This window comes from Actinopolyspora sp. BKK2, from assembly GCF_011291845.1.
GTDB classification, from domain to species: Bacteria; Actinomycetota; Actinomycetes; order Mycobacteriales; family Pseudonocardiaceae; genus Actinopolyspora; species Actinopolyspora saharensis.
The window spans coordinates 803,544-848,282 of the sequence record NZ_JAANTE010000001.1; the positions used below are offsets into that span (position 1 = coordinate 803,544).

Here is a 44,739-nt window from a genome sequence, read left to right on the forward strand (position 1 = left end):
GGAATCGGTGCTGTCGCGCGTGGTGCGCATCGTCGAGTCGTTCGGCTCGGACACCCCCGCGCTGCGGGTCTCCGAGATCGCCCGCCGCGCCGACCTGCACATCGCCACGGCCTCCCGGCTGATCGAGGAACTCGTCGGCCACGGCTGGCTGCACCGCCACGCCGACCGCAGGATCCGGATCGGCGTGCGCCTGTGGGAGCTGGCCTCGCGGGCCTCCCCCACCCTGGACCTGCGCGAGGCCGCGATGCCCTTCCTGGAGGACCTGCACACCGCGGTGGGACACCACGTCCAGCTCGGCGTGCGGGAGAAGCGCGAGGCCCTGTTCGTCGAACGGCTCTCGGCCCCGGGCGCGATCGACAGCCTCACCCACGTCGCAGGCAGGCTCCCGCTGCACGCCTCCTCCGCCGGGCTCGTGCTGCTGGCACACGCCCCGACCTGGCTGCAGGAACGCGTGCTGGCCGAACCGCTGCCTGCCTACACCCCGCTGACCGTGGTCGACCCCGGGCAACTCCGGACACTGCTGGCCGAGGTGCGCACCAGCGGCTCCGCCCTCTGCCGCGGATTCATCGACACCCGCGCGGCAGGGGTGGCCGTTCCGCTGCGCGGCCCGGACGAGACGGTCGTGGCGGCGCTGTCGGTGATCGTGCCCAACGACGACACCGCGCGGATGCACGTGCCCGCCCTGCGGGCCGCCGCGCGCGGAATCTCCCGCGCCATGGGCACCCACCAGCGCCGGGCACCACGCGACCTCCGGCTCGCCGAGTGAACGCGCTCCGGCGAACCACCCCACCGCGGTAAAACGTTTTACGCCCCAGTCGGGCGCTCCGGGACTCCGCGTTCGACTCCAGCACCCCGACACGCGCACACCGAGCACGCCGCAGCACACAACGCGCGCCCCACGCGACCCGCCACTGCGACCCCCTGCCGCCCCGACGGCCCCGACGAGGAGCGCAACCGCTCCCACGGCGGGGTGAACACGGCAACCACCCGAAAACCGACTGGGCACAACGAACTCTCCTCCGTGAGGACACCCCGCGGCACGACCGCCCCCTGCCGCGCACACCGCACCGGAGCTCCGCCACGGCAACCGGCCTCCACCCCACGTCACCGGCGGGCTCGCCCGCGCTCGACACCCGCGCCACTGGCGCGCGACCCCGAGCCGGGCCGCCCGCGCGAATCTCGCGCACGGTCTTGTTCACAACCGCGAAGGCCGCTATGGTGCGTATCACTTTGAAACGATTTACCTCTGCGACTCCGCGAACGGAGCGTGAGAGACCAGGGTCAACGGATGGGAGGACCAATGGGGGTCCGTTCCAGTAACAAGCGCACAACGGGGTGGCGCGCCACCATCGCCGTGGCCATGTCGAACTACATCGAGGCGGGCTCGATCATCGCGATCGCCACGAGCCTCAGCCTGTGGCAGGAACGGTTCGACCTGGACAACCTGGCGGTCGGACTGCTCGCCTCGCTGAGCGCCAACGCGTTCGGCGCCGCGGCCGGCGCGGCCATCGGCGGTCCGCTGTGCGACCGATACGGCAGGAAGTTCATCTACACCTACGACCTGCTGCTGTACATGCTGGGCGTGCTGTTGGCCGTGTTCGCCACGTCCTACGGGATGCTGCTGACCGCCTTCGTGCTGACCGGCATCGCCGTCGGCGCCGGGGTGACCGCCTCGTGGACCTACATCGCCGAGGAAGCCCCGGCCCACCAACGAGCCGCGCACGTGGGCACCGCCCAGCTGGCCTGGTCGATCGGGCCGATGCTCGGCTACTTCCTGGCCGTCGTCGTGGCCCCGCTCGACCTGCTCGGCAGCAGGCTGATCTTCGCGCACCTGTTCGTCGTCGCCGCCATCACCTGGTGGGTGCGGCGCGGCCTGCCGGAGTCCGGGCTGTGGCGCGACCGGAGCACGACCCCGGGGCAGCGCCCCTCCTTCCTGGGCAGCCTGGGCGGGCTGTTCACCAAGAAGGCCAACCTCACCGCGCTGCTGTTCCTGTTCGGCGTCTACGCCCTGTGGAACACCGTGGCCGGGCAGTCCGGGATCTTCCAGCCGCGCGTGTACGACGCGGCCGGCTTCACCTCCGTGACCGAGCAGTACCTGCTGCAGGTGCTCATGTGGGGCTGCACCAGCGCGGCGACCTACTTCGGATTCATGCGGCTCGCCGACAGGATGAGCCGCCGGTGGCTGTACTGCTCCAGCGCCCTGCTCGGCATCCTCGCCTGGGCCGCGCTGATCTACGCCCCGCCGGGAGTGGCCACCCTGCTGTTCTTCGCGATCGGCTGGGGCGTGTCCATGGGCGTCGGCGCGCAGGCGTTCTACGGCCTGTGGACCAGCGAGCTGTTCGCCACGCGCTACCGCGCCAGCGCGCAGGGCGTGCTGTTCCTGGCCGCCCGCGTGCTCGTCGGCGTGCTCAGCGTCTGGTTCCCGAAGATGCTGGACCAGATCGGGCTGAAGGGACTCGGCCTGCTCATCCTCGGGCTGCTGGCGGCCTCCCTGCTCATCGGAACGCTGTGGACACCCCGCACCCAGGGCAAGGACCTCAAGCAGATCGAACGGGAACGCTACGGAAGCACCACCCCGAGCACTGAGGACCCGGTGATGAGCCCATGACCCGCGTGTGCTTCCAGCTGTGGATCGACCCGAACCGCCTCGACGAGTACCGCAGCCGCCACGCGGCCGTGTGGCCCGAGATGCTGCGCGAGCTCGAGGCCTCGGGGCGGCGCAACTACTCGCTGTTCCTGCGCCCGGACGGGCTGCTGATCGGCTACTACGAGACGGACTCCGCGACCGCTTCGGACTCCCACCTCGCGCAATCGCGGGTGGCCGCGATCTGGGAGGAGTACATGGCCGACCTCTTCGTCGGCCAGCACGGACGCGCCGACCAGAGCGCGACCACCCTCGAGGAGGTCTTCCACCTCGAGGACCAGCTCGCCGAGCTCGACGGGTCCCCTCCGCACGCGAGCACCACACCGGCGCTCGACGACTCCGATCCGAACGAAGGAGAACGATGACCGTGCCGCCTCGCTTCGACGAGATCACCGACACGCTCGCCCGTCAGTCCATCGAACTGCCCAGCTGGGCGCTCGGCAACTCCGGCACCCGCTTCAAGGTGTTCGGCACCCCCGGCACCCCGCGCAACACGCACGAGAAGATCGCCGACGCCGCCAAGGTGCACGAGATGACCGGGCTCGCACCGACCGTGGCGCTGCACATCCCGTGGGACGACGTCGGGGACTTCGCCGAGCTCAAGGCCCACGCCGAAGGTCTCGGAGTCGAGCTGGGCACGATCAACGCCAACACGTTCCAGGACGAGGACTACAAGTTCGGCAGCCTCACCCACTCCGACCCCGCGATCCGGCGCAAGGCCATCGACCACCACTTCCGGTGCATCGACATCATGCACGCCACCGGATCGACCGACCTCAAGATCTGGCTGGCCGACGGGACGAACTACCCCGGCCAGGACTCCCTGCGGGCGCGCCAGGACCGGCTCGCCGAGTCGCTGGCCGAGATCTACGAGCGGCTCGATGCGCACCAGCGGCTCGTGCTGGAGTACAAGTTCTTCGAACCGGCCTTCTACCACACCGACGTCCCCGACTGGGGGACCTCCTACGCGCAGGTCAGCGCGCTCGGCGACCGGGCGCTGACCTGCCTGGACACCGGCCACCACGCGCCGGGCACCAACATCGAGTTCATCGTCATGCAGCTGATGCGGCTGGGCAAGCTCGGCTCGTTCGACTTCAACTCGCGCTTCTACGCCGATGACGACCTGATCGTCGGCGCCGCCGACCCGTTCCAGCTGTTCCGCATCCTGCACGAGGTCATCGCGAACGGTGGGCTCGACGCGGACTCCCCGGTGCGCTTCATGCTCGACCAGTGCCACAACATCGAGGAGAAGATCCCCGGCCAGATCCGCTCGGTGCTCAACGTGCAGGAGATGACCGCACGCGCGCTGCTGGTCGACCGGGCCGCCCTCGAGAAGGCGCAGGCCGAGCACGACGTGCTCGGGGCGAACGAGGTGCTCATGGACGCCTTCCAGACCGACGTCCGACCGGCCCTGGCGCAGTGGCGCGCCTCGCGCGGACTGCCCGCCGAACCGATGCGCGCCTACGCCGAGTCCGGCCACCAGCAGTACCTGGCCGAGCAGCGCGTCGGCGGCGCGCAGGCCGGCTGGGGCTGACGGGCACCACCGGTCGATCCTCCTCGGCGAGCGGACGGGAGGCGGACGGGGCACCGCTCCCGTCCGCCGAGCCGGGAGCCGCCACGGGCACGGGCGGACACCGCGCGATGTCCGCCCGGCGAGGGACGCGAGCCCGGTCGGGCCCGTCAGCCCGACCGGTTCACGATCCCGGCCTCGTGGGCCAGGATCGCGGCCTCCACCCGGTTGCGGACGTCGAGCCTGCTCAGAACGGTGCTCACGTAGCTCTTGACCGTGCCCTCGACCACGTGCAACCGAGTCGCGATCTCCGCGTTCGACAGTCCCTGCCCGACCAGCGCCAGCACCGCGCGCTCCCGCTCGGCCAACGGCTCGATCCGCTCCAGCGCGGCGGAGCGCCGCGACATCCGACCCCCCGGATCGCCCACGCTCAGCTCCGTGATCACCCGGTGCGCCACCTTCGGGGACAGGAAGGCGGCACCGTCGGCCACGGCCCGCACCCCCGCGACGAGCTCGCGCGGGTCCCCGGACTTCAGCAGGAACCCGCTCGCCCCGTCACTCAGAGCCCGGGCAATGTAGGAGTCCTCCGAAAAGGTCGTCAGCATCACCACCGCCGTCTCCGGCACCACCCGACGAATCTCGGCTCCCGCGGTGAGGCCGTCCAGCTCGGGCATGCGGATGTCCAGCAGAACCACATCGGGACGGTGTTCGCGCGCCAGCTCCACGGCCTGCCGTCCGTCACCGGCCTCGGCCACCACCTCGATCTCCGCGTCGGACGCGAGGATCGCCCGCACCCCGGCACGGACCACGGCCTCGTCGTCGACGAGCAGCACCCGGATCAACGCCCTCCACTCCCATTCCACTGCGGACACCTGGTGGGGCCCGATCGAGCGACAACCGAGACCCGAACTCATTCTTCCCGAGAGCCGGGATCATCGACCACCGGCCTCGCGGGAGCAGTACCCGGAAGCGGAGTCATCTCAGGTAGCGAACACCGGCGCGTCAGACGCTCCACGCGACGCCACTCCCTTCGCGCTCGCCACACCGACCGTGCACAACTGCTTTACATCCTTTGATCGCACTTGGAGTACAGCACGGTTGACCCCCGGAGTGATCCGGGGGTCTTCTCGTCCCCGAGGAATCCTTCTTCCATCCGGTTCACAGGGACTTTTCCAGAACCAATTCCCAGGACAGCCACTCGACTTCTGCGACGAGCCCTGCCAGCCGATGCCGATGAACAGCACGAACGTGCTTGTCACCACGAACCTCCCGCCCGGATCACCATGCGCCAGGGCTTCCTGGAGTTCTTCCCGGGCATCCACCACCAAGTTCCCCTCGTCGTCCTCGCCCAACACCGTGCCGACGTTCACCCCGCCCGTGGAAACGAACTCGTGCATCTCCAGGCTCGGCATTTCCAGCTTGTGCGCCTTCCCATCAGGACGGCTCAACGAGCAGAGGACGGCCAGCGGCTGTCGCGCCCGGGACAAGAAAGGGGCGAGCGCATCCGGGGTCTTGTGAAAATAGAGCACCACCCTTGCCGTATCACGCCCTGCCCTGCGAATCTCGCACAGAAAAAATCTCTCTGTCAGGTCATCGGCGTCCTCGTCCACGGACTCGGGATCCAGGGAGGCCTGCTCGAGATCCCCCTTCAGAAGTGAGAAAGATTCATCCGCGGGCGATGCCGGAACTCCCGGATCCGCACTCTCCGAACAGAAATCCCCGTCTGCCACAGCACCCCTCCTCGAAGCAGGAACTCAGTGCTCGAGCACGTCCTTGTCGACCAGCCGCCCGTCCCGGAAGCAGAGCCGGTAGATGTCGAAGTCGGCGGGTAAAAACCCCGCCGTGGACCGATAGTACGCGCAGTCGGCACCGCGCGGCCTCGGAGGTGGTGAACCGGTACCGCGCTCGGGAATCTCACGCTCGGGCAGCACCCTGCCCAACGCCGGACGGGACTCGCCCACGCTGATCCCGCGGTACTCCTCCGGAGTCAACACCGAGGTGTAGGTGTCGTAGGCGTAGATCCCCATCAGGGTCAGCACGAGCAGCGTGCCCGCCACCGTCGGCCCCAGCACCGCCGCCAGCAGACTGCGCCGAGCCCGGCCACTGGCCCGGCGGAAGTCCCGCTCGGCCTCCGAGACCCGTTCCCCGTCCTCGGAGCCGTCCGGAACACGTCCCGGCTCGTGCGGCAGCCGCATGGCCACCGCGAACCCGCCGCCGTCCACCGGACCGGACTCGAGCGTTCCCCCCGACAACTTGGCCCGCTCCCGCAGCCCGACCAGCCCCTTGCTCCCTCGCGCATGCTCCCGAGCAGGCTCGGTCGCGGGACCGTTGGCGACCCGGACCTCCAACGCCTCGGGCAGCACGGACACCCGCACGCACACCGCCGCACCCGGCGCGTGCTTGGCCGCGTTGGTCAACGCCTCCTGCACCATCCGGTGCACGGCCCGGTAGCGCATCGACTCCAACCCGCCCAGCTCCTGCTCACCCTCCAGCCGCACGTCGACGCCGGCAGCCGCCGCGCTGTCCACCAGAGCACGCACGCTCCCGTCGGCCGGGGCCACCGGCAGCGGATCGCTCTCGTCACGCAGCACGCTGGTGATCTCGCGCAGCTGCTCGGTGGCCGTGGCGATGCTCGACCGCAGCTCCCCGGCCTTCGCGGCGTGCTGCTCGGAGATGCCCTCCGCCACCTCCAGCGCTCCCGCGTGCAGCGCGGCCAGGCTCAGGTGGTGCCCGAGGAAGTCGTGCATGTCGTGGGCGAGGCGAGCCCGCTCCCGCAGTCGAGCCTGGTCGGCCACGATGCGCTGCTGCTCCTCCAACCGCGCGGCGCGCTCCCAGCCCGCGCGCACCAGGGCCTCCCGCTGCTTGCGATACACCCCCACCAACCACGGGAACAGCCCGAACACCACCGAGCCGCCCACGCGCAACGCCCAGTCGTAAGGATCGAGACCGAGGGAGAGCACCGTCGCCGAACCGCCCACCACGGCCAGCGCGAAGACCGCCGGGGTCACCCGTTCGTCACTCGTGCGCCGCCCCGCGACCTGACCGGCCAGGGCCAGCGCGAGCACGTAGCGCCAGTCGACCAGCGCCGCGAGCACCGCCACCAGCAGCGCGGCGACCGGCAGACGACGGCAGGACAGCACCACGTAGGCGGTCAGCACCACGCCGATCACCACGGCGGGCAGCCCCCGCCGGGCGAGGTCGAACGCGAACGGCGCCGCGGTCGCCGCCCACAGCACCAGATCGCGCAGGACCCGCCGGGCCGACCACGGCTCGGCGGGCAGCGGGCCGAGGACGGCTCCGACCGCGTTGGACACCGAATCACGCACCTCGGCGAGGCTATCGAAACATCACCTCACCCGTTCACGGATTTCCACTTCCGGCCGGCACCGGAGAGCGCGTGCGGTCGTGCGCTGCCGGAACCGGACGGTCCCGGCGAACCGGAGCACGGTCCGCATCACCGTGCTCCACCGGAACGCGCCCCGCCCGGAGCTACTCCACCGTGGAGTGCTGTCGACGTGGCCGCGCTTCGCCCACCTCCGCGAGCTCACCCGCCCCGAGCAGGACACCGAGCCCGCGCTGCTCGCGCAGGCGCACCACGAGCGGGGAGACCGCCCGGCTCAACGCCACCACCACGACGGCTGCCACGAGACCACCGAGCAGCACCCCGACCAGAACGTCGTGCGGATAGTGCACCCCGACGAACACGCGGGAGCAGGCCCCCAGCGCGGACAGCAGAGCCGTCGGCACCCCGAGCCGGGGCCAGGCCAGCAGCACCCCGACCGCCACGGCCCCGGCGACGGTCGCGTGGTTGCTCGGGAACGCCCAATCACTCGCGGGAGGACACTCCGCGGGGATCTCGAACTCGGGGAAGGTGTGACACGGGCGCGGCGCTCGCAGCAGCGTCTTCGAGAACTCGCTGGTCAGGTAGGCGAACACCACCCCCGCCGGAGCCAGGAGCGCACGCGCCATCACCGAGGCCCCGCGCTTCCGGGCCCGCCACCAGACCAGCAGCAGCACCGCCGCGAACAGCACCACCACCGCCTCGGTGAACAGGGCGGCGAGCTCCCGCAGCCAGGAGGGGGTGGAGCGGGTGAGATCGGCGATCTCGAGATACCACTCGGCACTGACGTCCGGTACATCCACGATGCCGGAGGAGCCGGTCGACTCCCCCACCGGCTCCTGCGGCGCCGCGGTCGCCGTCGGAACCACCGCGCTCGGTGCCGGTCCCACCGCTCCCGCCGCGGCCGACACCATCGCGTACCGCCGACGTCCCGTCGTTGCCATGCGAGCCTCTCCGCTCTCCGCCCTCGACACTTCCTCCGGGAAGGTAAGTAGACCCGCTCCGGGGAAACATCGCACTCGAGTAACCGATCGGTTCGACTTTCGGCAGGGACGGTCGACGACGAACGTGAACGGGCAGGCGGCCGGCCCACCGGGAACCGTCCCCTTCCGAACCCGCGGAACCCGTGCGCCGCCGGACGAGCTCCCCTCCCTGCACGCCCCGACGCGTTCGAAAAACACCGGCTACACCCCCCTGCCCGCGAGCCGGACCGGTTCCCCGTCTCAATTCGAGACACCGATCGGAGCAGCGGGGTAGTAACCTGTGTCACAGTCGATGTCCGCGCAGCGGAGCGTACGAGGAGGTGCGTGGTGAACGAGCTCGCCGAACGGGTTCACGCGGGCGACGCACCGGTCGTCCCCACCCAGCGACTCTCGGCGTCCTGGCAGCGCAGCCAGGACTACGGAGCCCCAGCGGAACGGATCGCCCCGGTCTACACCGGCGACGTCGACGACGAGTCGCTGTTCTTCCGGTGCGGCCAGCAGGTCCTGCACGGCCTGCACGAGACCCTCGCCAACGAGCCGGTCAGCCTGATGCTGACCGACCACGACGGCCACGTGCTCAGCCGGACCTGCCAGGACCGCACCCTGCTCAAAGCTCTCGACAGCACCTACCTCGCCCCCGGATTCGCCTTCTCCGAACGGGAAGCGGGCACCAACGGGCTCGGCCTCGCGCTGGCCGACCGGATGCCGTCACTGGTCCGCGGGGACGAGCACTACTGCACCGGACTGTGGGACTACACCTGCGCCGCCGTCCCGGTCCTGGATCCCGTGCACGGCTGGCTGCTCGGCAGCGTCAACCTGACCACCTGGTCGCGGAAGTCGGCCGACCTGCTGTTCGCCCTGGCCCAGACGGCCGCCGGACACACCTCGGCACTGATGCTGGCCCGCGGACGCGGCATGCGACCGCGCCCGACCCCGCGCGGCGAGGTGTTCAGGGTGAGCACAGCGGCACACCCCGAACCGGCACCCGAGCTGTCGGACTCCTGGCGAACCGCGCTGCGCGAGGTCCGGGCCGCGCTGGCCGACGGGCTCTCGGTCGGGGTCGTCGGGGAACCCGGGGTTGGCAAAACCACCCTGCTGGCCACGGCACTGCGCCGCACGCAGCCACACGACCGCATCCTGCACGCCAGCCCACCCGCCCCCGACGACACCGCGTCCTGGCTCGCGCTGTGGACCCCCGAACTGGGCAAGCACAACACCAGCGTCATCGCCGCCGACGTCGACACCCTCCCGTCGTGGGCGGCCACCGAACTCGCCGGAATCATCACGGCACAACCCCGGGGCCCGCTGGCCGTCACCGCGCGCGAGGCGACCACGATCCCGGAAGCACTCGCCCGGCACGTCGACGCGGTGGTCGACCTCCCACCGCTGCGGCGGCGCCCGGACGACGTGCTGCCGCTGGCCGAACACCTCGGCAAACGCGCCCGCGGCCGCGACGTCCGATTCACACCGGCGGCGTCCCGCGCACTGCGCACCTACCACTGGCCGGACAACGCCGAGCAACTCCGCCGCGTCGTCCGCGAGGCCGCTGCCCGCAGCGACGTGGTCGACACCCGACACCTGCCGCCCGAAGTGCTGTGCGGACCGACCCGCGCGTTGACCCGGATCGAAACGCTCGAGCGCGACGAGATCGTCCGCTGCCTCGCCGAACCGGGCACCACCCCCACGCGGGCCGCCGAGATCCTCGGGATGGGCCGGGCGACGATCTACCGCAAGATCGCGCAGTACGGCATCAGCGTCCCCGAGTGAGCAGGACGCGCCCCGAAACCGCTCCACGATCGGCCGCAAGGCCAACCCGGCACGGCCGAGGGGCGAAATCCGCACCGCCACGGCGATTCCGGAAAGGCAAAACCGCCCTGCCCGAAGGGTTCCCGGGCGGACAATTCCCGACGGGACGCCCGGGAACTCCTCGGTAACCAGTCGGGACACCGCATTCCGCGCCGCAACACGTCGTTTTCCCCGAGCGCGAGCGTCCTCGACGACGATCTTCCGATCAGGACGTCTCAAACTGAGACGTTCGGCCGCCCCGCATTCCCGCTTCTCCCGCCTAACGTTCCCACCAACGCAGCGAAGCTGTCGGTAACCACGGAGGACGGCACATGTACACCAAGGACGGCGAAACCTACTTCATCGTCGACGCCCACGTCGCCCTGTGGGACGCGCGCCCCGAGAACCAGCGCAACATCCACGGCAAACAGTTCATCGACTGCTTCTACGACTACCACCGCAACCTCAGCCCCGAATCCGAGAAGTGGCCCTACGAGGAGTTCCTCCACCAGGGCAGCGAACGACTCATGCGCGACCTGTTCGACGAGGGCCACGTGGACCACGCGATCTTTCAACCGGCGTTGCTCGACGAGTTCTACCGGAACGGTTTCGGGCAGACCGAAGAGGCCTTCGCGCTGGCCAACGCCCACCCGGACAAACTCACCTACAACCACTGCTGGGACCCGCGATTCGGCGAGGGCGGGCTCAAGCAGCTGCGCGAGGACGCGAAACGCTTCGGGCTCAAGGGCTGCAAGCTCTACACCGCCGAGTGGCGCGGCCAGTCGCGCGGCTGGAAGCTCGACGACCCGTGGTCGTACCGCTACCTGGAAACGGCGCGGGAACTGGGCATCCGCAACATCCACATCCACAAAGGACCGACCGTGCGCCCCCTCGACCGGGACGCCTTCGACGTCGCCGACGTCGACAAGGCCGCCACGGACTTCCCCGAACTGAACTTCGTGATCGAACACGTCGGGCTGCCGCGGCTGGAGGACTTCTGCTGGATAGCCACCCAGGAGCCCAACGTGCACGCGGGGCTGGCCGTGGCGATCCCGTTCATGCACACCCGACCGAGGTACTTCGCGGAGATCATCGGGGAGCTGCTGTACTGGCTCGACGAGGACCGCATCCAGTTCTCCAGCGACTACGCGATCTGGACCCCGCGCTGGCTGGTCGAACGGTTCGTGGACTTCCAGATCCCGGAGGACATGACCGAGTACCCACCGCTGACCACCGCGCAGAAGAAGAAGATCCTCGGACTCAACGCCGCCGAGATGTACGACATCCCCGTGCCCGCCGAGCTCCGGCTGGACCAGCCGCGCACCGCGGAGGTGGTCTGAGTGCGCACCCCCGAACAACACGCCCGCGCCGCGCTCGACGCCGTCGTCGACCCCGAACTGGACGAGCCGATCACCGAGCTCGGCTTCGTCCGCTCCCTCGAGGTCGACGACGGGCGGGTCACCGTGCACCTGCGGCTGCCCACCCCCTTCTGCGCACCGAACTTCGCCTACCTGATGGCCTCGGACGCCAAGGACGTGCTCACCGAGCTGCCGTGGACCCGCGCGGTCACCGTCGAACTCGACGACCACCACGACTCCGAGGTGATCAACCGCGGACTCGCCGCCGAGGCCGGCTACCGCGGCACCTTCGGCGCCGAGGCCGACACCGACCTCGACGAGCTGCGCCGCACGTTCCACCGCAAGGCCCACACCGCGGCGATGGAACGAGCCCTGACCGGGATGCTGCGCGCCGACCCGGACCTCGCCGAGACCGACCTGCACCGCGTCACCATCGCCGACCTGCCCGACGACGGCACCACCCGCGCCCTGCTGCGCCGCCGCAGCGCGCTCGGGCTGGGCACCGACGCGACGCTGCCGGTGCTGGTCGACGAGCACGGCACCCCCTACCCGCGGGAGGAGATCCCGCTGCGGCTGCGGCGGGCCCGCTCCACCCGCATCTCCATCGACGGCAACGCCCACTTCTGCCGCGGCCTGCTGCGCACCCGCTACGCCGACGAAACCCCCGCGACCGAGGAGACCACAGCATGAGAGCCGTACAGGTCGTCGACTACCACCGGAACCCGGAGATGACCGACCTCGCCGCACCGACCGTCACCGATCCGCACGACGTGATCGTGCGGATCGGCGGCGCCGGGGTCTGCAGAACCGACATCCACGTCCTCGAAGGACAGTGGGCGGACAAGTCCGGGGTGAAACTGCCTTACACGCTCGGGCACGAGAACGCGGGCTGGGTCGCGGCCGTCGGCAGCGCGGTGACGAACGTGGCCGAGGGCGACAAGGTCATCGTCCACCCGATCGTCACCTGCGGACTGTGCCGGGCGTGCCGATCCGGCGAGGACGTGCACTGCACGCGATCCCTCTTCCCCGGCATCGACACCGCGGGCGGCTACGCCGAATACCTGCGCACCTCGGCGCGCAGCGTCGTCAAGCTCGACGACGCGCTCGAACCGGCCGAGGTGGCCGCGCTCGCCGACGCGGGCCTGACCGCCTACCACGCGGTGGCCAAGGCGGCGGCGCGGCTGAAGCCGGGCGACCGGTGCGTGATGATCGGGGCGGGCGGGCTCGGCCACATCGGAATCCAGGTGTTCAAGGCCCTCAGCGCCGCCGAGCTCGTGGTCCTGGACCGCAACCCCGCCGCCATCGAACTCGCCCGCGCGCTCGGAGCGGACCGGGGCGTCGTGGCCGACGGAACCCACCCCGAGCAGGTCCTGGAACTGACCGGCGGGCACGGAGCCGAGGCCGTGCTCGACTTCGTCGGGGAGGGCGGCAGCACCCGCGAGGGGCTGGGCATGCTGCGCCGGGCCGGTGACTACCACGTCATCGGCTACGGGGAGAACCTCGACATCGCCACCATCGACGTGATCTCGAGCGAGATCAACGTCATCGGCAACCTCATCGGCAGCTACGACGACCTGTGCGAGCTGATGAACCTCACCGCCCGCGGCCTGGTCAGCCTGCGCACCGAGCGCTACCGCCTCGACGACTTCCAGACCGCGCTCGACGATCTCGACGCGGGCCGCGTCCGCGGCCGCGCCATCCTCGTGCCCTGACCGAGCACCACGGGCGAGTCCACCCAGGACAACCGGCCGAAACACCCCTCGAGAATTCCCGCTCCACTCGAACGGGACCGCCCACCGCTCGAAAATTCACCACGAACCGGGAAAACGATGATCCTGATCACCGCGAAATTCCGCGTCAAACCCGCCTACGCCGACCAGTGGCCCGACATCGCCGCTGACTTCACCCGCGCGACCCGCCAGGAACCGGGCTGCCTCTGGTACGACTGGTCCCGCAGCGTCGACGACCCGAACGAGTACGTGCTGGTCGAGGCCTTCCGCGACGGCGAGGCCGGAGCCGCCCACGTCGCCTCCGAGCACTTCCGGACCGCGCAGCGGACGCTGCCGCCCTACCTCTCGGAAACCCCGCTGGTCATCAACACGACGGTTCCGCAGGACGACTGGTCCCGACTCGGCGAGATGGCCGTGCCGCACCAGGAATGACCGACCCCTTTCCCACCGCGCACCGGGAGAAAACCATGACCGGACAGGAGCAGTCACCGCGGACCGCGCTCGTCACCGGCGCCGCCCGCGGAATCGGCAGGGCCATCGCCCTGCGGCTGGCCGCCGACGGCCTCGACGTGGCGGTCAACGACGTCGCGGCCAACAACGACCAGCTCGACGAGGTCGCCGAGGAGATCGCGGCGACGGGCGCGAAATCGACCGGCATCCCGGCCGACGTGTCCGACCAGGACGCCGTGCAGAGCACGGTCGAACGCGTGGCCGACGAATTCGGCCAGCTCAACGTCATGGTGGCCAACGCGGGAATCGCCGACGTGCAACCACTGCTGGAGACCACGCCCGAGGACTTCGACCACCTGATGTCGATCAACCTCCGCGGGGTGTACCTGTGCTACACGGCCGCGGCCAGGCAGATGATCAGCCAGGGCACCGGCGGCAAGATCATCGGAGCCGCCTCGATCGTGGCCCACCGACCGTTCCCCCTGCTCGGGACCTACTCCACCTCCAAGTGGGCCGTGCGGGGACTCACCCAGTCGGCCGCGATGGAGTGGGCCCAGCACGGCATCACGGTCAACGCCTACTGCCCGGGCATCGTCGGCACCGCGATGTGGGACCACATCGACGAGAAGCTGGCGGAGAACGAGGGGCTGCGCAAGGGCGCGGCGATCGAGAAGTACTCGGAACTGATCCACCTCGGCCGGGTGTCGGTGCCCGAGGACGTGGCCCGCTTCGTCTCCTACCTGTCCTCCGCCGACTCCGACTACATGACCGGCCAGTCCGTGATGATCGACGGAGGAATCCAGTTCACCTGACCACTCCGGACACGAAGTCCCGGAACGGAACGCGGGGCGGGCGGGCCTTCGACCCGCCCGCCCCGCACTTCTCCCCCGAGATGCGCACCCCGCACGTGCCGACCACTCAGCAGAGCGCGGAACGCCACCGAGGCCGCACCTTGGAAACCGGGCCGAAAACCACCCGAAACGTCCTCCGACAGGCGGGCAGACAGGTGCCTTCGCAGCTGTTGAGGTGAAGGGGGCGATCATCGAGAACGAACCGGGAGGATCGGGTGGACGTCCCCACCGTGCTACAGCAGCTCGACGAACCATCCACAGTGACGTTTCAATCCGCTCCGGAACTGGCCGGACAGGTCCAGCAGAAAGCCAAGAAGCTCGATGAGGAACGTCGCGAACGAGGCGAATCGCCACACACGCGAAAAGACCCGCTCACAGCGGTGAGCGAAGCACAACGCTCCGCGAGTATGCACATCACCCCATGGGAAGTGCTGCACACCCTCGCCCGTGCCACCGCGCTGGGCCGCCACGGTTCATCGCGCGCCCTTGCCCAGCACTGGGACTGCCTGCGCTACGTCACCGCGCTACAGAACAACCACCAGAGACGGATGGAACGGTCCGCCGACGGCAAAGACCCCCGATACCACCGCAAGGCGGTGCAGGCTCAGGACCTGGGAATCGCATTCGGACTCGCCACCGCACAACACATCATGCGACAACGACATCCGGACTACCGGTTCGACATCGTCGACGCGGAACTGGCACTCGAAGCCGGATGGGTCATGCGGGGGTCCAGAAGCATCTCACGCGAGAATACCAAGCTGCTGCCGAACTACTTCCTGGTCGGGCGCAAGCCTGATGCTCCGAGCCGCATCGTCGCGGTGGACTGCAGAGGTTCACACGGCAAAGCCGAAGTTCAGCACAAGCAACTGGCCCAGTCGGCCGCCCACACGCAGACGTTCGTGCTCGGTGAGACAGGCTGCGAAGGTGTCCCGCCGCCCAGTCTGCTCATGGCAACCGGGATGGCCGCGAAAGGCGGCATCGAGACACGCGTTCTCGACCCGGACGGTCACGGAGTGCTTACCATGCCCGGCAAAACCGCCCCGGATCTGGACGGGCCGGTCGACGAACCGAACCTCGTGCCGTCCATCACCTACACCGACACCGAAGGGCAGCGTGACTCCCGCCCCGGATTCTGCCTGCCAACGAATCGCCGGGAATGGTTCTCCCGTGTCCTCGCCCGAACAACCGCCGCGAGCCTACTCACCTTCGCCGGTGACCGCGAAGCCGCTCGCAAGCTGCTTACCAAACGACAGGGTAACCGGCTCGGATCCGCACACTCCCACGTCAGCTCGGGAATGCGGTGCGACACCGGAATAGCACTCGGCGGCATGTCGTTCGTGGGCACCGATCACGTCTTCCGACTCGACCGACAACGTGTGGAGGTCTTCTCCGGAGTCCTGGAACCCCTGTACCAACACCTCGCGGGCGGACAACTCCACGAGTACGAGACCGCCCTCCCCGACGCGCTGACGTCCTGGAGACGAGGAAAGACCGACGCCGAACAGGACTGGGGCGGGACCGTGCACCTGGATTCAACCGGAGCGCTGCTGGCAATCCGGAAACAAAACAGCGCGCTCCGGCCACTCCGCTGAACCGCGACACCGCAACGGTACGGTGCCCCGACCGTCTTCTGGATCGGGAAGCGAGGGGTCCGCTCCGGCTGCGCAGTCTCCGGTGCAGCCGTGCGGCGGGCCCTATTCCCGGCTGTCGAAGACGTCGAGCCCCAACCTGGTGAAGGCCGCCTCCTCGTCCTGCAGCGCTCACGCGGCGGCTTGCCGCACGAATCGGAAGAGGTGGGTCACCACCCCGTCCTGCCAGTCGTGCAGATCGCGGATTTCCGGGACGAATCCGTGCTCGAGGGCGTGCCCGACGATGCCGCGCAGATCAGCCGTGGTGGAGGCGACGACGAAGACCTCGCCGCCGGGCGTCAGGATCTCGCGCGCGGCGAGTTGGGCGAAGAACCTCTCCAGCAGCGGAGTCCCCTCGCACACGTTGCGCACGACGTCGGGATCGTCGCTGACGGGCTGGCGCACCGCAGGCGGGTTGAACGTGATGACATCGGCTCGGGCCCCGTCGGGAAACCCCTCGAAGACGTCGGCCACCACGGGCACCAGGGGCGACCGCGCCGAGGAACCCACGTGCCGCTCGAAGTGACGAGCGGCAGTGGCCACGCTGTCGGAGTGCACGTCAACGGCGTGGATCTCCCGCGCACCGGCCAATCCGGCCGCGACGGCCTCGACACCGAGCCCGACTCCCATCGCCACATAGCGGCGGCCGCGCACCTCGATCCTGCCGTCGAACAACCGGTCGTAGATCATCCGGCTGGTATGTCCGGGCAGGAAAACACCCGGCGGCACCTCGAAGCGCAGCCCGTTCCACTCGTACTCGCGACGGCTGTGCAGGTCGGTCCTGGACTGGTTCAGCGCGACGATCCGCTCGGCGGACAGCGATTCCGGAAGCGCGTCGAGCAGATCCCGCCCCCGCGCTGCGTCGTTCACGGGTTCAAACATATCGAAAACGATATTCGTTTTCATAAAATTGTCAACATCGCCCACCGGGGCACACCGGATTCCTCGTCCCCGCCGTCCGAGACGGTGACGCTGCCCCACGACCCCGCCGTGCTCGGACGGGCGCGGCTGATCACCTCCCCTCCACCTCCCCCGAGAGACCACGACGCGGAGCCGATCGCGGCGCGGCTTATCGTGGGCGGGTGCGTTTGCTCCAGAAGCGGCGAGTGTGGTTGCGCTGGTGGGGCGGCAGGTTCCGCTCGCTGCTGTTCGACATCGCGGTGGCCGCCTTCATGGCCGGACCGATCCAGAACACCCTCGCGCCTGCCACCGTGCCGGTCGTGGTCCTCGCCGTGGCGACGATCCTGGCCTTCGTCGTGCGCCGCCGGTTCCCGTGGGCACCGCTGATCGGATCCGTCGCTCTGTACGTGCTCGGCACGGAGAGCATCGCCCCGCTGGTGGCGCTGTACACGATGGCCCGGTGGCGCGGTCCGGGCACGCAGTCCTGGATCGCCGTCGGGGTCGTCGCAGTCGCGCAGTACATCGGCGCCTACCCGATCGGGAATTCGTACCTGCTGGTGATACCGCTGGTGGTCGTGGGCATGACCACGCTTCTGGGGCTGTGGATCTTCCAGCGCAAACAGCTGGTGGTCACCCTGCGGGAACGCGCCGAGCAGGCCGAACGCGAGCGGGACCTGCTCGCCGAACGGGCCGTGACCGCCGAGCGGCGGCGCATCGCCCGCGAGATGCACGACGTGGTCGCCCACCGAGTCAGCGTGATCTCGGTGCAGGCCGGCGGGCTCACCATGGCCGCACCGGACGAACGCACCGGCGAGCTGGCCGAAACCATCCGCAGCACCAGCGTCACGGCGCTGAGCGAGCTGCGCAGCATGCTGCGGGTGCTGCGCGACGACACCACCGAGACCACGGAGCGGTCGAGCGCGGAACTGGCCACCGACCCCACCGTGGGCAGCATCGCCGCGCTGGTCCGCGAGAACGTGGAAGCAGGCGCCAACATCCACCTGGACATGCCCGAAGCGCTGCCGGAAACCTCCGGCGAGGTGGGCCGGGCCGCCTACCGCGTGGTGCAGGAAGCGCTGACCAACGCGGCCAAGCACGCCCCGCACGCCGCGGTGCACGTCGAGATCACCACCGCCGACGAGCAGCTCGTGGTGACCGTGTTCAACCGAGGCAGGGGCAGCATCAACGCCGGCACCGACACCGTCCCCGGATCCGGCTACGGACTGCTCGGCATGCGCGAACGCGTCACCCTGGCCGACGGCACACTGCACACCGGCCCGACCGAGGACGGCGGGTACCGTGTGCGGGCGGTCTTCCCCCTTCACACGGACGAGGTGGCAGCGACTTGAGCGTCAAGGTGATCCTGCTCGAGGACGAGGACCTGGTGCGCGGGGGCATCAGGATGATCCTGGACGCCGATCCCGACATCGAGGTCGTCGCCGAGGACGGCGACGGCGCCAACGCCACGGACCTCGTGAGCAAGCACCGCCCGGACGTGGTGCTGACCGACATCCAGATGCCCGCCGTCGGCGGCCTGGAAGTCACCCGCCGCCTCACCGCCCTGCCCAACGCCCCGGCCGTGGCCCTGCTGACCACGTTCGACCTCGACGAGTACGTCCACGCGGCCCTGCGCGACGGCGCGGCCGGGTTCCTGCTCAAGGACACCCCACCGCGCGATCTCGCCAGCGCCGTCCACGTCGTGGCAGGCGGCGAGGCGATGCTGTCCCCCCGGATCACCACGAAACTGCTGTCCAGCTTCGCGGGCAACTCCAACACCCACGCGGCCAAAGCCCGGACCGCGGAACTCACCGCCCGCGAACGCGAGGTCGCCGTGGCCGTGGCCCAGGGGTTGAACAACGCCGAGATCGCGAGCAAGCTCTACATGAGCCAGTCCACCGTCAAGGTCCACCTCGGACGGATCATGACCAAGCTCGACGCCACCAACCGCACCCAGGTCGCCATCACCACCCACGACGCCGGACTGGTCTGACCCGCGCAGGCACACCTCGTCCCCACTGCGGTGCTCCGAGCAGGACGTTGCCACAAAGTCGTAGGCGGGAATGATCTTTCGGCCGATCCCCGACCGCGGCCACCGGGGGAGCATGGTGGCATGAGCGACACACCCACCGCCTCCACGACGAGCCCCCCGCAGTTAGCTCCCGCAGCGAACACCGGCAGACTGGTCGGCCTGGACATCGCCCGCGGTCTCGCCGTGCTCGGGATGTTCGCCGCGCACGCGGGCCCTCCCGGCTGGCTGTACACGCTCGTGTCCGGGCGCTCCGCCGCGCTGTTCGCCGTGCTGGCCGGTGTGTCGCTGGCGCTGCTCAGCGGCGGTCCCCAACCGGTCACCGGCAGGAACCGCACCGCCACCGCGGTGCGGATCGCGGTGCGCGCGCTGGTGCTGTTCGTGATCGGGCTGGTGCTGACCACCCTGAACGTGCCCGCGATGGTCATCCTGGCCTTCTACGGCGTGCTGTTCGTGCTGGCCATCCCGGTGCTGCGGCTGCGCACCACGGCGCTGGCGAGCCTAGCCGCCGTGTTCGCCGTGGCGGCCCCGATCGCCTCGTTCCTGATCCGCAGCACCACACCCCCGAGGAAGACAATCGGATACGCCCCCGATCTCGCCGACTTCACCTCCCTCGACGGGCTCGCCCACGCCTTCCGGGCCCTCCTGCTCACCGGCGCCTACCCGGTGCTGACCTGGATCCCGTTCCTGCTGGCCGGGATGGCGCTGGGCAGGCTCGACCTGCGCGCGGTGTGCGGCAGGCTGGTGGGCATCGGAGTCGCCCTGGGGCTGCTCGGCTACGGCACCTCGTGGCTGGCCATGAACGTGTTCGGCGGCTTCGAGCGGATCCTGTCGCTGAGCGAGCAGTTCACCCCCGAGCTCGTCAGGATGATGCTGAAGTCGAACTACGGAATCGTGCCCACCACGGACCCGATCTACCTGCTCACCGCGGGGGCGCACAGCGGAACACCGCTCGAGGTCATCGGCGCCACCGGAGTCGCCACCGCCGTCATCGGGCTGTGCCTGCTCGCCGAACCGCTCCGCGGCGCACTGACCCCGCTGGCCTCCGTCGGCGCCCTCGCCCTGACCGCCTACGTCGGCCACCTCCTCGTGCTCAAGGCGCTCGGCCCGGACCACCCCGCCCAGCTGCTGGGACAGCACCCCTACGTTCCGCTGGTGCTGCTCGTCCTCGCGACACTCGTGCTCACTACGGTATGGCGTCTCCTGCTCGGACGCGGCCCGCTGGAATGGGGGCTGCACCACCTCTCCAGCGGCCCGGCGAAGTTGATTCGCCGCGACGGAAACCGGTGAACGAACCCGACCCCGGACCGTTCCGGGGCTCGGCTCCACCACGTCACCAACACCGAACGTGTTGCTGTGGTCACCTCGTGTGCTGAACTGGAACCATGACCTCACCGACACCGGCCGAGCTCTACCGCCGCTGGCTGGACGAACTGTGGAACGGATCCCCCGAAAACGCCCACGAGCTGGTCACGCCGGACTTCGTGGGCCACTGGCCCGACCGCGACGTCAGGGGCCCGCAGGAGCTGGCCGCGGTGATCGGGCAGACCCACGAGATGTTCACCGCGATCACGTTCACCCTGGAGGTTGGGCCGATGGTCGACGGGAACCTGGTCGCCGGCCGGTGGCTCGGACACGGGCACGCCGCGAACGGCACGACGACCTTCGTCGGCAACGACATCCTGCGTGTCCACGACGGACGTTTCACCGAGTACTGGAACGCGACCTCGGTCCGCTCGTGACCGCGCACCGGCGGGTGCCTCCCGCCACTCCCCACTGCACAGTGATCCACAGCACATGACCTTTCCCGCTCGGAACCGGAACCGCCCCCGCGCGCGACTCGCTCAACGGCACGGCGAGCCGCAGCAGGCGGGAGACGGGCGATGGCAGGCGAGCACGACAGCGGAGTCACCGCGGAGGAAGCGGACACGACTCCGAGATCCGGACTTCGGAGGAGACAGCCGAGAGGCGTGGGGCGAACGGCGCTGCGGCCACTGCTGTGGCGGCTGCACTTCCTCGGCGGTGTGCTGGCCGCACCGATCGTGCTGTCGCTGGCGGTAACGGGGATCCTGTTCGCCTGGAATCCGCAGATCGAGCAGGCCCTGCACGGAAAGGCGCTCACCGCGGTCGCCGACGGCCCGGCTCGGCCGTTGAGCCAACAGGTCGCAGCCGCGACCACCACCCATCCCGACTGGACCGTCTCGACTGTCACCCCGGCGGCCCCGCAAGCCCCGGGTGGGGAGCAAACCACCGGAGTGACACTGACCCCACCGGAAACCGAGTCGGACAAGTTCGACCAACCCCGTGGGGTCACGACCGTCTACGTCGACCCGGCCTCGGCGCGGGTGACCGGATCGATCGTCGAGGCCAACCGTCCCGAGGAGTGGTTGCGCAACCTGCACTCCAGCTGGCGGTTGGGAACGATGGCCACACCGCTGACCGAGCTCGCGGCCAGCTGGGTGCTGGTGTCGCTGCTGACCGGGCTGTACCTGTGGTGGCCGCGCAGCCGAAGGGCCTTGCGGCGCACCTTCCGGTTCCGCCGCCCGGGGCGAGCCCGCTGGCGCTCGCTCCACGGCGCCCTGGGAGCAGTGTTCTCCGCCGGACTGGCCCTGCTGGTCGTCACCGGGCTGACCTGGACCGAGTACGCCGGTTCGTGGATCGATCTCGCCAAGTTCCAGTTCCGGTCGGACGCCCCCGCGGTGTCCACACAGCTGGCGGCCGCACCTGCCACCGAAGGGGAACCGGCCGAGCAGTCCGATGTGCACACGACCACACCTGATCCACTCACCGGCATCGACCGGGTCGCGACCACGGCAGAAGAGGCCGGTCTGCGCGGGGTGGTCGAACTCGAACCACCGAAGCAGCCGGGCCTGGCGTGGACGGCCGGTGTCGACGACAACCGGTGGCCGGTCACCGCCACCAGCCTGGCCGTCGACCCCGACAGTGGCGAGGTCACCGACCGGGTGGGCTGGGACGACTACCCGGTACTGGCCAAGGCAACCACGCTGGGGATCGACTTCCACCAGGCCCAGCTGTTCGGCACGGTCAACCGGATCGGGCTGACCGTCCTGGCCGCCGCACTGATCGTGCTCGTTCTCGCCGGATACCGCACCTGGTGGCTGCGCCGCCCCTCCGGAGGACTCGGCGTGCCACCTCGGATGGGCCCGTTGCTGCGCACCGCTCCCCTGCCGCTGCTGCTCGGATTCGGGCTGCTCATGGTGGCCCTGCCCCTGCTCGCCGTATCCTTCCTGGTCTACCTCCTGCTGGAGCGGTTGGGCCGCACCCTGCGCGGGCCGGGCCGGCGCACGCGCACCGCGACGGGCACGGGGGAGTAGAGGACACAACCGACGCGAACCAACCGAGCACACGCGGGTCCCCTGCGAGCCTGTCGCGTTGGAGGCGCGCCTCCAACGCGACAGGCTCGCAGCCAGTGCTTCCCGTTCACCGCGCCAGGAAAACGAGTGCTCGTGAGCAGCTGCCCTGGTAGAGCCCCGACGGGTGCTGAACAGCGGTGCTATGCACCGGGACACCCACGAGTCACCGGTTTACTCCCGCCTACTCGGACATCCACCAACGAAACGCCGTTTCGGCGAGCTCGGGCAACAACGCATCCGCGCGATGCAAACACTTCTCGAGGTCGGGTTCGACGGTACGCAGTTGCCACGCTCGCCGGATGCCGATCTCGTCGAGCTGTGCGGCGTCGAGCGAGCACTGACCGCTGATCGCGAGCACCGGAGTTCCGCTCTCCCGTGCCAGGCAGGCAAGAGTGCCCGGTGCTTTCCCGTAACTGCTCTGCGCGTCCATGGAACCTTCGCCGGTGATGACCACATCGAACGTGTTCAACTCCTCCGAGAGCCCGGTGGCGCTGAGGACAACGCGGGATCCGGAGTCGTACCGTGCGCGCAGGACCGCCTGTGCCGCGTAGCCGACCCCGCCTGCCGCTCCGGCACCGGGCCGGTCGGTGACATCCGGATCGAGCAGCTCGGCAAACCTGGTCAGCCCCATCTCCAGCTGTCGCACCTGTCCGGGGGTGGCACCTTTCTGCGGCCCGTAGGTCACGGCGGCTCCGTTGTCTCCCAGCAGTGGATTCGTCACGTCGCCTGCGAGAACGAACCGTCTCCCCTCGATCCGGGGGGCGAGGCCTGCGGTGCGCACCTCGGCGAGCTCGGTCAACGCACCACCCCCGAACGGAAGTTCCTCACCCGAGTCGTCCAGCAGCCGCACGCCCAGTGCCCGCAACATTCCCGCTCCCCCGTCGGTGGAGGCGCTGCCTCCGAGGGCGAGCGTGATCGTGTCACAACCGAACTCGGACGCTGCGAGGATCACGTCGCCAACACCCGAGGAGCACGCGGCCAACGGATCCAGGGGCTCGGGTGCTTTTTGTAGACCGCAGATGGTGGCGAGTTCGATGACCGCGTGACCACGATTCTCGGCGAATCCGGTCTCGATCGGACGACCGATCGCGTCGCGTGCTCGTGCGGGAACCCACCGGTAGCCCGTATTGAGCATCGCGTCCAGGGTTCCGTCACCACCGTCGGCGATCGGGTGCGTGTGCACCTCGGCTGCGGGGTCGGCACGCAGCACGCCATCGGCTATCAGCCGCGCGGCTTCGACTCCGGTCACCGACCCCTTGAACTTGTCCGGCGCTACCAGGACCCGTGGAGACCTCATCAGGAAACCACCCCCACCAGTGCGGCCATGGCGGGCACGAGCAACAGGATCACCAAACCACCGAGGAGGTCGAAGAGGAAGCCGCAACGAACCATCTGAGTTATCCGTACCGCGCCGGATCCGTACACGATCGCGTTCTGCGGTGTGGACACCGGAAGCATGAACCCGAACGACGCGGCGAAAACACCGGCCAGTGCGGGCACTACCGGCGATATGCCCGCGGCGACGGCGAGCGGAATGATGATCGGGACCACCACGGCCGCCGAGGCCGTGTTGCTCGTTGTCTCCGAGATGAGAATGGCGAGCCCGACCGCCAGGGCCGTGAGCGCGAACGGGGTGGCGACCCCCAGCAGCTCCGAAGCGGAGCTGCCGATGCTCTCGGCGAGACCTGTTTCCTCGAGGAGCGATCCGAAGATGATGCCACTGCCGAACAGCAGGATGGTCCCCCAGTCGATGGTTGCCGCGTCGGACCACGTCAGGGTCGCTTTACGCTCTCGCCACTGCGTCGGGAGCAAGAAGAGCAGGGCGGCACCGATGATCGCTACCACCCCCTCGTCGAGCCTGTTGTTGACGGACTCGTAGACAGCCGTGTCCGTACCCGCGGTGAGTGCGAATATCGACGGAGTGATCCACAGCAACACGGTGACCGAGAAAGCGATCAAAGTGTTGATCTCCGCCCGGGTCAGGCCGCCCATACGCTTCCGCTCACGCGCGACGTACTCCTGCACGCCGTTGATTCGCCGTATTTCGGGGCGGTTCAACAACAACAGGATCGCGATCAGCAGTACGAACATCACACCGCAGATCGGCAGTGCCATCGTCGTCCACTGACCGAAGGAAATTCGGGTACCGGTGGTTTGCTCGATGAGCCCACGTCCGATGAGGTTCGGCGGAGCTCCCACGGGCGTCAGCAGTCCGCCGACACTGCCCCCGTAGGCGAGCACGAGCATCAAAGCGGTGCCCACGCGCAGGCGCAACGGATCGACATCACGATACTCGTGTCGCTGTTCGCCCAGGAGGCGTGCGATGACGTCGAGTATGCCGAGCGCGGTCGGCAACAACATGGCCACCGTGGCCGTGTTGGACACGAACGCCGACAGCACACACGTGATCCCCCCGAAAGCCAGGATGATTCGCGGGGTACTGCGCCCCACACCGGGCAATCCGAGCACCGCGAACGAGAAACGGCGGGTGAGGCCGTGCTTGAGCATCGCTTTGGCCAGCACGAACGCCCCGATGAACGTCAAGATCGTCGAGGAACCGAACGGTGCCAGGACTTCGTCGACCGGGGCGACTCCGAGCAGCACGATTGCCGCGACACCGAGCAGCCCGCTGATCGGAATCGGTATGGGCTCCGTGATCCACAAAGTGATCACGCCCAGCAGCACGGCCCCCAGCAAATGCTGGTCGGTGGGCAGCGATATGGGAAGCAGCGCGAAGGCGATGGCGATCACAGGCGCCAGCCACAGCCCGTGTGTCTGACGGAACCGTTCTACCCGTTGTTCTCCGCGCGAGAGGGTCGACTGCGGTTGCTCAGTGCTGCCCCCTTCAGCCGGGGCGGACCGATCGATCTCGGTTCTTTCCTCGGGGACACTCGTATCCGTCACGACCAACCTCCGTCCGGGTGAAACATAGCCGTCACTGTGTCCCCGGTCACCGTTGAAGGTCCAAAACGATCTGACTGGGCAAGCGATAGGCTGCGCCTATGGCGACTCTGTAGGAGAGAGATGGATACGCGAGAACTCGGCTATTTCCTGGCGGTCGTTGATCATGACGGGTTCGGCCGCGCGGCTGAGCACCTGCACCTCGCTCAGCCGTCGTTGTCGCAGGCGATCAAGGCGTTGGAACGCCGACTCGGCACCCCCTTGTTCCACCGGACCAGCAAAGGGGTGGTGCTCACCGAAGCCGGACGGGCCCTGATCGGACCCGCGCGGCAGGTGATACGGGATCTGCAGACAGCGGGCGAGACGATCGACGCGGTCAAAGGGTTGCGGCACGGCCGCGTGGACATCGCCAGCATGCCCTCTCCAGCGATCGACCCACTCAGCGGCATGATCAGCCGGTTCTCCGCGCATGCACCCGAGGTCACGGTCAATGTCATGGCGACACCGACGGTCGAGCGAACCCTCGAGGCCGTCCGCTCCGGCTCGTGCGAGATCGGAGTGCTCGGCACGCCACACGCGCTGCACGAAGCAGATCTGGCCACCCGTCGCCTGGGCAGCCAACGATTCGTCGTGATCAGCAGCGCGGACGACGACACACCGGGTGACCTCATCGACCGTGGCGAGCTGGCCGGCCGGAAGACGATCGTGGGTCCACGCGGGACCGGTATGCGTCTACTCATCGAGGAGATGCGCGACAGTGGCATCGACTTGTCGGTCGTCGTCGAGACCGAGCATCGAGAAGCGATCCTGACTCTGGTCGCCGACGGAGTCGGCAGCGCGGTGCTGACCGATGGCTGGGCCCCGGTCGCACGCCGAATGGGGCTTCGCGTGTTCGATCTGGACCCGCCGGCCTACCTGCACCTGTGGATGATCACCAGGAAGGCTCCGGCCACGCCAGCAGCACGGCATTTCTGGGACATGCACGACGACGGCGGTGACGAGCGCGGATAGGCGTTTCCTATGACTTGGCCAGCCAACTTCTGTTGGACACCCGTCGCCGCGGCGACCTTGACTGGTCGCGGACGTCGTCCCGACGAACGGATCGTGACAGGAGAACTTCATGGCCAACCGCGTGTTTCGCATCGCCGCCGTCCCCGCGGACGGGGTCGGCTCCGAGGTGGTCCAGGCGGGCAAGACCGTCCTGGAAAGCCTGGCGGCCGATTCCGATGGGGAGTTCGCTTTCGAGTGGAGCGAGTACCCGTGGGGAACCGACTACTACCAACGAACGGGCCGTATGATGCCCGAGGACGGACTGGACCAACTACGCGGATCCGACGCCATCTACTTCGGCGCGGTCGGTTGGCCCAGCGTGCCCGACCACATCACCCTGTGGGGGCTGCGCCTGGCGATCTGTCAGGGCTTCGATCAATGGGCCAATATTCGCCCCGTCACGTTTCACCCGGGGGTAACCAGCCCACTGCGTCAGATCGAGGACACCACCCCGGACTGGGTCGTGGTACGTGAGAACAGCGAAGGCGAGTACTCCGGCCTCGGCGGACGCAACCTCGCCGGGCGTGGCCCGGGAAACGAGGTCGCCGTTCAATCAGCCCTGTTCACCGAGACCGGCTGCGAGCGCATCATCCGATTCGCTTTCGATCTGGCCCGCTCGCGCCAACGCAAGCACGTGACCAGCGTGACCAAGAGCAACGCTCAACAGTACGGAATGGTGCTGTGGGACGAGGTCTTCGAACGTGTGGCCGCGGAGTACCCCGACGTCGAATCGGACAGCTGCCTGGTCGACGCGGCCGCCGCGCGATTCGTGCTGCACCCGGAGGACCTGTCGGTGGTCGTAGCTTCGAACCTGCACGCGGACATCCTGTCCGACCTGGGCAGCGCGATGGCGGGCAGCCTGGGACTCGCGACCAGCGCCAACCTCAATCCGGAAAACCGCACTCCTTCGATGTTCGAACCCGTGCACGGCAGTGCACCCGACATCGCGGGCAAAGGCATCGCCAACCCGATCGGAGCGATCGGAAGCGCCGCGTTGATGCTGTCCCACTTCGGACTCGACGAACCGGCGTCGCGCATTCGTCACGCCATCAACACGACGACCGCTGCCGGTGTCCTCCCCACCGATCTCGGAGGCAACGCGACCAGCGAACGGATCACCAAAACCATCGTGGACCACCTCTAACCGGCTCATTCCATTCGTCACCGGAAGGCGTGCACGCCGAACAACGCCGTGACCACGGGTATCGGGGCACGTCAGCCGTCCGTCGGCCCGAGGTGGCCGCACACCTGCCGAGCCGGAACCACCGTCCTCCTGAACGCCGCTTTCCCGTGTGCCAGGAGCTGTCCAGCACAGTCGCAGGACGACGTTGAGCGCAGCGAGGTCTCCGGGGATGGACCAACGTTCGAGAAGACCCCATCCGTCCGGAGACCTCGGTGAGCGGCTGCCGATCGGGCAAGCGATGCTCAACAGACCGACCGGCCGGACGGCCGGTGAGGAAGCCACCGCTCACGCCCTAACCGCGCTGCTCGGCCAGGGTCCGGTCGACCGCGTCGAGGGCCCCGTCGAGGACGGCCAACCCCTCACGGGCCTGCTGCGCGGTGATCGTGCAAGGCGGCACGACGTGAACGCGGTGATACGTGGTGGGAATCAGCAACCCGGCCTCGGCGCACTCCGCCATAAACCGCTTCATCACCGGACTGGAACCACCGTACGGCGCCGCGGGCTCCTTCGTCGCACGATCGGTGACCAGCTCCAACGCCCAGAACACCCCGAGACCACGCACGTCACCGATGCTCGGGTGCCGCTCGGCGAGCTCCCGCAACCCCGGCCCGAGCACCTCCGCGCCGATCGCAGCGGCGTTGTCCACGATGCCCTCCTCGTCCATCGCGGTGATGGCGGCCACCGCCGCGGCGCAGGCGAGCGGATGCCCGGAGTAGGTGAGCCCACCGGGATAGGCGCGGTGGTCGAACGTGGACGCGATCGCCTCGTTGACGGCCACCCCGCCCAGCGGGACGTAACCGGAGTTGACCCCCTTGGCGAAGGCGATCAGATCCGGGGTCACGTCGTAGTGCTCCACGGCGAACCACGCGCCGGTGCGCCCGAAACCGGCCATGACCTCGTCGGCGATGTAGACGATGCCGTAACGGTCGCACAACTCGCGCACGCCCCGCAGGTAACCGGGCGGCGGCTGCATGATGCCCGCCGTGCCGGGAACCGTCTCGAGCACGAGCGCGGCGACGGTCTCCGGCCCCTCCAACTCGATGACCTGCTCGAGGTGCTCGAGCGCCCTCCGGCACTCCTCGCCCTCGTCGGCGGAGTGGAACGGCGAGCGGTAGGGATGCGGTCCGAAGAAGTGGACCGTGCCCGCCCCCGACTGCTCGTTGGGCCAACGCCGGGGATCGCCGGTGAGGTTGATCGCCGTCGTGGTCGCACCGTGGTACGAGCGATACCGCGAGAGCACCTTGTGCCGCCCGGTGTGCAACCGCGCCATCCGGACGGCGTTCTCGACGGCTTCCGCTCCCCCGTTGGTGAAGAAGATCTTGTCCAACCCCTCCGGGGTGCGCTCGGCGATCAACCGCGCGGCCCGGCTGCGCGGCTCCGTGGCGCAGGCAGGCGAGATCGTGCACAGCCGCTCGGCCTGCTCCCTGATGGCCTGGACGACGGCCGGGTGCTGATGTCCGATGTTGGTGTTGACCAGCTGGCTGGTGAAGTCGAGGTAGCGGCGCCCCTCGCCGTCCCAGACGTGGACGCCCTCCGCGCGCTCGACGACCATCGGGTCCAGCTCGGCCTGGGCCGACCACGAGTGCAGCACGTGGGCCCTGTCGAGCTCGTAGGTTCCGGCGGCCGAAGACGAGGCAAGTGACATGGAAAAACCTTCCAAAAGAGAGTGCGCGAACTGGTCCGCTTGACGGATCCACTGGGGAACCTCGGCTCACGGGGCTTTTCCCACGCGGATTTGCGGTGAGAACCAGGCTTCTTTCGGCGCGGACAGCGCCGAAACACCCATCCACGCAGTCGGCACCGCCGCGGGTTCTCTCGTGGTGCTCTCGCGAGGAAGGCCCGACGTTGTGTAGACCGCTACCCGATGTCGGGCCTCGCCGGAGCGAGAGCCCGCGAGAGGTTCCGCCAAGTGACCACCCAAGCAAACCGAGATGACGAAGCTCAATCACGTGTTCTGCGGGAAACCGAGACCGACCTGCTGCTGCTCGGGCTCGGGCCAGCGCGTGGTGACGGCCTTGCCGCGGGTGAAGAAGTGCACCCCCTCCGTGCCGTAGGCGTGCGTGTCACCGAACAACGAGGCCTTCCAACCACCGAAGGAGTAGTAGGCCACGGGCACGGGGATCGGCACGTTGATGCCGACCATGCCGACCTCCACCTCGCGCTGGAAGTGCCGCGCGGTGCGGCCGTCGTTGGTGAACAGCGCGACCCCGTTGCCGTAGGGATTGGCGTTGATCAGCTCGAGCGCCTCGTCGTAGGAGGACACCCGCAGCACCGACAGCACCGGGCCGAAGAGCTCGTCGGTGTAGACCGACATCTCCGGGGTGACGTGATCGAACAGAGTGGGTCCGAGCCAGAACCCCTCGCCGGAGGCCTCCGGGGTGACCTCGCGCCCGTCGACGACGAGTTCCGCTCCCTCCGCGACACCGGTCCGCACGTAGTCGGCGACCCGGTCGCGGTGCTCCCCGGTGACCAGCGGCCCCATGTCGGTGCCACGCCTGCCGTCACCGACGCGGAGCCCACCCACCTTCTCCCGGACCCTGTCCACGAGCTCGTCGGCGACCGAGTCGAGCGCCACGAGAGCGCTGACGGCCATGCACCGCTCCCCGGCGGAACCGAACCCGGCGTTGACCGCCGCGTCGGCCGCCTGGTCGAGATCGGCATCGGGCAGCACGAGCATGTGGTTCTTGGCCCCGCCGAGCGCCTGGACCCGCTTGCCGTGCGCGGTCGCCGTCTCGTAGACGTGGCGCGCGATCGGCGTGGACCCGACGAACGAGACGGCCTTGACCGCGGAGTGCCGCAGCAGCCCGTCGACCGCGTCCCCCTCGCCGTGCAGCACGTTGAACACCCCCGGCGGAAGACCGGCCTCGGCCCACAGCTCGGCCAACCAGTTCGCCGCGGACGGATCCTTCTCGCTCGGCTTGAGCACCACGGTGTTGCCCGCCGCGATCGCCAGCGGGAAGAACCACATCGGCACCATGGCCGGGAAGTTGAACGGGCTGACCACGGCCACCGGCCCCAGCGGCTGCCGCAGCGAGTGCACGTCCACCCCGGTGGAGGCGTTGTCGGTCATCTCGCCCTTGAGCAGGTGCCCCAGTCCGCAGGCGAACTCCACGACCTCCAACCCGCGGGAGATCTCGCCGAGAGCGTCGTCGAGCACCTTGCCGTGCTCGGCGGTGATGATCTCGGCCAGTTCGCCCTTGCGCTCGGCGAGCAGCTCGCGGAACCGGAAGAGAACCTGCGTGCGCCGGGTGAGGGAGGTGTCGCGCCAGCCGGGGAAAGCGGCCCGCGCCGCTTCCACGGCCGCGTCCACATCGGCGGGCTCGGCCAGCCGCACGTGCAGCCGCCCCCGACCGGTCGCCGGGTCGACGACCTCGCCGGTCCGCGCGACGGATCCCTCCCACGGCTCGTTGCCCACCCAGTGCGGCAAGGTGTGCGGGACGGAGGACTCGGAAGTCATGGGGGCTCCTCACTCGTCGACGATGCTCACCACATCCTCGGTCGCACCACGGCCCATCGACAATCGACGAAGTGTCAACCAACTCGACTTCTTCTTGACAACTCGTCAGTAGAATCACGGGCATGGTGCGGCAACTGACCGTGAGCGACATCGTGGCCCTGCCCCTCGTCCAGGAGGCGCTGCCGGAAGTCGTCTCCCCCACCACCGCCGACCGCCCCGTGCGCTGGGTCCACGTCAGCGAACTGGAAGAGCTCTCGGCACTGCTCAAGGGCGGCGAGCTGATCCTGACCACCGGAATCGGCATCGGCCACACCGACGCGGAACAACGCGACTACCTGCGCAACCTCGACCGCGCCGGAGCCGCGGGACTGGTCATCGAACTCGGGCGCCAGTTCGACCAGCCCCCGCGGGGCCTCGCACGGGCCGCGGAGGAACTGGCCTTCCCACTGGTGGTGCTGCACCGCCCGCTGCGGTTCGTCGCGCTCACCGAGGCGGTGCACGCACGCATCATCGACGAGCAGGTCGAACGGCTGAGCTTCTCCGAACGAGTGCACCGCACCTTCTCGGAACTCGCCGTCGAAACCACCGGCACCGAGCAGATCCTGCACCAGGGACGACTCCTGGCAGGAGCACCGCTCGTGCTGGAGGACCTCGGGCACCGCGTGATCGCCTACGAACTCGGCGACGCCTCGGCCGCCCAGGTGCTCGACCAGTGGGAACGACGTTCCCGGGCCTCCGGCGACGGGGTCAGCATGCCCCTCGGCAACGAACGCTGGGCCACCTCACTGGTGGGACCCCGGCGCAACCCGTGGGGCAGGCTCGTCCTCCTCGGCGGCACGCTGGACAACGACGCGGCCCGCACCCTGCTCGAACGAACGGCCCAGGCACTCACCGTCGCTCGCCTGGTCGAACGCGAACGGCGCGGGGAGGAACACCGCACCCACGCCGGACTGCTCGCCGAACTGCTGGCCGGACGGGCGATCGACGGGCCCGACCTGCGCACCCGCGCCTCCGCGGCCGGGCTCACCACCACCGGCCCCTACCTCCCGCTCACCCTGGTCCCCACCCGCGGCAGGCCCACCGGGACGAGCCCCGCGTCCGGGGAGCCCCCCGACAGCGACTCGACCGCCCGGGTGCGCGACATCGTCGCCGCCCAACTGCGCGCGGCGGGCCGACCGGGGCTGGTCGCCTCCACCCAGCCGGGCACCGTCACCGCCGTGCTCGGCCTGGACACCGCCGACGAAGACCGGCTCCTGGAAAGGCTCGCCCCGGCAGTGCACGAGCGGATCGCCGCCGAAGGCGACGGAACCCCCTGGGTGATCGGCGTCGGACGCCGCGCGAGCACACTGGCCGGCATCGGACCGCTGCTCGACGAGTCCGGGCACGCGGCCGAGACCGCGGCCGCACAACAGGCGCACGGCCCGGGGAGCCGCCCCTTCCACCGCAGCGCCGACGTGCGGCTGCGCGGCGTGCTCTCGCTGCTGCGCGACGACCCCCGCCTGGTGGCCTTCGCCGAGGCGGAACTGGGACCGCTGCTGGCCCACGACGCGAAACACCACACCACGCTCGCCGACCTGCTCGGCGAGTTCCTGCGCCACGGCGGCAACAAGACGGAACTGGCCAGACGCTCCCACCTCAGCCGACCGGCGCTGTACAACCGGCTGGCCACCATCGAGTCCGTGCTCGATTTGGACCTCGCCGACGCGGAGTCCCGGGTGTCCCTGCACGTCGCCGCGCTGCTGCGCGAACTCCGCGGCACGCGGGGCGAAACGGGGTGATCGTCGTTTCCGGGCCGGTTCGGCGGACACGGGAACGAGACGAGCGGAGCACTTGATGCCCCCGGCGCGATCGGACGGACACGTCTGCCGTATCCGTCCGAACGGCAGAATCGAAAAGCTCACACCTGGGGAGAGAGCGATCCCGCACGGTGAGCGGGGCGGCGGCGCAAGGACCGCCACCCCACCGTGGGTGTCACATGCTGGGCTGCAACACCTCGTCCACGACGAAGACCGTGGCGTTGGACGTCGGCACGTTGCCGCACAGCACCTTCGCGCCGTTGGCGGTCGGTGCCTTCGCCGTCCCCCCGATCTCCACCTTGCTTCCCTGGACGCTCTCCACCGAACCGGCCTCGACGAGCCCGGAGGCGTCCATCCGCTTCGGAACGACGTGCGCGGTCAGAAGATTCTTCAGATCCTGCTTCTTGGCCGGGTCGTTGAGCAGTGCGTCGAGCTTGTCGGCAGGCAGCGCCTCGAACGCGGAGTTCGCGGGAGCGAAAACGGTGTAGTCGGCGTCCGGCTTGTTCAGCGTGTCCACCAGGCCGGCCTTCTTGACCGCGGCGGTGAGTTTGGTCAGCAGCGGGTTGTTGCTCGCGGCGGTACCCACCGGATCGTCGACCATGCCCTGCACGGATCCCTCGTCGTTCGGATCGTTCGGCACCTGGGAGCAGCCGGGCCCGAAAACGTCCTGCGCCGTGGTGGTTCCGTCGTTCATCCCACCGCTTTCCGACGACCCCGGGTTCTTCTCCTGCGAGGAACCCTGATTCTGCTGCTGGCCACCGTCCTGGCTGGACGCCTGCTCGGCACTACCGCAGGCACTCATCCCGAGCGCGAGCGCGGCGACAGCGCCGGTCACGGCGATGTTCCGGCGGAAGGTTCTCATGGAAATCAACACTCCTCGTCGCATTTCCCGAATGCTTTCGGGTTTGTAGTTGATTCGGCGCCGTGGACCGAATCGATTGGTGTAATCGGTGTTTTATCCGCGAATTCAGGTCGCGGTGCAGGAGATCGAATGCCAGCCGGTGGCTCCGTCCGGGACCGGTGGCACCCGCCGGGAGACCTGCGTGTACCCGGATCGGTCGGTGGCCCGGCACTCGACGTTGTGCCCGCCGGGAGAGAACTCCAGCTCGGCGCGCCACATGCGCCAGGTCTCGCCACTGACCTCGGTGGACAGATCGGCACGCTGCCATGGGCCACCGTCCACGCGCACCTCGACGTGATCGACGCCGGTGGGTTGCGCCCATGCGATCCCCGCCACGGTGAAACGACCGGCCGGGAACTTCTGGAACGCGGTGGGACGGTCGATGCGGGACTGCGGCTTGATGGGGGCCCGCTCGGCCCAGCCGCGCTTTTCCCAGTAGGTCTGCCTGTCGAAGGTGGTCAGCTCCATGTCGACGAGCCACTTGGTCGCCGAGAGGTAGCCGTACAACCCCGGGGTGACCATGCGCACCGGGAAACCGTGCTCGACGGGCAGGGCCTCGCCGTTCATGCCGTAGGCCAGCAGCGCCCCGCGGTCCTCCTCGCGCAGCACGTCCAGCGGGGTGCCCGCGGTGTAGCCGTCCTCGCTGGTGCTGAAGACCTGCTCGGCCCCGGGACGAACACCGACCTCGTCGAGGATGTCCCGGATCGGCACCCCGGTGAACGTCGCGGTCGACACGTAGTCACCACCGACCTGATTGGACACGCAGGTCATGGTCACGGTGCGCTGCTCCGAACGCCGCCGCAGCAGATCGTCGAAACCGAGCACCAGCTCCCGGTCGAGCATGCCGTGCACCCGCAACCGCCAGTCGTCCAGAGCGACCCTGGGCACCGACAACGCGGTGTCCACCCGGTAGAAGTCGCGGTTCGGGGTGATGAACGACGGCGTGCCGAGCGCGGAGAAGTCCGCCCCGGCGGGAATCGGTGGGTTGGCCGGTACGACGCGGGCCACCCTGGTCCGGTCCGCGGCCACTCCGGCCGACCTGGCCAGCACCCGTCCCCCTGCGGCGGAAGCGCCCGCGGCGGCGGAGACCGCGACCGTGCCGAGCACGAAGGTGCGCCGCGAAGCAGAACGCCCGTTCTGGACCTCGGCATCCGCACCGGAACCGGCGGAACCGTCACCGGCGGCGCCGGGCCGCGCGGCCAGCCGGTGCAGCAGCACGAAGCCGGCACTGCCCACCACCAGCGCGGCCAGCGCGGGCAGCGCACCGAGCACCGTCAGGTCCGCGCGCAGCAGCGCGGCCACCACGCCGAGCGCACCGAAGGCCGCGATGACGACGAGCCCGGCAACGACGCCACGCCGCGACAGCAGTCCCGCCACCACTGCCAGCAGCAGGATCACCACGCCCATGCCGCCGAGCAGGACGAGCTTGTCGGACTCACCGAACTGGCGGATGGCGAACTGCTTGACCGGCTGCGGGACGAGGTCGATCGCCGTGTTGCCGACCACCAGGTACGGCGAGGAGTTCGGCTGGATGAGCCCGGCGATCAGGTGCCCGACACCGAGGGCCAGCGCGACCGCGGCCACACTGGCCAGCACCGCGCGAAAGGCACCGGGGCGGCCGTTACCGGTGGAAACTCGCATGCCCGTCATTCGGCGCAGGGGGAACCGTCGATTGGTCCGCACTCAATTCCCCTTCGGCGGCAGGGGGAGGAATCCGCTGGTGCGCTCCACGTACGCGGCATAACCGGGACGGCTCTCGCGCAGGTGCCGCTCGGTCAGCGGTTTCCCCGTGCCGCGGGCCAGCAGCCAGGTCATCAGCACCGGCGAGAGCACGGTCGCGGCACCCGGCGCGTGCTGGGCGGCCAGCAGGTACAGCCCCCACCACACGCAGGCGTCACCGAAGTAGTTCGGGTGCCGGGTGTAGCGCCACAGCCCACTATCGAGGACCCGGCCCGCGTTCGCCGGATCGGCGGTGAACCGGCGCAACTGTTCGTCACCGACGACCTCGAAGACGAAACCGAAGCACCACACCAGCGCACCGAGAACGCCGAGCACCCCGACCCCGTTCGGCTGATGCTGCGCGAACACCACCGGCAGGGACACGAACCACATCACCGCGGCCTGGGTGAGATACACCCGGAAGAACATCCGCGCCAGTGGACGGGACCTCGCCTTGGCCAGCATCGCGCGGTAGCGGTGGTCCTCACCGCGCGCCGCGTTGCGCAGGTGGATGTGCACCGACAACCGCACTCCCCAGACGGCGACGAGCACGGTCACCAGCAGCGCGCTGCCGGGACCGCTCGGGGCCGCGGTGAACCCGACGACCGCGATCACCGCGAATCCCGCGCCCCAGGCGCTGTCGATGGTGTCGTAGCGACCGCGCAGCCGCGCGACGCCGAAGGTCAGCACGACGACCAGCACGGCGGTGCCGAACGCGAGCACCGCGGCCGGGAACAGACTCATCGAAGCTCCTGCCTGACGTAGGGCATCCCGCTCGCACCGCCGGAGTCCGGACGCGCCGCGAGGATCTGCTGCACTCCCATCCGGTTCTGCTCGAAGGCGAGCGCACCACCAACGAGGTAGAGCCGCCACACCCGCAGCCCCTCGTTGCCGAGCAACGGGAGGAATTCCGCGGTGCGCTGCTCCAGAGTCCGCGTCCAGGCCCGCACCGTCCGGGTGTAGTGCTCGCGCATCGCCTGCACGTCCCGCGTCTCGAAGCCGGCCCCCTCCAAAAAGCGCAGGGTCGTGCTGAGCGGAACCATGCTCATGTCGGGCGCGATGTAGGACTCGATGAACGGACCGCCACCGGGTCTGTTCGCCCCGCGCGACATCTGCTGCAGCAGCAGCCTGCCTCCCGGGCGCAGGTTGCGGTACAACGTGGCGGCGTAGGTGGCGTAGTTGCTCCGGCCGACGTGCTCGCCCATCTCCACCGTGGCGATCGCGTCGTAGGCGCCGTCGTGCAACTCTCGGTAGTCCTGCAATCGCACTTCCACGGAATCGCCGAGTCCCAGTTGCTCGATCCGCCCGCGCACGTGGGCGTGCTGCTCCGCGGACAGCGTGACGCCGGTGGCGTACACCCCGTACCGCTGCGCCGCGTGCAGCAGCAGCGATCCCCAACCGCACCCCACGTCCAGCAGCCGCATGCCGGGCCGCAGCCCCAGCTTGCCGCAGATCAGCTCCAGCTTGTCGTGCTGGGCCTGTTCCAGGCTGCCGTCCTCCTGCCGCCAATATCCGCAGGAATACGACATGCCGGAGTCGAGCAGCAGCGCGTAGAACTCGTTGCCCGCGTCGTAGTGGTGCGCGACAGCGCTGCGGTCCCGACTCCTGCTGTGCGGTGTGCCGCGCAGCCGGGCCTCACCGGCCGGGCGCGACGGGGGAGCTCCGAGCGCGCCCAGCCGCAACGCGAGCCCCACCAACTCGCGCAGCTCACGCGCTCCGGGGCGCAGCGCGTTGAGGTCGTGCTCGTGAGCCAGTCGCCAGCAGCGCCGCAGCGCCTCGGTGAGATCACCGTCCACATCGATGTCACCGCGCACGTACGCGCGCGCCAGCCCCAGCTCGCCGGGTCTCCACACCAGATGGCGCAGTGCCCTCCTCCGGGTGAGCAGCACCGTCGGGCCGTCGAGCGGGCCCGCGCTGCTGCCGTCCCAGGCACGCAGTCCCACGGGGAGGGGAACACCCCACCAGCGGTGGACGAGCCGTTCGATCCGAGTGGCCGCGCCGACCTTGCAGATGCGCATACCGGGTGTTCGCGACCGGGCACGGGCGGGATTGCCCACCGCGGAGAATGTGCCGACCATCACACGACCAATCAGGTGATGCGCTCGCCCCGAATCACGGGTATGGACTCAGCAGAACCCGTGCCGCGCGTGTTCCCGGCGAACCTGTCGGAAACCAGGGCGGTCGTGCTGGTGCTGCACGGCGGACGGGCCGCGGACACCACGCCCGCGCGTACGACGCAGTTGGCTTATCTGCGCATGGTCCCGTTCGCCAGAGCCGTGCACGCCGACGTCTCCGGGGAGGGCACCGCGGTGTGGCTGCTGCGCAACCGGGTGCGCGGCTGGAACGACCCCGCGATGGATCCGGTGCGCGACGCGCGCTGGGCGCTCGCCGAGATCGAGCGCAGGCACCCCGGAGCCGGGGTGGTGCTGCTCGGGCACTCCATGGGCGCGCGGGCCGCCCTGCGGATCGCCGGTTCGAACGCGGTGCGCGCGGTCTGCGCCCTGGCGCCGTGGGCCGAGGAGCAGGACCCGGTGGAACAGCTGGCCGGGCGCCGCGTGGGGATCGTGCACGGCACCGACGACCACGTCACGCCCGCGAGCAGCTCAGCGGTGTACGCGCGCAGGGCCGAGCTCGCGGGCACCCCCGTCGAACGCGTCGTACTCCCGGGAGCGGGACACGCGATGGTGCGCCGGTACCGGGACTGGACCAGGCAGGTGCGCGCCTTCGTCGGCAGCGCGGTCGCCGAAGTCGTGAACCGTCCCGAGGGGAGGACGGCATGACCGAGGGCACCGTCGCCGTGATCGGGGCGGGCGTGTCCGGGCTGACGGCCGCCTACCTGCTGCGCCACCGGTACGGGGTGCTGCTGTTCGACGTCGACGACCGGCTCGGTGGGCACGCCCACACCCACCGGGTACGCACCGCCGACGGCAGGACGATCGGTGTGGACAGCGGGTTCATCGTGCACAACGAGCGCACCTACCCCAACCTGCTGCGGCTGTTCGACGAACTCGGCGTGACCACCCGGGAAACCGAGATGTCGATGAGCGTGTCCTGCTCGGGCTGCGGGCTGGAGTACGCGGGGGCCAAAGGGATCGACGGGCTGCTCGCCCGCCGGTCGAACCTGCTGCGCCCCGCCTACCTGCACATGCTGCCCCAGGTGCGGCGCTTCCACAGGCAGGCCAACGAGCTGCTCGACTCCGAGGCCGACGAGCGTCTGACCCTCGGCCGGTTCCTCGCCGCGGGCGGGTACTCGCGGTACTTCGTCGAGCACTTCGCAGTGCCGCTGGTCTCCGCGGTGTGGTCCTCCGGCACGGAGGTCAGCGAGCACTACCCGGCGCGCTACCTGTTCGAGTTCCTGCGCAATCACGGGATGCTGAGCGTGGGCGGCTCCCCGACCTGGCGCACCGTCGTCGGCGGCTCCCGCGAGTACGTCGACAGGATCGCCGAGCGGGTGCACGCGGTGCGCGTGTCCACCGGGGTGCGTGCGGTGCACCGCACTCCGGACGGCGTTCGGATCCATGACGAGAACGACGCGGTGCACACGGCCGACCGCGCTGTGATCGCCACTCACGCCGACGACGCGCTGCGGATGCTCGCGACACCGAGCGACGACGAACGCGAGCTGCTCGGCAGCTTCGACTACTCGCACAACGAGACGGTGCTGCACACGGATTCTCGTGCACTGCCGGAAACACACCGGGCCCGGGCCTCCTGGAACTACCACAAGCCCTCCTGCTCCACATCGTCCGGAGGGGTGGGGGTCAGCTACGACATGAACCGGCTGATGCGGCTGGCCGAGCCGGAGGACTACGTGGTCACCCTCGGCGCGGCGGACCGGATCGACGCGAGTGCGGTGCTGGCCAGGATGACCTACCGGCACCCGATCTACACACCGGAGTCGGTGGCGGCGCAACGCCGCCTGCCCGAGCTCGGGGACGGACGGGTTCGCTTCGCCGGTGCCTACCACGGCTGGGGCTTCCACGAGGACGGCTGCGTCTCGGGAGTGCGCGCGGCCGAGGCGTTCGGCGCCGGTTGGAGGGCACAGCAGTGACCGAACCCGCGCTGTACGAGGTCGTGGTTACGCACACCCGCCACGGCAACGTCACCCGCACCTTCCGCCACCGCCTCTACACCTGGCTGGTGGACCTGGACCGGCTGCCCCGGTTGCCGTGGTGGCTGCGTCCGTTCGCCCGGTTCGACGCCGGGGACCACCTCGGGACCGCCGACGAACCGATCCGCCGGAACCTGGACCGCTGGCTCGCGGAGCGCGGCGTACACACCCAGGGCGGGCGAATACTGATGCTGGCCCACGCGCGGGTGCTCGGCCACGTGTTCAACCCCGTGACCGTGTACTGGTGCCACCGCCCCGACGGCGAGCAGGCCTGTGTGGTCGCCGAGGTGCACAACACCTACGGCGAGCGCCACCGGTACCTGCTGCACCCCGATCCCGACGGGCACGCCCGCGCGGAGAAGCAGTTCTACGTCTCGCCGTTCCTGCCCGAGCACGGGCAGTACCGGATGCGCCTGCCACAACCGGGCACGCGCTTGGCACTGCGCATCGAGCTGCACGACGAGCAGGGCAAACGGCTGACCGCGACCGTGAGCGGCGTTCGCAAACCCGCGAGTCGCCGCGAGCTCGTGCGCATGCTGCTGCGCAGACCCCTCGTCCCGCAACGAGTCTCCGCCGCGATCCGCAAACACGGCATCGCCCTGTGGCTGCGCCGAGTCCCCACCACCCCACGACGTTCACGACCCAGTCAGGAGGACCGATGAGTATCACCGAGCTCCAGCACCGGTCCGACGGAGCCGACCCGGCGCCGTCACCCCGGCCGCCCTGGGAACAGCTCGGCCCCGCCCCCCACTCGCCGGTACGAGCCGCGCTGGCGGAACGACTGTTCCGCCACGCGGTACGCGACCTGCCGGTGTGCGTCGCCCTCGCCGGTGGGCAACGACTCGGCCGCGGAGGTACCGGCGCACCGCTGATGCGCATCGAGCGTCCGCGGGACTTCTTCCACCGGCTAGGCGCGCACGGCAAGATCGGGTTCGGCGAGGCCTACATGGCAGGCGACTGGTCCAGCCCGGAGCCGGCCGAGGTGCTCACCCCCTTCGCCGCGCGGCTCAGCGAGCTGGTCCCGCGCCCGCTGCAGACCCTGCGCCACCGGGTGGACGCGCGCCAACCGGAGGCCGAGCGCAACACCACCTCGGGAGCGCGCAGCAACATCCACCGGCACTACGACCTGTCCAACGACTTCTTCGCCAACTTCCTGGACCCGACGATGACCTACTCGGGGGCAGCGCTGGCCCCCGGCGGTGATCTCGAGGAAGCACAGCTGGCCAAGCTGGACTCGGTACTGGACCTGGCCGGGGTGCGCTCGGGAACCCGGCTGCTCGAGATCGGCACCGGCTGGGGCTCGCTGGCCATCTGCGCCGCGCGGCGCGGTGCCAGTGTCACCACGCTGACCCTGTCCGAGCAGCAGCGCAGACTGGCCACCGATCGCGTGACGACGGCGGGGCTGAGCGATCTCGTCGATGTGCGGCTCCGTGACTACCGGCAGGAACACGGTCGCTACGACGCCGTGGTCAGCGTCGAGATGATCGAAGCGGTCGGTGCGGAGTACTGGCCGACCTACTTCGGCGTGCTGGACCGGCTGCTGGTCGACGGTGGCCGGGCGAGCATCCAGGCCATCACCATGCCGCACGACCGACTGCTGGCGACCCGCGACTCCTACACCTGGATCCACAAGTACGTTTTCCCCGGAGGACTGCTGCCCTCGGTGGAGGTGATCGAACGCAACATCGGCGCCAACACCGGGATGACGCCGGCCGAGCGGTACGCCTTCGGCCCCGGCTACGCCGAGACGCTGCGGCGGTGGCGGCAGCGGTTCACCGAGCGCTGGCCCGACATCGCCGCACTGGGTTTCGACGAAGCGTTGTACCGCATGTGGGAGTTCTACCTCGCTTACAGCGAAGCCGGGTTCCGCTCCGGCTACCTTGATGTCTGGCAGTTCGGCCTGCGCAAGGCCGGAGGCCGTTGAACAGTGTTCCGGCAGTGCCGCGCACCGTCGAGGAAGAGGAGATGATCGGTGTGGAGGAAAACTCACGATCCATCGGAACACCACCGGGATCGACGTCCCGGCAGCAGCAGGGTCCGGATCAGCAAGCGCTGCTGATGGAAGTGGCCAAGGGCGACGAGCAGGCGTTCGAACGCCTCTACGAAGTGATGGCCCGCCCGGTGTTCGGTCTCGTGCAACGGGTGATCCGGGACGCGGCGCAGTCCGAGGAGGTCGCCCAGGAGGTCCTGGTCGAGGTGTGGCGCACAGCCACCCACTACCGCCCGGAAAGGGGGAGCGCGATGACGTGGGTGCTGACGCTGGCGCACCGCCACGCCGTAGACAGGGTACGTTCCGAGCAGGCCGCCACCGACCGCGAGACGAAAGTCGGTTCGCGCTCCAACGGGCGGGCCTTCGACGAGGTCAGCGAATCCGTGCTCAGCCACCTGGAGCAGAAGCAGGTTCGCCAGTGCGTGTCCACCCTGACCGAGCTGCAGCGTGAGTCCGTGCTGTTGACGTACTACCGCGGCTACACCTATCGAGAAGCAGCCGGTCTGCTCGACTCGCCGCTGGCGACCGTGAAGACCCGGCTGCGGGACGGACTGATCCGCCTGCGCGACTGCCTAGGGGTGAGCTCATGAGCGACGAAATGTCGACCCTGACCGGCGCGTACGCGGTGGACGCGCTCACCGGGCAGGAACGCGCGGAGTTCGAACACCACCTCGCCGCGTGCGCGGAGTGCGCGCAGGAAATGCGCGAGCTGCGGGAGACCGCCGCGCGACTCGGCACGGCCACGGCCGCGGAGCCTCCGGAAGGGCTCAAGCAACGGGTGCTGCACGAGATCGCGCACACCAGGCAGGCCTCACCGGTGGCACGAGCTAGGCCGGGCGGACGTCGGACGGCACGCCGCCGAACCGGCTGGGGTACCCGGGTCGCGGTCGCCGCTTCGGTGGTGGGGATCGGACTGGCCGCCGCGTTCGGCGGGGTGGCCTGGCAGACCCAGCAGGAACTCGACCAGGCGCGGCAGCGCATCGAGCAGACCGGGCAGCGCAGCGTCGAGATGGAACGAGTGCTGCACGCCGCGGACGCGCGGATCGTCCACGGCGCCGAAGGCGGCGCGGAAGCGACGGCGGTCGTGTCCGCCGACCGCGACAAGGCCGTGTTCATGAGCGGACGGATGCCGGCCGCACCCACGGATCGGGTGCACCAGCTGTGGGCGATCGACGCGCAGGGCCCCACCTCGATGGGACTGCTGGGCACCGGCCAGGAGCCCATCGTCACCGATCTCCCCGACGGCACCACCAAACTCGCCGTCACGACCGAACCCGCGGGCGGCTCGGAGCAACCCACCACCACCCCGTTCATGCAGCTGTCCCTGCGCGCCTGACCGATGTCCTCCCGTCGTGCCGGCGGGTGTCCCCGCGCGCAGATCGCTGCTCGACGGGGACACCGCTCACGGGGACAACGGGAGGTCACACCGAGCGAGAACCCGGTCACCCCGGACGGAGAACTTCAACGAGCAAGCGGCGCACGCGCCCGTCCACCGGACGGCCTCGGCCCTTACCGGAGGGCTGTCGGACACATCGCGGCCCGGGAACCGGCGACTCCTTCCAGTCGTTCACACCGCCCGGGCCACACGACCACGGGGGTTTCGCCAGTACCCGGCTCGACGAGCCCTCCCCCGGCACCTCCACGTCGTGTTTCATCGATCGCGCCCCGCGGGAACACGGGGACGGCGGTGTGCGCCCATCGGGACCGCACCCGCGCGACCTCTCCGACAAGCTCCCCGGACAGCCCCGGCCACGCCGGCCGGGGCCCTGCCGAGAAACACGAACGAAAGGGCGACCTCATGCGAGCGACCGTGATCCACGGGGCCGGCGACGTGCGAGTGGAGAACGTCCCAGACCCGAAGATCCAGCTCCCCACCGACGCGGTGGTCCGCGTGCTGCGCACCTGCATCTGCGGCAGCGACCTGTGGCCCTACGGCTCGATGCCCGAGTCCGAGACCGGCGAACGCATCGGCCACGAGTTCCTCGGCGTGGTCGAGGACACCGGCAGCGAGATCTCCGGACTGCAGAACGGCGACCTGGTGCTGGCCCCCTTCGTGTGGGCCGACAACACCTGCGACTTCTGCGGCGAGGGCCTGCAGACCTCCTGCCGCCACGGCGGCATGTGGGGAGTCGGCGATGTGGACGGTGCCCAGGCCGAGGCGGTGCGGGTACCGCAGGCGCAGGGCACCCTGGTCAAACTCCCCGTCGGCGCGGACTCCGAACTGCTGCCGTCCCTGCTGACCCTGTCCGACGTGTTCTCCACCGGACACCACGCCGCGGTGCAAGCAGGCGTCGGCGCGGGCTCCGCGGTGACCGTCATCGGCGACGGCGCCGTCGGGCTGTCGGCCGTGCTGGCGGCCAAGCGGCTCGGCGCCGAGCAGGTCCTGCTCATGGGCAGGCACACCGAGCGCACCAACCTCGGCCGCGAGTTCGGCGCCACCGACGTGGTCCCCGAACGCGGCGACGAGGGAGTCGCCCGCGCCAGGGAACTGGCAGGCGGCGACGGCACCCGCACGGTGCTGGAGTGCGTCGGCACGAAACCCGCGCTGGAGACCGCCTTCGGCGCGGTCCGCGACGGAGGCGTGGTCAGCCGCGTGGGAGCACCGCAGTACGCGGAGGGGCCGATCGGCTTCGACGTGTTCTTCCGCAACATCACCCTCACCGGCGGCGTCGCCCCGGCCAGGGCCTACATCGAGCAGCTGCTGCCCGACGTGCTCGAGGGCAGGATCCAGCCGGGCCGGGTGTTCGACCGCACCGTCGGATTGGACGAGGTCCCGGACGGCTACCGCGCCATGGCCGACCGCGAGGCGCTGAAGGTCCTCGTCCGCCCCTGACCCAGCGCCACCGCTCGACCGGTGCGGCTCGGCCCCGGCAGCGCCGAGCCGCACCGACCCCGCCACGGGCGCACCGACTCCGGTCACGCCTAGGAGCTGTTTAAGAAGGGCCCCTGGTGTGGGGATGTAGGGAGGTCTCCGGTAGATGGATCGACGACCAAGAAGATCAACATCTATCCGGAGACCTCGGTGGGAAGCGTATCGAGCGGCGGGCGT

At 69.5% G+C, this 44,739-nt stretch carries 39 protein-coding genes (1 of these 39 cut by a window edge); 26 read left to right on the forward strand and 13 right to left on the reverse strand.

The genetic code is table 11. The features are described from left to right. The 4 genes from G9Q41_RS03560 to rhaI form a co-directional block, all read left to right on the forward strand. Positions 1–766, forward strand: the 3' portion of a protein-coding gene (locus tag G9Q41_RS03560; protein WP_165631217.1) for an IclR family transcriptional regulator. Its footprint begins 17 nt before the window's first position; the window shows 766 of its 783 coding nt (coding positions 18–783); its start codon lies beyond the left edge, outside the window; its stop codon occupies positions 764–766. A gap of 534 nt (positions 767–1,300) precedes the next feature. Continuing rightward, positions 1,301–2,608, forward strand: a complete 1,308-nt coding sequence (locus G9Q41_RS03565) for an MFS transporter (protein WP_207630360.1) — start codon at positions 1,301–1,303, stop codon at positions 2,606–2,608. Beyond that, positions 2,605–3,009, forward strand: coding sequence for an L-rhamnose mutarotase (locus tag G9Q41_RS03570; RefSeq protein ID WP_165631215.1), 405 nt, complete (start codon positions 2,605–2,607; stop codon positions 3,007–3,009). Before G9Q41_RS03565 ends, G9Q41_RS03570 begins: the two co-directional genes overlap by 4 nt. Next, complete coding sequence (rhaI, locus tag G9Q41_RS03575; RefSeq protein ID WP_165631213.1) at positions 3,006–4,178, forward strand: L-rhamnose isomerase; 1,173 nt, start codon at positions 3,006–3,008, stop codon at positions 4,176–4,178. The genes G9Q41_RS03570 and rhaI overlap by 4 nt, the downstream gene beginning before the upstream one ends. Positions 4,179–4,324: 146 nt before the next feature. On the opposite strand, the gene G9Q41_RS03580 is transcribed toward rhaI, so the two are convergent. From G9Q41_RS03580 to G9Q41_RS03595, 4 genes are all read right to left on the reverse strand, one after another. Next, the gene (locus tag G9Q41_RS03580) at positions 4,325–4,996 is read right to left on the reverse strand and encodes a response regulator transcription factor (protein WP_092521048.1); all 672 of its coding nucleotides are present in this window, start codon (positions 4,994–4,996) and stop codon (positions 4,325–4,327) included. Between the two features lie 138 nt (positions 4,997–5,134). Beyond that, positions 5,135–5,884, reverse strand: a complete 750-nt coding sequence (locus G9Q41_RS03585) for a hypothetical protein (RefSeq protein WP_165631211.1) — start codon at positions 5,882–5,884, stop codon at positions 5,135–5,137. Positions 5,885–5,908: 24 nt separating this feature from the next. Further along, a complete protein-coding gene (locus G9Q41_RS21750) occupies positions 5,909–7,480 on the reverse strand; it encodes a histidine kinase (RefSeq protein ID WP_165631209.1) in 1,572 nt (523 codons plus the stop codon). Positions 7,481–7,643: 163 nt separating this feature from the next. Continuing rightward, the gene (locus G9Q41_RS03595; RefSeq protein WP_207630358.1) at positions 7,644–8,438 is read right to left on the reverse strand and encodes a phosphatase PAP2 family protein; all 795 of its coding nucleotides are present in this window, start codon (positions 8,436–8,438) and stop codon (positions 7,644–7,646) included. A 366-nt stretch (positions 8,439–8,804) separates the two neighbouring features. Between G9Q41_RS03595 and G9Q41_RS22575 the strand changes: the two genes are divergently transcribed. From G9Q41_RS22575 to G9Q41_RS03630, 7 genes are all read left to right on the forward strand, one after another. Continuing rightward, positions 8,805–10,244 (forward strand): GAF domain-containing protein, encoded by a 1,440-nt coding sequence (locus tag G9Q41_RS22575; RefSeq protein WP_165631207.1) that lies wholly within the window; start codon positions 8,805–8,807, stop codon positions 10,242–10,244. 350 nt (positions 10,245–10,594) lie between these two features. Continuing rightward, on the forward strand, positions 10,595–11,602 hold the full coding sequence (locus G9Q41_RS03605; RefSeq protein WP_017975336.1) for an amidohydrolase family protein: 1,008 nt from the start codon (positions 10,595–10,597) through the stop codon (positions 11,600–11,602). Continuing rightward, entirely contained in the window at positions 11,603–12,310 is a 708-nt protein-coding gene (locus G9Q41_RS03610; protein ID WP_165631205.1) for an iron-sulfur cluster assembly protein, read from the forward strand. Then, positions 12,307–13,332, forward strand: a complete 1,026-nt coding sequence (locus G9Q41_RS03615; RefSeq protein ID WP_165631203.1) for an NAD(P)-dependent alcohol dehydrogenase — start codon at positions 12,307–12,309, stop codon at positions 13,330–13,332. The genes G9Q41_RS03610 and G9Q41_RS03615 overlap by 4 nt, the downstream gene beginning before the upstream one ends. Positions 13,333–13,449: 117 nt before the next feature. Then, positions 13,450–13,782: a putative quinol monooxygenase gene (locus G9Q41_RS03620; RefSeq protein WP_165631201.1), complete on the forward strand. Its 333-nt coding sequence runs from the start codon at positions 13,450–13,452 to the stop codon at positions 13,780–13,782. 35 nt (positions 13,783–13,817) lie between these two features. Beyond that, the gene (locus tag G9Q41_RS03625; protein WP_165631199.1) at positions 13,818–14,612 is read left to right on the forward strand and encodes an acetoin reductase; all 795 of its coding nucleotides are present in this window, start codon (positions 13,818–13,820) and stop codon (positions 14,610–14,612) included. 254 nt (positions 14,613–14,866) lie between these two features. Next, positions 14,867–16,246 (forward strand): hypothetical protein, encoded by a 1,380-nt coding sequence (locus G9Q41_RS03630; protein ID WP_165631197.1) that lies wholly within the window; start codon positions 14,867–14,869, stop codon positions 16,244–16,246. 168 nt (positions 16,247–16,414) lie between these two features. Here G9Q41_RS03630 and G9Q41_RS03635 read toward each other — a convergent pair whose 3' ends face one another. Then, on the reverse strand, positions 16,415–17,152 hold the full coding sequence (locus G9Q41_RS03635; protein ID WP_207630356.1) for a methyltransferase: 738 nt from the start codon (positions 17,150–17,152) through the stop codon (positions 16,415–16,417). 212 nt (positions 17,153–17,364) lie between these two features. Here G9Q41_RS03635 and G9Q41_RS03640 point away from each other — a divergent pair, with 212 nt between their 5' ends. From G9Q41_RS03640 to G9Q41_RS03660, 5 genes are all read left to right on the forward strand, one after another. Beyond that, positions 17,365–18,531, forward strand: a complete 1,167-nt coding sequence (locus tag G9Q41_RS03640; protein WP_165631195.1) for a histidine kinase — start codon at positions 17,365–17,367, stop codon at positions 18,529–18,531. Further along, positions 18,528–19,172: a response regulator transcription factor gene (locus G9Q41_RS03645; protein ID WP_165631193.1), complete on the forward strand. Its 645-nt coding sequence runs from the start codon at positions 18,528–18,530 to the stop codon at positions 19,170–19,172. The genes G9Q41_RS03640 and G9Q41_RS03645 overlap by 4 nt, the downstream gene beginning before the upstream one ends. 120 nt (positions 19,173–19,292) lie before the next feature. Continuing rightward, complete coding sequence (locus G9Q41_RS03650) at positions 19,293–20,498, forward strand: DUF418 domain-containing protein (RefSeq protein ID WP_165631191.1); 1,206 nt, start codon at positions 19,293–19,295, stop codon at positions 20,496–20,498. A gap of 95 nt (positions 20,499–20,593) precedes the next feature. Beyond that, positions 20,594–20,950 (forward strand): nuclear transport factor 2 family protein, encoded by a 357-nt coding sequence (locus tag G9Q41_RS03655; RefSeq protein ID WP_165631189.1) that lies wholly within the window; start codon positions 20,594–20,596, stop codon positions 20,948–20,950. 228 nt (positions 20,951–21,178) lie between these two features. After that, a complete protein-coding gene (locus G9Q41_RS03660) occupies positions 21,179–22,543 on the forward strand; it encodes a PepSY domain-containing protein (protein WP_165631187.1) in 1,365 nt (454 codons plus the stop codon). A gap of 220 nt (positions 22,544–22,763) precedes the next feature. Here the strand turns inward: G9Q41_RS03660 and G9Q41_RS03665 are convergent, their stop codons facing one another. Together G9Q41_RS03665 and G9Q41_RS03670 are read right to left on the reverse strand one after the other, a co-directional pair. Further along, positions 22,764–23,879 carry a glycerate kinase gene (locus tag G9Q41_RS03665; RefSeq protein WP_165631185.1) on the reverse strand — a complete coding sequence of 372 codons (1,116 nt, stop codon included), beginning with the start codon at positions 23,877–23,879 and terminating at the stop codon, positions 22,764–22,766. Further along, positions 23,879–25,450, reverse strand: a complete 1,572-nt coding sequence (locus tag G9Q41_RS03670; protein ID WP_347567451.1) for a DASS family sodium-coupled anion symporter — start codon at positions 25,448–25,450, stop codon at positions 23,879–23,881. The genes G9Q41_RS03665 and G9Q41_RS03670 overlap by 1 nt, the downstream gene beginning before the upstream one ends. Before the next feature lie 156 nt (positions 25,451–25,606). Between G9Q41_RS03670 and G9Q41_RS03675 the strand changes: the two genes are divergently transcribed. Together G9Q41_RS03675 and G9Q41_RS03680 are read left to right on the forward strand one after the other, a co-directional pair. After that, positions 25,607–26,494 (forward strand): LysR family transcriptional regulator, encoded by an 888-nt coding sequence (locus G9Q41_RS03675; protein WP_017975349.1) that lies wholly within the window; start codon positions 25,607–25,609, stop codon positions 26,492–26,494. Positions 26,495–26,603: 109 nt separating this feature from the next. Continuing rightward, complete coding sequence (locus tag G9Q41_RS03680; RefSeq protein ID WP_165631181.1) at positions 26,604–27,677, forward strand: tartrate dehydrogenase; 1,074 nt, start codon at positions 26,604–26,606, stop codon at positions 27,675–27,677. Between the two features lie 331 nt (positions 27,678–28,008). Here the strand turns inward: G9Q41_RS03680 and G9Q41_RS03685 are convergent, their stop codons facing one another. Continuing rightward, entirely contained in the window at positions 28,009–29,361 is a 1,353-nt protein-coding gene (locus tag G9Q41_RS03685; RefSeq protein ID WP_165631179.1) for an aspartate aminotransferase family protein, read from the reverse strand. Between the two features lie 300 nt (positions 29,362–29,661). Beyond that, positions 29,662–31,173, reverse strand: a complete 1,512-nt coding sequence (locus tag G9Q41_RS03690) for a CoA-acylating methylmalonate-semialdehyde dehydrogenase (protein ID WP_165631177.1) — start codon at positions 31,171–31,173, stop codon at positions 29,662–29,664. A 122-nt stretch (positions 31,174–31,295) separates the two neighbouring features. On the opposite strand from G9Q41_RS03690, the gene G9Q41_RS03695 reads away from it, so the two are divergent. Beyond that, positions 31,296–32,951 carry a PucR family transcriptional regulator ligand-binding domain-containing protein gene (locus G9Q41_RS03695; protein WP_165631175.1) on the forward strand — a complete coding sequence of 552 codons (1,656 nt, stop codon included), beginning with the start codon at positions 31,296–31,298 and terminating at the stop codon, positions 32,949–32,951. A 193-nt stretch (positions 32,952–33,144) separates the two neighbouring features. Here G9Q41_RS03695 and G9Q41_RS03700 read toward each other — a convergent pair whose 3' ends face one another. The 4 genes from G9Q41_RS03700 to G9Q41_RS03715 all read right to left on the reverse strand — a co-directional run bounded on the left by G9Q41_RS03700 (position 33,145) and on the right by G9Q41_RS03715 (position 37,607). Next, entirely contained in the window at positions 33,145–33,831 is a 687-nt protein-coding gene (locus tag G9Q41_RS03700) for a fasciclin domain-containing protein (RefSeq protein WP_165631173.1), read from the reverse strand. Between the two features lie 105 nt (positions 33,832–33,936). After that, positions 33,937–35,511 (reverse strand): molybdopterin-dependent oxidoreductase, encoded by a 1,575-nt coding sequence (locus G9Q41_RS03705; RefSeq protein ID WP_165631171.1) that lies wholly within the window; start codon positions 35,509–35,511, stop codon positions 33,937–33,939. A 42-nt stretch (positions 35,512–35,553) separates the two neighbouring features. Continuing rightward, entirely contained in the window at positions 35,554–36,333 is a 780-nt protein-coding gene (locus tag G9Q41_RS03710) for a DUF1295 domain-containing protein (RefSeq protein WP_165631169.1), read from the reverse strand. Beyond that, positions 36,330–37,607 carry a cyclopropane-fatty-acyl-phospholipid synthase family protein gene (locus tag G9Q41_RS03715; protein WP_165631677.1) on the reverse strand — a complete coding sequence of 426 codons (1,278 nt, stop codon included), beginning with the start codon at positions 37,605–37,607 and terminating at the stop codon, positions 36,330–36,332. Before G9Q41_RS03715 ends, G9Q41_RS03710 begins: the two co-directional genes overlap by 4 nt. A 102-nt stretch (positions 37,608–37,709) precedes the next feature. Here G9Q41_RS03715 and G9Q41_RS03720 point away from each other — a divergent pair, with 102 nt between their 5' ends. From G9Q41_RS03720 to G9Q41_RS03750, 7 genes are all read left to right on the forward strand, one after another. Beyond that, entirely contained in the window at positions 37,710–38,369 is a 660-nt protein-coding gene (locus G9Q41_RS03720; RefSeq protein WP_165631167.1) for an alpha/beta hydrolase, read from the forward strand. Beyond that, positions 38,366–39,640, forward strand: coding sequence for an FAD-dependent oxidoreductase (locus tag G9Q41_RS03725; RefSeq protein ID WP_165631165.1), 1,275 nt, complete (start codon positions 38,366–38,368; stop codon positions 39,638–39,640). The genes G9Q41_RS03720 and G9Q41_RS03725 overlap by 4 nt, the downstream gene beginning before the upstream one ends. Next, complete coding sequence (locus G9Q41_RS03730) at positions 39,637–40,362, forward strand: DUF1365 domain-containing protein (RefSeq protein ID WP_165631163.1); 726 nt, start codon at positions 39,637–39,639, stop codon at positions 40,360–40,362. The genes G9Q41_RS03725 and G9Q41_RS03730 overlap by 4 nt, the downstream gene beginning before the upstream one ends. Further along, positions 40,359–41,624, forward strand: coding sequence for a cyclopropane-fatty-acyl-phospholipid synthase family protein (locus G9Q41_RS03735; RefSeq protein WP_165631161.1), 1,266 nt, complete (start codon positions 40,359–40,361; stop codon positions 41,622–41,624). Before G9Q41_RS03730 ends, G9Q41_RS03735 begins: the two co-directional genes overlap by 4 nt. Before the next feature lie 50 nt (positions 41,625–41,674). Beyond that, a complete protein-coding gene (gene sigK, locus G9Q41_RS03740) occupies positions 41,675–42,280 on the forward strand; it encodes an ECF RNA polymerase sigma factor SigK (protein ID WP_347567450.1) in 606 nt (201 codons plus the stop codon). After that, a complete protein-coding gene (locus G9Q41_RS03745; RefSeq protein ID WP_165631675.1) occupies positions 42,277–43,026 on the forward strand; it encodes an anti-sigma factor in 750 nt (249 codons plus the stop codon). Before sigK ends, G9Q41_RS03745 begins: the two co-directional genes overlap by 4 nt. Positions 43,027–43,488: 462 nt before the next feature. Continuing rightward, positions 43,489–44,523, forward strand: a complete 1,035-nt coding sequence (locus G9Q41_RS03750; RefSeq protein WP_165631160.1) for an alcohol dehydrogenase catalytic domain-containing protein — start codon at positions 43,489–43,491, stop codon at positions 44,521–44,523. The last annotated feature ends 216 nt before the right edge of the window (positions 44,524–44,739 follow it).

Bases quoted from the DNA above. Each gene is read 5' to 3' on its own strand.
- G9Q41_RS03720 (WP_165631167.1), top strand. From the start codon at position 37,710: ATGGACTCAGCAGAACCCGTGCCGCGCGTGTTCCCGGCGAACCTGTCG.
- G9Q41_RS03650 (WP_165631191.1), top strand. From the start codon at position 19,293: ATGAGCGACACACCCACCGCCTCCACGACGAGCCCCCCGCAGTTAGCT.
- G9Q41_RS03665 (WP_165631185.1), bottom strand. From the start codon at position 23,879: ATGAGGTCTCCACGGGTCCTGGTAGCGCCGGACAAGTTCAAGGGGTCG.
- G9Q41_RS03615 (WP_165631203.1), top strand. From the start codon at position 12,307: ATGAGAGCCGTACAGGTCGTCGACTACCACCGGAACCCGGAGATGACC.
- rhaI (WP_165631213.1), top strand. From the start codon at position 3,006: ATGACCGTGCCGCCTCGCTTCGACGAGATCACCGACACGCTCGCCCGT.
- G9Q41_RS03685 (WP_165631179.1), bottom strand. From the start codon at position 29,361: ATGTCACTTGCCTCGTCTTCGGCCGCCGGAACCTACGAGCTCGACAGG.
- G9Q41_RS03705 (WP_165631171.1), bottom strand. From the start codon at position 35,511: ATGCGAGTTTCCACCGGTAACGGCCGCCCCGGTGCCTTTCGCGCGGTG.
- G9Q41_RS03595 (WP_207630358.1), bottom strand. From the start codon at position 8,438: ATGGCAACGACGGGACGTCGGCGGTACGCGATGGTGTCGGCCGCGGCG.
- G9Q41_RS03710 (WP_165631169.1), bottom strand. From the start codon at position 36,333: ATGAGTCTGTTCCCGGCCGCGGTGCTCGCGTTCGGCACCGCCGTGCTG.
- G9Q41_RS03570 (WP_165631215.1), top strand. From the start codon at position 2,605: ATGACCCGCGTGTGCTTCCAGCTGTGGATCGACCCGAACCGCCTCGAC.
- G9Q41_RS03735 (WP_165631161.1), top strand. From the start codon at position 40,359: ATGAGTATCACCGAGCTCCAGCACCGGTCCGACGGAGCCGACCCGGCG.
- G9Q41_RS03725 (WP_165631165.1), top strand. From the start codon at position 38,366: ATGACCGAGGGCACCGTCGCCGTGATCGGGGCGGGCGTGTCCGGGCTG.
- G9Q41_RS03620 (WP_165631201.1), top strand. From the start codon at position 13,450: ATGATCCTGATCACCGCGAAATTCCGCGTCAAACCCGCCTACGCCGAC.
- G9Q41_RS03745 (WP_165631675.1), top strand. From the start codon at position 42,277: ATGAGCGACGAAATGTCGACCCTGACCGGCGCGTACGCGGTGGACGCG.
- G9Q41_RS03625 (WP_165631199.1), top strand. From the start codon at position 13,818: ATGACCGGACAGGAGCAGTCACCGCGGACCGCGCTCGTCACCGGCGCC.
- G9Q41_RS03565 (WP_207630360.1), top strand. From the start codon at position 1,301: ATGGGGGTCCGTTCCAGTAACAAGCGCACAACGGGGTGGCGCGCCACC.
- G9Q41_RS03715 (WP_165631677.1), bottom strand. From the start codon at position 37,607: ATGCGCATCTGCAAGGTCGGCGCGGCCACTCGGATCGAACGGCTCGTC.
- G9Q41_RS03690 (WP_165631177.1), bottom strand. From the start codon at position 31,173: ATGACTTCCGAGTCCTCCGTCCCGCACACCTTGCCGCACTGGGTGGGC.
- G9Q41_RS03655 (WP_165631189.1), top strand. From the start codon at position 20,594: ATGACCTCACCGACACCGGCCGAGCTCTACCGCCGCTGGCTGGACGAA.
- G9Q41_RS03750 (WP_165631160.1), top strand. From the start codon at position 43,489: ATGCGAGCGACCGTGATCCACGGGGCCGGCGACGTGCGAGTGGAGAAC.
- G9Q41_RS03675 (WP_017975349.1), top strand. From the start codon at position 25,607: ATGGATACGCGAGAACTCGGCTATTTCCTGGCGGTCGTTGATCATGAC.
- G9Q41_RS03695 (WP_165631175.1), top strand. From the start codon at position 31,296: ATGGTGCGGCAACTGACCGTGAGCGACATCGTGGCCCTGCCCCTCGTC.
- G9Q41_RS03700 (WP_165631173.1), bottom strand. From the start codon at position 33,831: ATGAGAACCTTCCGCCGGAACATCGCCGTGACCGGCGCTGTCGCCGCG.
- G9Q41_RS03680 (WP_165631181.1), top strand. From the start codon at position 26,604: ATGGCCAACCGCGTGTTTCGCATCGCCGCCGTCCCCGCGGACGGGGTC.
- G9Q41_RS03605 (WP_017975336.1), top strand. From the start codon at position 10,595: ATGTACACCAAGGACGGCGAAACCTACTTCATCGTCGACGCCCACGTC.